This is a genomic window from Burkholderia sp. MSMB0856, from assembly GCF_001524645.2.
In the GTDB taxonomy this organism is placed as follows: domain Bacteria; phylum Pseudomonadota; class Gammaproteobacteria; order Burkholderiales; family Burkholderiaceae; genus Burkholderia; species Burkholderia diffusa.
The window spans coordinates 3,186,628-3,244,298 of record NZ_CP013427.1; the positions used below are offsets into that span (position 1 = coordinate 3,186,628).

Genomic DNA, 57,671 nt, shown 5'->3' on the forward strand with positions numbered 1-57,671 from the left:
GCGGTGATCGGCAGCGCCTGCGCGCCGGCGCTGTAGATGTTCGCCGAGGTTTCCTTCCACGGCATCGTCTGCGGGCGGCGCAGCACCGACAGCGCGTCGAGGATCACGAGGCCGAACATCGCGATGCCGCCCTGCAGGTGTTCGCCGAACGTGAAGATCGCCTGGCCGAGGCGCGTGACGGGATCGAACCGCACGACGCGCTCGGGCGCCTCGCGCTGGCTGTCGAGACGCTCGATCCGCTCGAAGATCGTGCGCTGCGTGGCGGTCAGCTCGACGCCGGCCGGCAGCTTGCGGCCCCAGACGCGCCACAGCGCCTGGCCGCCGACGTGATCGAGCCGCTCGATGCCGGACAGATCCCATTCGCTCACGCGCCCGGACGCGATGCCCGCGACGCGGCGCGCGACCTCGCCGCGATTGCGCGCGAGCGCGAGCGCGGTCCACTGGCCGGTCAGGCGCACCGTCTGGCCCTGGCCGCCGGCGTCGACCGACAGGCCGGGAGGTGTGTCGAAGTCCAAGGGCGGGTTGTTTGCAAAAGGATGACAGCGGCCATTGTATCGAACCGTCCGGCGCCGCGACGTGAGGATTGCCGCCGGGGCGCGCAGCCGGGCGCGCCCGGCGCCGACGCCGGGCCAAAGGCGCCTCGCCGAGGGCGCCCGGCCCGCCACGGCGCGGCGTTCGCCGCCGCAACGGCGTGCCGGGCACGCGACCTTTCATTCTTCCGTCACGTTTCCTTTCGATACTCTCACGCGCCGCACGTCAGGCCGTCGGCGCCCGCGCCGTCATTTCGCTGCGCTCCTCGCGATTCATAGAACAGAACACCAAACAGGACAATCGATGCGTCTCCCCCCGCTTTCCCGCCGCCGCGTGACCGCCGCCGCCGCGCTCGCCAGCCTCGCCTTCGCCCTCGCCGGTTGCGGCGGCGACGACGTCACCGCTCCGCCGTCGTCGCAGACGCAGGCGCCCGCCGGCACGACGGCCACGCTCGCGCTGCTCGAAACGACCGACCTGCACACCAACGTGCTGTCGTACGACTATTTCAAGCTCGCCGCCGACAAATCGCTCGGCTTCGAGCGCGTGTCGACGCTGATCGCGCAGGCGCGCGCGCAGTATCCGAACACGTTGCTGCTCGACAACGGCGACACGATCCAGGGCACCGCGCTGTCGGATTACCAGGCGCTCGTGAACCCGATCGGCTGCGACCAGACGCTCGCGATCTACAAGGTGATGAACGCGGCGAAGTTCGACGGCGGCGGGATCGGCAACCATGAGTTCAACTACGGGCTGCCGTACCTGTCGCAGGTGACCGGCAACACGTTCGACGTCGACGGGCTGCCCGCCCCCGCGCAGCAGAAAAAGTGCGCGGGCCCGAACTTCCCGCAGGTGCTCGCGAACGTGATCAGCGCGCGGACCAACGCGCCGCTGTTCACGCCGTACACGATCCTGACCCGCACCGTGACGGCCGTCGCGCCCGACGGCAAGACCGTCAGCGCGCCGGTGAAGATCGGCATCATCGGCTTCACGCCGCCCGCGATCATGAGCTGGGACAAGCGCTGGCTCGACGGCAAGGTCTACACGACCGGCCTGAAGGAAGCGGCCGAGAAATACATTCCGGAGATGCGCGCGAAGGGCGCCGATCTCGTCGTCGCGATCTCGCACGGCGGCCTCGACAATGCCGCGTATTCGCCGACCATGGAAAACGGCAGCTGGTGGCTGTCGACGGTGCCGGGCATCGACGCGATGCTGATCGGCCACTCGCACCAGGTGTTCCCGGACGCGAACAGCACCGTGGCGCAGTTCAACCTGCCGGGCGTCGACAAGGCGAAGGGCACCGTCAACGGCGTGCCGACCGTGATGGCCAACTACTGGGGCAAGCATCTCGGCGTGATCAAGCTCGGCCTGAAGTTCGACGGCAAGACGTGGAGCGTCGACAAGTCGCTGACGACCGTCGAGGCGCGGCCGATCCAGAACGCGGACAAGAGCTACGTCGACGCCGATCCGTCGGTGTCCGCCGCGATCGCGGCCGAGCACCAGGCGACGATCGACTACGTGAAGACGCCGATCGGCTCGACCGACTACCGGATGAACTCGTACTTCGCGGACGTCGGCGATCCGGGCGCGATCCAGATCGTCAACGAGGCGCAGGCCGATTACGTGAAGACCTACGTGCAGGCGAACCTGCCGCAATACGCGTCGCTGCCGGTGCTGTCGGTCAGCGCGCCGTTCAAGAGCGGCTTCGGCGGCGGCAGCGACTACACCGACGTCGCGCCCGGCGCGCTCGCGATCAACAACGCGGCCGACCTGTACCTGTATCCGAACACCGTGTACGCGGTGAAGGTGAGCGGCAGCGACGTGAAGAACTGGCTCGAGACGGCCGCGAAGCGCTTCAACACGATCGATCCGACCAAGGCGACCGTGCAGCCGCTCGTCAGCAGCTTCCCCGGCTACAACTTCGACATGTTCACGTCCGCGGATCTGGCGTACGAGATCGACGTCACGCAGCCGGTCGGCAGCCGGATCAGGAACCTGACGTACAAGGGCGCGCCGATCGACCCGAACGCGCAGTTCATCGTCGCGACCAACAACTACCGCGCGAGCGGCGGCGGCAACTTCCCGGGCCTCGACGGCAGCAAGACGATCTTCGCGTCGCCCGACGCGAACCGCGACGTGCTGATCGCGTTCATCAAGAAGCGCGGCGCGATCACGCGCGCGGCGGACGGCGCGCAGCGCAGTTGGCGCTTCACGAAGCTGGCGAGCTCGGTCGCGCACGTGCAGTTCACGTCCGCGCCGAACCGGCTCGGCGACGCGGCGGCAGCCGGCCTGACCGGCCTCACGCAGGTCGCGGCCGACGACGGCTCGGGCAAGAACCTCGCCATCTACGAGATCGACCTCACGCAATGACCACGAGACCCGCGATGCAACCGATCCGTACGATGCGGCCCGCCGAGGCCGGCTTCACCGCCGCCGCGCGGCGCCTGCTGCGCGCGAAACTCCCGCCGGCCGCGCTGCTCGCGGCGGCGGCCGTGACCGTTGCGGCCGTCGTCGCGGCGACGGGCTGGCGCGCAGCCGGCCCCGCGCCGAGCGCCGCGCAGCTCGACGAATGGCAGGCGATGGTCGCGCAGGCCGTCGAGCCGCACGCGCTCGCGCAATTGCGCACCCTCGCGCGGCGCGGCTCGGGCGACGCGCAGGCGGCGCTCGGCATCGCGCTCGTCGATGCGCGCGAGCCGGGACTACGCGACGAAGGGCGCGGCTGGCTCGAAACCGCCGCGCAGGCGGACACGAAAGCCGACACGCCGGCCGCGCGGCGTGCGCAGCTGGCGCTCGGCAAGGCGCTGCTGCTCGGCAGCGGCGACCTCCCGAAGGACTACGCACGCGCGCGCACGCTGCTCGGCGAAGCGGCCGGCCACGGCGATCCGGCCGCCGCGTATTACCTCGGGCTGATCTATCGCAGCGGCTACGGCATCGCAGCCGACCCGGTGCAGGCCGCGCACTGGTTCGAGATCGCGTCGCGCGCGGACATCCCGGCCGCGGATTTCATGCTTGCGAACGCGTACCGCGAAGGCAGCGGCGTGCCGCGCGACGAAGCGCGCGCGCTCGCGCTGTATCGCCGTGCGGCGGAACACGAGCTGCCGGAAGCCGTGCAAACGCTCGCGATGGCCTATCGCAACGGCGAGCTGGGGCTCAAGCCCGACGCGGACGAATTCCATGCGCAGTGGATCGAGACCGCGCATGCGTTGAAGCATCCGGTCGTCGCGCCGTGACGGTGCGTCGGCCGCGCTGGCACGAACGCGGCGGCAGAGCGAGCTGACGCCCCGCGCATCGATCGCCCGCAACGGGAATCGAAGCGCGGCGGGCCGATCCTCGTATCGGCCTGCCGAGACCCCGGCCCTGAAGGGCAGGACGCTGCTTGCCCGCGAAAACGTCCGAAGAGGGCGTCAAGGCGCTGGCGCAGATCGAGAAGCACCAAGCCGCGCGGGCGCCGGCTTTGCACAGGTCGCGTATGGGCCGCCGCCCCGGCCCCGCCTGTCGTGCGCGCCGCCCCTCACGCACGGCCCCCTGTCGCTACAATAGGCGCCATGAACGCCCCCACCTCCTCCGACACGCCCGATTCCGGCGACGCGCACATCGCGCGCAACCGGCTCGAGGCGCACCTGGACGCCGCGCCGCGCGCGTGGCCGCTCGACATCGTCGCCGCAACCGGCTCGACCAACGCCGACGTCGCGACGCGCCTCAAGGCGCTGCCGCGCACCGCGAACGCGCTGCCCGCGCCGCTCGTGCGCGTCGCGTTCGAGCAGACGGCGGGTCGCGGTCGGCAAGGCCGTCCCTGGTTCGCGCAGCCCGGCAACGCGCTGCTGTGCTCGGTCGGCTGCATCGTGCCGCGCCCCGTCGACGCGCTCGGCGGCCTCAGCATCGCGATCGGCGTCGCGCTCGCGGAAGGGCTCGCCACGCTGCCGCTCGACGCCCGCACGCGCGTCGCGCTCAAATGGCCGAACGATCTGCTGCTGACGACCGCCGCCGACGGCACGTCGCGCATCGTCGGCAAGCTTGCCGGGATCCTGATCGAAACCGTCTGGACCACCGCCGACGCGACCGCCGTCGTGATCGGCTTCGGCATCAACGTGCGCGGCGCGGAAGCCGTCGCCGCGCAGGTCGATGCGCTGCGTGCGCGCGAAGCGACGCTCGCGAGCGGGCTGCCGCCGGCGGCGCTGTCGGCCGCGTGCGCGTCGGCGAACCTCACCGATACGCTCGCCGCAGCGCTGAACGCGCTCACGCCCGCACTCGCGCAGTTCGGCACCGACGGGCTCGCGCCGTTCCTGCCGCGCTGGCACGCGCTGCACGCATACGCGGGACGCGAAGTCGTGCTGCTCGAACAGGGCGTCGAACGCGTACGCGGCATCGCGACGGGCATCGACGCGACCGGCCAGCTGCTGCTCGACACGCCCGACGGCATCCAGGCGATCGCGGCCGGCGACATATCGCTGCGCGAAGCGCAATGAACGAACCGCATCTGCTGATCGACGCCGGCAACAGCCGGATCAAGTGGGCGCTCGCCGACGCGCAGCGCACGCTCGTCGACACCGGCGCGTTCGGCCATACGCGCGACGGCGGTGCCGATCCCGACTGGTCGGCCCTGCCGCGTCCGCATGGCGCATGGATCTCGAACGTCGCGGGCGCCGACGTGGCCGCGCGGCTCGACGCACTGCTCGACGCCCGTTGGCCGGGCCTGGCGCGCACGACGATCCGCTCGCGGCCCGCGCAATGCGGCGTGACGAACGGCTATACGACGCCCGAGCAGCTCGGCAGCGATCGCTGGGCCGGCCTGATCGGCGCACGGGCGGCGTTTCCGGGCGAGCATCTGCTGATCGCGACGTTCGGCACGGCGACGACGCTCGAAGCGCTGCGCGCGGACGGTCGTTTCACCGGCGGGCTGATCGCGCCGGGCTGGGCACTGATGATGCGCGCGCTCGGCACGCACACCGCGCAGCTGCCGACGCTGACCACCGACATCGCAAGCGGGCTGCTCGCGGGCGCGCAGGCCGAGCCGTTCCAGGTCGATACGCCGCGCTCGCTGTCGGCGGGCTGCCTGTACGCTCAGGCGGGGCTGATCGAGCGCGCATGGCGCGATCTCGCCGATGCGTGGCAGGCACCCGTGCGGCTCGTGCTGGCAGGCGGCGCGGCGGACGATGTCGCGCGCGCGCTGACGCTGCCGCATACGCGGCACGACGCGCTGATCCTGTCGGGGCTTGCGTTGATCGCCGCGGACGCGGCGGCGCGGAATTGACGGAAACCGGTCGGCATCGCGCCGGCCGTGTCGACGCAGGCCCGAGTGCGGGCTTCGTCACGGTGGGGATGGAGAACGGGCGCCGGCGCGTGCGCCCGTGCAGACAGCCGGCCGCACGGGCATGCGGCCCGAGCAAACGGTTGAACGACTGAACAACGACGAGGAGTGTCGACGATGCTGCGCTGGCTGATCGCTGTTCTCATTCTCGCGAACCTGCTTGCGTTCGTCGCCGTGCGCGGCGTGTTCGGGCCGCTGCCGGCGGCCGGCCCGCGCGAACCGGGCGTGCTGTCCCGGCAGGTTCGGCCCGATGCGTTGCATGCGATGCCGCTCGCGCAAGCGAGCGATCAGCCCGTGATCGGCGGTCCGATCGGCGCGCCGGCCGTGACGGCGGAGCCGCTCGCGGCATCCGCGCCCTGACGGCGCGGCACCGGATCAGGACTGCTGCGCGCGCACCTTCTTCAGCAGCGCGGTGGTCGAGCGGTCGTGCTCGAACGGAATCGCGAGCGCACGCCCGCCCCAGCCGCGCACGATGGCCGATTCCGGCAGCGCGTCCATGTCGTAGTCGCCGCCCTTCACCAGAATGTCCGGACGGACGGCCTCGATCAGCGACACCGGCGTCTTTTCCTCGAACTTCACGACCCAGTCGACGCTTTCCAGCGCCGCGAGCAGCGCCATCCGGTCTTCCTCGCGGTTGATCGGACGGTCGTCGCCCTTGCCGAGCATGCGCACCGACGCATCGCTGTTCACGCCGACGATCAGGCACGCGCCGAGCGCCTTCGCATCGGCGAGATACGTGACGTGGCCACGGTGCAGGATGTCGAACACGCCGTTCGTGAACACGACGGGCGAAGGCAGCGAAGCGCGCAGGGCAACGAGGGCGTCGCGGGTGATCAGCTTGCGTTCGAAGGTAGCGGACATGATGAATTTCGGATGGCGTGAGCGGCGCGCGGTGCACGTCGCGACGGAACACGGCGGCGCCAGATAAAAAGCCCGCCGGATGGCCGGGCGGGCTTCATGCGGGAATACACTGCGGCGATCGCGACCGGCGGCGCTTCACGCCGGCTGCGATGCCGCGCGGCCTCAGGCCGGTTGCGCGGCCGACGACGGGCCGCTTTCGGACTGCAGGCGGCCGGTGACTTCCTTGCGGTAGCGATTCAGCTCCTGGGCGGTCGCGAACGTGCGCTCGAACAGGATCGACAGGTTGTGCAGGATCCGTTCGACGACCTTCTTTTCCCACTCGCCGTCGAAGCGGATCTGCTCGTCGAGCCAGCGCTCGAGCCATTCCGGATCGGGCAGGCGCGACTGCACGGTGTCGCGCGGGAACAGCGCCTGGTTCACGTGCAGGTTGGTCGGGTGCAGCGGCTTCTCGGTGCGGCGCGCCGACGCCATCAGCACGCCGATTTTCGCGAACGCCGCGCGTGCGACGTCGCCGCAATTGTTCAGCGCCTTCTTCATGTAGCGCAGGTATGCGCCGCCATGGCGCGCTTCATCGCGCGAAATCGTTTCGTAGATGTGCTTGATGACGGGCTCGGTGTGCCAGTCGGCCGCGCAGCGATACCAGTGGTTCAGGCGGATCTCGCCGCAGAAATGCAGCATCAGCGTCTCGAGCGGCGGCGCCGGATCGAACTCGAATCGCACCGCGTGCAGTTCCTCTTCGGTCGGCACCATTTCCGGCCGGAAGCGGCGCAGGTATTCCATCAGCACGAGCGAATGCTTCTGCTCCTCGAAGAACCACACGCTCATGAACGCGGAAAAGTCGCTGTCGTGCTGGTTGTCGCGCAGGAACATCTCCGTCGCGGGCAGCGCCGACCATTCGGTGATCGCGTTCATCTTGATCGTCTTCGCCTGCTCGTCGGTGAGCAGCGAAGCGTCGAACTTGTCCCACGGAATGTCCTTCTCCATGTCCCAGCGGACAGCTTCGAGCGACCTGTAAAGTTCCGGATAAAGCATGGTGTTCATGATGGTCCCACCCCTGTTCTGCGCAATGCGACTTCTCTAAACGTGACTGTTGCCGCGTGGGCGCGCGAGCGCGCCTTTTGCAGCCAAGACTCTAATTTTACGCGTGTATCCAGCCCCCGGACGCAGTTTCCGCGTCCGGCAACCGGGCGGCCGCGCCGCCGCCTTGCAGCACGCCGCGGCCCCGCTCTGCTCGAACGGAACCGGCCGCGCGTGCCTGATGTGGGGGCCGGCGCAGGCCGGCTCGGTGGCGAGCCCGCCCGGCGCCACGCGGTTCCCGGACGGGTTCCCGTGCGACCGCCGGACCGGCGGGCTGCTCGATATGGTGTATACGGCGGCGGCCATGATAGCACGCGCGCATGACGGTTCCGAGACGTGGAACCGGTCGCGCGCCGCCAACGTCGGTGCGGCGATCGGTCGCGGGCGGCCGTCGCGAAAACGCAACCGATATGTAAGTTTCATCCGTTTCTGCCCCGCTCCGCGCGCATCAGACCCGTATTTCGCCGGTCGCGCGGCCGCTCTCCGGCGGCAGGCCGGATGCCGGCCCGCTGCCGCCGTCGGCCCCCGCGATCCAGTTCGCCAGCGTGTCGCGCTGCGCGCGCCCGTCGCGATAGCCGAGTTCGATCAGCTCGCGCGTGAAGGCCTCCTCGAACAGCAGGTAGCTCGCGAACGACGCGCCGGCCGGCTGGCTGCCGCCGATCGCGCCGAGCAGCCCGCGCATCGTCGCCGGCATCTGCTTCAGGTGTTTCGCTGCGATCAGCTCGATGCGCTCGGACGGCGCGATCGCGAGCACGTCGACGTGCCGCCAGCCGCTGTCCACTTCGACCTGGTGCGGCAAATGTTCGATCATCTGATTGATGTGCTCGATCCGCTCGATGTCCGAGCCGATCGAGTCGAGAAACACGCTCGCGAGCACCTGCTGGCCGATCTGCGCGAGCGTCGGGTAGCCGCGCACCCGTCCCGAGCCGTTCGCGGCCGGGATCTCGGGCCGCGGATCGGCCGCGCCGACGACGACGATCCGGTTCGCGCCGAAGTGGATCGCCGGCGACAGCGGCGCGACCTGCCGGATCGAGCCGTCGCCGAAATATTCGATCTGGCCGTCGAGCACGAGCGGCACGGCCGGAAACACGAACGGAATGGCCGACGACGCGAGCAGGTGCGACGCCGACAGATCGACGAGCCGCGCGGTGCGCTGCGCGCGCCGCCATGCCTGGATCGGCTCGGCGGCCTGGTAGAACGTCAGGTGCCGGCCGCTCGAATAGCTGAGCGCCGTTATCGAGAGCGCGTGCAGCAGCCGGCTCTCGAGCATCTGCTCGATCCGGTGAAAGCTCAGCTCGCGCTGCAGCAGATGTGCGAGCGGCGCGTTGTCGAGCAGCCCGCGCGGCGAGCGGCGCGCCGCCCAGCCGAAGGTCATCGTCGCAAGCCAGCGTGCGCCCGCCGCCGCGATGCCGAGCCAGTCGGTGCGATACACGTAGTCCGCGCGCAGCGGTTCCCAGAATTCGAGCAGACGGCGCACGCCGTGCGAAAAGTCGTCCGCGTGGCTCGCGATCGACGTCGCGTTGATCGCGCCGGCCGACGAGCCGCAGACAACCGTGAACGGCACGGTGTGCCGGTTCGGATCGGCCTCGCGCGCGATCTCGGCCAGCGCCTTCAGCACGCCGACCTGATAGGCGGCACGTGCGCCGCCTCCCATCAGCACGAGCGCGAGCCGCATGATCGACCTGCTATCCGGTTGGCGTCACGTCGAGCGCTTCGGCGGACGCGTTTCGGGCGACGAGGCGGCCGCCGCGCGCGCCGCGGCCGAGCCGGCCGGCTTCGCACGCTTCGCGGCCGGCTTGCGCGGCGCGGCGGCCGCAGCCGGTGCGGGCTGCTCCGCCCGCGCCGTCGATGCGGCCTGCCCGGACGGCGCGGCGCCCGCCTCCGCGGGCTGCGCGCCCGGCTGCGTCATCGCGAGGCTCGCGAGCTGGTTGAACTGCGCCTGCAGCAGGTTCCACCAGCCGGCCGGATCGAACGCCTGCTGCGCGGCGTCGCCTGCGGGCGGTTCGTCAGCCGCGGCAGCGGTATCCGGTGCTCGCGGCGCATCGGCGCGCGGCGCGGACGCCGCTTGCGCGGCCGCGGCCGCCGCCTCCTCGGCCGCCGACATCGAGCTTTGCGCGAACGCGCCGAACGCGCGCAGCGTCGCGAGCGTCGCGCGCTGCACCTCGAGCGCCTGGATCGCAGACTGCAGCATGCCGAGATTGAGCTTGAGCCACTGCTCGACCGCGCGCAGATCGGTGATCCGCTTGTCGAGCTCCTCGACGCTCGTGAGCGGCGCCATCATGTCGGACATGCTCGACAGCGACGGCGGCAGCCCCGACGCGGCGCCGGGAAACGACGCCATCCCGCCGAACGGCGACATCCGCATCATGTCCCACATCCGGTCGAGCATGTCGGCAGGCTTGAAACCGGCAAAGCCGGCGAAAGGATTGGAGCCGGAGGCATCGGTCGTCATACGGGCATCCTGGTTGACTGGGTGGGCGATGCGGCCGGCACGAGTCGCGCGGCCGCCCTTGATCCGATCATAACGCGCGTCAGAACGGTGCGTCGCCGGGGAAATCGGGCGGGCGCCGCTCGCGCAGCGAGCGGATGCCTTCCTGCACGTCGGGCCCCGAGAAACCCATGAATTCGAGCGCGAGCGACGTATCGAAGGTCGGCCCGGCGCTGCGCAGCCAGTTGTTCAGCGCATACTTGGTCCAGCGGATCGCCGACTGCGACCCGTGCGCGAGCCGCTCAGCGACCTCATACGCCTTCGGCAGCAGGTCGGCCGGCTCGACCGCGAGCGACACGAGGCCGATCCGCTCGGCCTCCTCGCCGCTCACCGGTTCGCACAGCAACAGGTAATACTTCGCCTTCGCCATCCCGCACAACAGCGGCCACACGATCGCCGCGTGATCGCCGGCCGCGACGCCAAGCCGCGTATGGCCGTCGATGATGCGCGCATCCTTCGCGGCGATCGAGACGTCGGCGAGCAGCCCGGCGACGAGCCCCGCGCCGACGGCCGGGCCGTGCATCGCGGACACGATCGGCTTGCTGCAATTGATCACGTTGTAGACGAGGTCGCGCGCCTCGCGCCACACGCGGGCGCGCACGTCGAAGTCGTTCGCCATCGCCTCGACGAGCGCGAGATCGCCGCCCGCCGAAAAGCCCTTGCCCTCGCCGCGGATCACCGCGACGCGCGTGTCGGGATCGCGGTCGACGTCGCGCCAGATGTCGGCGAGTTCGCGATGCATGCGCTCGTTCGCGGTCGCGAGGCCGCTGCGGTTCGCGCCTTCGCCGCTCATCACGATGTCCAGCACGCCATGATCGCGGCGCGTCACCTTCAATGCTTCGTAACCGCCGTACGCGGCGAGATCGGTCATGCGCAGCTCCCGGGTTCTTGAAATGCTGAAACGCCTGAATCGAGTGTAGCCAAGCCCGCGCGGGCAAACATCAGGCGAAACCCGGCGCGCGCGGGCCGGCGCCGGGCTTCGCGCCGGGTTTCGCGCAGACGTCAGGCCGCGCCGTCGGGCGGGGCGACCGACTGCTCGATCGCACCGAAGATCGACTTGCCGGCCGCGTCGAACATCTCGATGCGCACGGTATCGCCGTAGCGCATGAATTCGGTCTGCGGCGCGCCGTGCTCGATCGTCTCGAGGCAGCGCTTCTCGGCGATGCAGCAGTAGCCGCGCTTCGCGTCCTTGTTCGACACCGTGCCCGAGCCGACGATCGAGCCGGCACGCAGGTTGCGCGTCTTCGCCGCATGCGCGATCAGCTGGCCGAAGTGGAACACCATGTCGGTGCCCGCGTCGGGCTGGCCGACCTTCCTGCCGTTCCAGTGGACGATCATCGGCCGGTGCACGCGGCCTTCGCGCCATTCGTCGCCGAGCTCGTCGAGCGTCACCGCGACCGGTGCAAACGCGGTGGCCGGCTTGCTCTGGAAGAAACCGAAGCCCTTCGCGAGTTCGGCCGGAATCAGGTTGCGCAGCGACACGTCGTTCACGAGCGTGACGAGCCGCACGGCCTTCAGCGCGTCGTCGGGCGATGCGCTCATCGGCACGTCGCCGGTGATCACCGCGACCTCGGCCTCGAAGTCGATGCCCCATTCCTCGGACGGGCACACGATGTCGTCGCGCGCGCCGAGGAAATCGTCGCTGCCGCCCTGGTACATCAGCGGATCGGTCCAGAACTCCGGCGGCATCTCGGCGCCGCGCGCGCGGCGCACGAGCTCGACGTGGTTCACGTACGCGGAGCCGTCGGCCCACTGGAACGCGCGCGGCAGCGGCGCCATGCAGTTCGCCGGGTCGAACGCGAACGCGTTGCGCGCGCGGCCGTGGTTCAGCGCGTCGTACAGATCGCGCAGTTGCGGCGCGTAGAACGCCCAGTCGTCGAGGACGCGCTGCAGCGTCGGTGCGATCGCATCGGCGATCGCCGCGGTGTGCAGGTCGCGCGACACGACGATCAGCTGGCCGTCGCGCGTGCCGTCCTTCAGCGATGCAAGTTTCATGGGGTGTCTGCCGTTGTAGTGACGATGGAGGGAATCTATTTTACGATGGTGAATCCGTGCGGCGCGCCACGATCGTGCGCGCCGTTTTCGTCCCGACCCTTGCCGCCTTGTCGCGCCCCGTTGCCCATGCCCGCCAGCCCGCTTCCCGACGACGATCTCGCCGATTCCGACACCGACGACACCGGCTCCGGCGAGCACGGCGAAGGCGGCGAGAAGGTCCGCTCCGGCATCCAGTCGATCGAGGTCGGCTTCCGCCTGCTCGACGTGCTGACGAGCGAGCCGCGCGCGATGATGCTGCGCGATCTCGCGCAGCGCGCGGGCATGAGCCCGGCGAAGGCGCACCGCTATCTGGTCAGCTTCTCGCGGCTCGGCGTCGTGTCGCAGGATCCCGTGTCGGGCCGCTACGAACTCGGCGGCTTCGCGCTGCAGATGGGGCTCGCGCGGCTCGCGCGCGTCGACGGCGTGAAGCTCGCGCGGATCGCGCTGACCGAGTTGCGCGACCGCGTCGACCAGACGGTCGGCATCGCGGTGTGGGGCAACCAGGGGCCGACGATCGTGCACTGGATGGAATCGAGCCACCCCGCGAAGGCGTCGCTGAAGCTCGGCGACGTGATGCCGCTGCTCGGCTCCGCGACGGGCCTGCTGTTCGCCGCGTACCTACCGCGCAGCAAGACCGCGGCGATGCTCGAACGTGAGCTCGCCGATACGCGCCGCTCGCCGCATCACGGCGGCCCGCGCACGCTCGACGAGGTCGAGGCGGTGCTCGCCGACGTGCGCGCGCATCAGGCCGCGCGCGTGGAAGGGATGCTGCTGCCGACGATCCATGCGTTCTGCATGCCGGTGTTCGATGCGGTCGGCGAACTCGCGCTCGCGATCGTCGCGCTCGGCCAGGAAGGCATGTTCGACATCGCGTGGGGCGGCGAGATGGACACCGCGCTGCGTGCATGCGCGCAGAAACTGTCTTACGAACTCGGCTATAGTCCGGACGCGCGCGACGCCTGACACGCGGGGCGTGCGACACCCGCGCGATGTACCGCGAACGCGCGGCGCACCCGGCGGTCCGATGGCTGTGACGCGCGCCGCGCGCCACGACTGCCCCAACCCTGTTCCGTTTCGCCGATGCCGCCTGCCGACACCCGTCCTCGCCACGCCCTGCCCCGCCACTGGCTGCGCGTGGGCGTCGCGCTCGTCGTCGTGCTGGTGCTGCACGCGCTCGCGGCGTTGTGGCTGACGCGCAGCCGCGATGCGTTCACGCCGCCCGCGCCCGCCGAGATACCGGTGCAGATCGAGCTGCTGAAGCCGCGGCCGATCGAACGCCAGCCCGCGCCGAAGCCCACCGAACATCCCGCCGAGCCAGCGCCGGCGAAGCCGGCCCCCGCCGCGCCGAAGCCTGCGGCGAAGCCCGCGCCGTCGCCCGAGCCGGTTCTCACGTCGACGCAGACGGCCGAGCTAGGCGAGCCGCCGCCGGCCGCTGCCTCTGCTGCCTCTGCCGCGAGCGGCGCGGCAGGCGCGTCCGGCACGCAGGCGGCATCGGCCGGCGAAGCCAGCGGTGCCGCGACGCCGGGCCCCGCGACGAGCGGTGTGAAGTTCGCGCCGCCGCCGCCCGGCGACCTGCAGTACGACACGTTCTACAACGGAATGCAGAACATGATCGGCACGATCCACTGGCGCACCGACGGCCGCACCTACGACCTGTCGGTGTCGATGCCCGTGCCGTTCGTCGGCCCGTTCAGCTATCGCAGCGAAGGCCGCATCGACGCATTCGGCGTCGCGCCCGACCGCTATGTCGAGAAGCGCGGCAAACGGCCCGAGGACATCGCGATCTTCAACCGCGAGATCCGCCAGGTCGTCTTCACGCGCACGCCGAACAACGCGCCGCTGCCCGACGGCGTGCAGGACCGCTTCAGCATGCTGATGCAGCTGTCGGGGCTCGTGCGCGGCAATCCGTCCGCGTATCAGCCGGGCGTCACGCAGCAGTTTTTCGTGATCGACAACAACAACGGCGAGACCTGGCCGATCACGGTGATCGGCGACGAGGACGTGCAGACGCAGGCCGGCATCGTCCGCGCACGCCACTTCATGCGGCTGCCGCGCCGCGACGGCGACACGCGCCGCATCGACATGTGGCTCGCGCCGTCGCTCGGCTGGCTGCCCGCGCGGCTCGTACAATCGGAACCGAACGGCTCGCAGATCGAGCTGCTGTGGCACGGCCGGCTCGCCCCGCCCGATGCACCTGCCGATGGCGCGACGCAAGGTGCAACGAACCCAGGCGCAACGAACGCGCCTGCCAGCGCACCGGCCGCAGAGCCGGCACAACCCGCGCTGGCGCCCGCCGAGCAGGCGCCAGCGGCTGAGCCGCCGGCAGCGTCGCAGCCCGTGCAGTGACGATCGACCAATCGGCAATTTCGACCGATTAAAGCTCTCGCCAAAATGGCCGATGACACTCTTTAACAACTATTTCGGTGCACCGGATCACAATAAGAAACGTTTGATAGATATCGGCTTCTAACCCGATACACCCCACGCAAACGGGAGAACGGGGTGTGCAGCGCAAGCCCCTTGAAACCGGCAAGGCCTGCCCCACCTACGGGACAACAAGGCCAGATGCCACTGCGAAGAGGAGTGCCGCCATGCAAATGATCTACAACAGCCCCAACTACTGCGTCGTCGAATTTGCGCCGCAGGCCGGCCACCATCTGATGAATGCCGGCGGATACGAAATCGTCGACAAGAACGCGCAGCGCGAGATCTTCATCGACGGCGAGCTCGCCGAGCGATTCCGCGCACACGTGAAGCAACTGATCGAGGATGAACCGTCGCTCGACGAAGTGGACGAATTCCTCGGACAGTTCGACAGTCTGATGATGATGCCCGTCGTCCTGCACTGACGACCCGCGGCCCGGCGCATCGCCGGGCCATTCGCCGCGTTCGAGCGGCGCCGCGAGCACTCCGATCCAAGCCCCCGTCCGGTTCGCCGGGCGGGGGTTTTCGTTTGTTGGCGCGGGCCGGGCGGCGCCCCGGCGCACCGGCTACAATGACGGCTTTCCCGTCTTCGCCGCTCTTCCGCCATGTCCGCGACCCCTCTCGCCGCTTCCGCCCCGCTCGACGCGCCCTACACGCGCGGCGCCGACCTGCCCGCGCTGCTGAAATCGCGCATCCTGATCCTCGACGGCGCGATGGGCACGATGATCCAGCGCTACAAGCTCGACGAGGCTGCGTATCGCGGCGAGCGTTTCAAGGATTTCCCGCGCGACATCAAGGGCAACAACGAACTGCTGTCGCTCACGCAGCCGCAGATCATCAGCGAGATCCACGACCAGTACTTCGCGGCCGGCGCGGACATCGTCGAAACCAACACGTTCGGCGCGACGACGGTCGCGCAGGCCGACTACGGGATGGAAGACCTCGTCGTCGAGATGAACGTCGAATCGGCACGGCTCGCGCGCGAATCCGCCGCCCGCTACAGCACGCCGGCCAAGCCGCGCTTCGTCGCGGGCGCGATCGGGCCGACGCCGAAGACGGCGAGCATCTCGCCGGACGTCAACGACCCGGGCGCGCGCAACGTCACGTTCGACGAGCTGCGCAACGCGTATTACCAGCAGGCGAAGGCGCTGCTCGACGGCGGCGTCGACCTGTTCCTCGTCGAGACGATCTTCGACACGCTGAACGCGAAGGCCGCGCTCTTCGCGCTCGACGAACTGTTCGAGGACACCGGCGAGCGCCTGCCGATCATGATCTCGGGCACCGTGACCGACGCGTCGGGCCGCATCCTGTCGGGCCAGACGGTCGAGGCGTTCTGGAATTCGCTGCGTCACGCGAAGCCGCTCACGTTCGGCCTGAACTGCGCGCTCGGCGCGGCGCTGATGCGCCCGTACATCGCCGAGCTCGCGAAGCTGTGCGACACCTACGTGTCGTGCTACCCGAACGCGGGCCTGCCGAACCCGATGAGCGACACCGGCTTCGACGAGACGCCGGACGTCACGTCGGGCCTGCTGAAGGAATTCGCGCAGGCCGGGCTCGTGAACCTCGCGGGCGGCTGCTGCGGCACGACGCCCGAGCACATCGCCGAGATCGCGAAGGCGCTCGCCGACGTGAAACCGCGCCGCTGGCCGAGCCAGTACAGCGACGCCGCCTGACCGACCGCCCCAACGCCCGCCCTACCTCATACGAATTCGCACCGCCATGACCGATCACATGATGCGCCTTGCCGGCCTCGAGCCGTTCAACGTCACGTCCGGGACGCTCTTCATCAACGTCGGTGAACGCACCAACGTCACCGGCTCGAAGGCATTCGCGCGGATGATCCTCAACGGCCAGTTCGACGAGGCGCTCGCCGTCGCGCGCCAGCAGGTCGAGAACGGCGCGCAGGTGATCGACATCAACATGGACGAGGCGATGCTCGATTCGAAGGCGGCGATGGTGCGCTTCCTGAACCTGATCGCATCCGAGCCGGACATCGCGCGCGTGCCGATCATGATCGACTCGTCGAAGTGGGAAGTCATCGAGGCGGGCCTCAAGTGCGTGCAGGGCAAGGCGATCGTGAACTCGATCTCGCTGAAGGAAGGCGAGGAAGCGTTCCGCCACCACGCGAACCTGATCCGCCGCTACGGCGCGGCCGCGGTCGTGATGGCGTTCGACGAGACAGGCCAGGCCGATACCTACGAGCGCAAGACCGAAATCTGCAAGCGCTCGTACGACTTCCTCGTGAATGAAGTCGGCTTCCCGCCGGAAGACATCATCTTCGACCCGAACATCTTCGCGGTCGCGACCGGCATCGAGGAGCACAACAACTACGCGGTCGACTTCATCGAGGCGACCCGCTGGATCAAGCAGAACCTGCCGTACGCGAAGGTGAGCGGCGGCGTGTCGAACGTGTCGTTCTCGTTCCGCGGCAACGACCCGGTGCGCGAGGCGATCCACACCGTGTTCCTGTATCACGCGATCCAGGCGGGCATGGACATGGGCATCGTGAACGCGGGGCAGCTCGGCGTGTATGCCGATCTCGACCCGGAACTGCGCGAGCGCGTCGAGGACGTGATCCTGAACCGCCGCGCGGATTCCACCGACCGTCTGCTCGAGATCGCCGACAAGTTCAAGACCGGCGCCGCGAAGAAGGAGGAGAACCTCGAGTGGCGCAACCAGCCGGTCGAGAAGCGCCTCGCGCACGCGCTCGTGCACGGCATCACGAACTTCATCGTCGAAGATACGGAAGAAGCGCGCGCGGCCATCGCCGCGGCCGGCGGCCGCCCGATCAACGTGATCGAAGGCCCGCTGATGGACGGGATGAACATCGTCGGCGACCTGTTCGGCCAGGGCAAGATGTTCCTGCCGCAGGTCGTGAAGTCGGCGCGCGTGATGAAGCAGGCGGTCGCGCACCTGATCCCGTTCATCGAGGAAGAAAAGCGCCTGCTCGCGGAAGCGGGCGGCGACGTGCGTGCGAAGGGCAAGATCGTCATCGCGACCGTGAAGGGCGACGTGCACGACATCGGCAAGAACATCGTGTCGGTCGTGCTCCAGTGCAACAACTTCGAAGTGGTCAACATGGGCGTGATGGTCCCGTGCAACGAGATCCTCGCGAAGGCGAAGGTCGAGGGCGCGGACATCATCGGGCTGTCGGGCCTCATCACGCCGAGCCTCGAGGAAATGGCGTACGTCGCGTCCGAGATGCAGCGCGACGACTACTTCCGCGTGAAGAAGATTCCGCTGTTGATCGGCGGCGCGACGACCTCGCGCGTGCATACGGCCGTGAAGATCGCGCCGCACTACGAAGGCCCCGTCGTCTACGTGCCGGACGCCTCGCGCTCGGTGTCGGTCGCGTCGAACCTGCTGTCGGACGAAGGCGCGGCGAAGTACCTCGACGAACTGAAGTCCGACTACGAACGGATCCGCGACCAGCACGCGAACCGCAAGGCGCAGCCGATGGTCACGCTCGCCGAAGCGCGCGCGAACAAGACGAAGATCGACTGGGCCGGCTATCAGCCCGTGAAGCCGAAGTTCATCGGCCGCCGCGTGTTCAGGAACTACGACCTGAACGAGCTCGCGAACTACATCGACTGGGGCCCGTTCTTCCAGACCTGGGACCTCGCGGGCCCGTACCCGGCGATCCTGAACGACGAGATCGTCGGCGAATCGGCGCGGCGCGTGTTCTCGGATGCGAAATCGATGCTCGCGCGCCTGATCCAGGGCCGCTGGCTGACCGCGAACGGCGTGATCTCGCTGCTGCCGGCGAACACGGTCAACGACGACGACATCGAGATCTACACCGACGAATCGCGCTCGGAAGTGCTGATGACGTGGCGCAACCTGCGCCAGCAGAGCGTGCGTCCGGTGGTCGACGGCGTGATGCGCCCGAACCGCTCGCTCGCCGACTTCATCGCGCCGAAGGAATCGGGCGTCGCCGACTACATCGGGATGTTCGCGGTCACGGCCGGGCTCGGCGTCGACGTAAAGGAAAAGCAGTTCGAAGCCGACCACGACGACTACAGCGCGATCATGCTGAAGGCGCTCGCCGACCGCTTCGCGGAAGCATTCGCCGAGGCGATGCACGCGCGCGTGCGCCGCGAGCTGTGGGGCTATGCGAGCGGCGAGACGCTCGACAACGATGCGCTGATCGCCGAAAAGTACGCGGGCATCCGCCCGGCGCCCGGCTACCCGGCGTGCCCCGACCACCTGGTGAAGCGCGACATGTTCGACATGCTGCAGGCAAACGAGATCGGCATGAGCGTGACCGATTCGCTGGCGATGCTGCCGGCGGCCAGCGTGTCGGGTTTCTACCTCGCGCACCCGGACAGCACGTATTTCTCGGTCGGGAAAATCGGTCAGGATCAGCTCGAGGACTACGCGCAACGCATGGCACTGTCGCTCGACGACGCGCGCCGCGCGCTCGCGCCGCAGCTCTGATCGATGTCCGACCGGGGCGGCCTCGCCGCCTTTTGATCAGACAAATAAAAAGCCCGCATCGCGCGGGCTTTTTCTTGCCTGATCAATCCTGCGGCCGCTTCGGCCGGGCAACGAAGCTCAGAAGCCCCAGTGCACGTCGGCCTCGCCGGCCTTCGCTTCACGCAGCATCGACAGGAACGGCGCGACGCGCTGCGCCAGGCTCGGAGGCACTTCGTGGTGCGCGTGGTCGTCTTCGTCCTCGTGGAAATGGCCCGCGTGCTCGGCGCGCTCCTGCTTCGCCTGCGCGACAGCGCCTTCCAGCTTGGCGATCGCGTGGTCCAGTTCGTCGTGCGTAATGACGCCGCGTTCGCCCAGCTGCTTGCCGACGAGGCCCAGCACGTATACGGCGAAATCCTTCAGCACGTCGAGATCCTGTGCCGCCTTGCTCTTGAACGTAATCATGACAATTCCCTTTTCATCTTGTTGTGCCCGCGCGGCGCAGTTGGGGGACGCCGGCAGACCGGCGTCCGGCCTCGCGGACGCGGGGCGCCTGAGCGGCATATTAGCACCTGTTAAAATTCTGCGATCCCTGAAACGCGCGCTTAAAAAGCGCGCCGGCCGGCCGGCGTTTCCGGCCGCCACCAACGAAGCCTTCTACCAGCATGCTGCCAGCACACAAACAGACCCTCGAAGCCCTGCTCGCGGATAGCGTCACGCAGGTCGCACACGCGCTGAAAGGCGCCGACGCGGCATTCGTCACCCCGGCCATCACGCTGGAGCGCCCGAAGGTCGCCGCGCACGGCGACGTCGCGTGCAACGTCGCGATGCAGCTCGCCAAGCCGCTCGGCACGAACCCGCGCCAGCTCGCGGAGAAGATCGTCGCCGCCCTCACGGCCCAGCCGGCCGCGCAAGGGCTCGTCGACGCGGCCGAAATCGCCGGCCCCGGCTTCATCAACCTGCGCCTGACGGCCGCCGCGAAACAGGCGGTGATCGCCGCCGTGTTCGACCAGGGCCGCGCGTTCGGCACGTCGGAGCGCGAAAAGGGCAAGCAGGTGCTGCTCGAGTTCGTGTCGGCCAACCCGACCGGCCCGCTGCACGTCGGCCACGGCCGCCAGGCGGCGCTCGGCGACGTGCTCGCGAACGTGATCGCGAGCCAGGGCTACGCGGTGCACCGCGAGTTCTACTACAACGACGCCGGCGTGCAGATCGGCAACCTCGCGATCTCGACGCAGGCGCGCGCGCGCGGCCTGAAGCCGGGCGACGCGGGCTGGCCGGAAGCCGCGTACAACGGCGAATACATCGCCGACATCGCACGCGACTACCTGAACCGCGAGACGGTGGCCGCGAAGGACGGCGAGCCGGTCACCGGCGCGGGCGACATCGACGATCTCGACGCAATCCGCAAGTTCGCGGTCGCGTACCTGCGTCACGAGCAGGACATGGACCTGCAGGCGTTCGGCGTGAAATTCGACCAGTACTACCTCGAGTCGTCGCTGTACAGCGAAGGCCGGGTCGAGAAGACGGTCGACGCGCTGATCAAGGCCGGCATGACCTACGAGCAGGACGGCGCGCTGTGGCTGCGCACGACCGACGAAGGCGACGACAAGGATCGCGTGATGCGCAAGTCGGACGGCACGTATACGTACTTCGTGCCGGACGTCGCCTACCACGTGACGAAATGGGAGCGCGGCTTCACGAAGGTGATCAACATCCAGGGCTCGGACCACCACGGCACGATCGCGCGCGTGCGCGCGGGCCTGCAGGGCCTGCACGTCGGCATTCCGAAGGGTTATCCCGACTACGTGCTGCACAAGATGGTCACCGTGATGCGCGACGGCCAGGAAGTGAAGCTGTCGAAGCGCGCGGGCAGCTACGTGACGGTCCGTGACCTGATCGAATGGTCGGGCGGCGCGGCGCCGGGCCAGGAAGCGGCACCCGACCTGATCGACGAGGCGACCATCACGCGCGGCCGCGACGCGGTCCGTTTCTTCCTGATCTCCCGCAAGGCCGACACCGAATTCGTGTTCGACATCGACCTCGCGCTGAAACAGAACGACGAGAACCCGGTCTATTACGTCCAGTACGCGCATGCGCGGATCTGCTCGGTGCTCAACGAACTGAAGTCGCGCTACAACGTCGAGGCGGCGCAGCTGCCCGGCGCCGACCTGTCGCAGCTCACGAGCCCGCAGGCCGTGTCGCTGATGCAGAAGCTCGCCGAGTATCCGGACATGCTCACGCACGCGGCGAACGAACTGGCGCCGCACGCGGTCGCGTTCTACCTGCGCGATCTCGCTGGTGAATTCCACTCGTTCTACAATGCGGAGCGCGTGCTGGTCGACGACGAAGCGCCGCGCAACGCGCGCGCCGCGCTCCTCGCCGCGACCCGGCAGGTGCTCGAGAATGGTCTGGCGGTGCTCGGCGTGTCCGCGCCCGCCAAGATGTAAGCGGCCCGAACCGGGCTGCGAATGGCCGCAGCGGGCGCCGCCGTCGGATGCCCGCCGCGGCCTTTTCACGATTCTTTTTGCAGGTGACTCAAGCAATGGCACAACCACGCCGAACTTCGAAGCAATCGAAACAAGCCGGAGGGACATTTCTTGGAATCGTGCTGGGCCTGATCGTCGGCCTCGCGATCGCGGTGGTGGTGGCGCTCTACATCACGCGTTCGCCGTCGCCGTTCGTGTCGAAGGTCGCGCCGCCGCCCGCCGACAACGGCGCGAGCCAGCCGCAGCAGTTCGACCCGAACCGCGCGCTGCAAGGCAAGACGCCCGGCCAGCCGGTGCCGCAGGCCGCGCAGCCCGCGCCGCCCAATACCGCGCCCGGCCAGGCCGCGAACCAGACCCAGGGCGGCCTGCTGCCCGAGCCGCAGATCGTCGAAGTGCCGCCGTCGGGCAACACGAACGGCACGACCGGCTCGAGCAACACCACCGCGTCGAACAATGCGTCGTCGGGCAACGGCGTCGCCGTCGCGCCGAAGCCGGCCGACAACACGCCGCCGAAGAAGACGCAGCAGGCGCAGCAACAGCAACAACAGCAGCAAGGCGGCGAGGACGACCTCGCGCGCTTCGCCGCGCAGAAGCAGGCGCAGCAGGCTGCCGCGCAGAAACAGCAGCAACAGCAACAGGCCGCGAACACGCCGAAGCCGGCGCCGTCCGCGACGTCCTCCGCGGCAGCGAAGCCGCCGACCGCGAACGACGCGAACACCGGCTACTTCCTGCAGGTCGGCGCGTACAAGACGGAAGGCGACGCCGAGCAGCAGCGCGCGCGCCTGGGCTTCCAGGGCTTCGAGTCGAAGGTGTCGAAGCGCGATGTCAGCGGCGTGACCTATTTCCGCGTGCGCGTCGGCCCGTTCTCGAAATTCGAGGATATGAACTCGGCCCGTCAGCGCCTGTCCGATGCAGGTGTCGACACGGCGGTGATCCGTTTCACGAAGCAGTAAGCAACCGGCCGCGCCCACGCAGAACCCGTTACGTTTCGTAACCCGAGCAACTGATTCGACGTCTACAACATGAAAAAACTGCTTAGCACGCTCCTTCTGTCCCTCGGCCTGGCCGCCGCCGGCTTCGCCCAGGCAACGCCGGCCGCACCGGTGTCCGGCAAGGACTTCGAGGTGATGAAGTCGCCGCAGCCGGTGTCCGCGCCGGCCGGCAAGGTCGAGGTCATCGAGTTCTTCTGGTACGGCTGCCCGCACTGCTACGAATTCGAGCCGACGATCGAGGCCTGGGTGAAGAAGCAGGGCAACAACATCGACTTCAAGCGCGTGCCGGTCGCCTTCCGCGACGATTTCGTCCCGCACTCGAAGCTGTTCTACGCGGTGTCGGCGCTCGGCATCTCGGAGAAGGTCACGCCGGCGATCTTCAACGCGATCCACAAGCAGAAGAACTACCTGCTGACGCCGCAAGCGCAAGCCGACTTCCTGACGACGCAAGGCGTCGACAAGAAGCAGTTCATGGACGCGTACAACTCGTTCAGCGTGCAGGGCCAGGTGAAGCAGTCGGCCGAGCTGCTGAAGAACTACGCGATCGACGGCGTGCCGACGGTCGTCGTCCAGGGCAAGTACAAGACGGGTCCGGCTTACACGAACAGCATTCCGGGTACCGCGCAGGTGCTCGATTACCTCGTGAAGCAGGTTCAGGACAAGAAGCTCTGATCCCCGCCCGCGCGCCGGCATGACAACTCCGCTGAAGGTCTTCATCACCGGCGCGTCGAGCGGCCTCGGCCTCGCGATGGCCGAGGAATACGCCCGCCAGGGCGCCACGCTCGCACTCGTCGCGCGCCGCACCGAGGCCCTCGATGCGTTCGCGCGACGCTTTCCCAAGCTGTCCGTCTCCGTCTACTCCGCCGACGTGCGCGACGCCGATGCGCTCGCCACGGCCGCCGCGTCGTTCATCGCCGCGCACGGCTGCCCCGACGTCGTGATCGCGAACGCCGGCATCAGCCAGGGCGCCGTCACGGGACAAGGCGATCTCGCCACGTTCCGCAACGTGATGGACATCAACTATTACGGGATGGTCGCGACATTCGAGCCGTTCGTCGGCCCGATGACGGCCGCGCGCCACGGCACGCTGGTCGGCGTCGCGAGCGTCGCGGGCGTGCGCGGCCTGCCCGGTTCCGGCGCGTACAGCGCGTCCAAGTCGGCCGCGATCAAGTATCTCGAGGCGCTGCGCGTCGAGCTGCGCCCGGCCGGCGTCGGCGTCGTGACGATCGCGCCCGGCTACATCCGCACGCCGATGACCGCGCACAACCCGTACCGGATGCCGTTCCTGATGGACGCCGACCGCTTCGCGGCCCGCGCCGCACGCGCGATCGCCCGGCAGCACGCGTTCCGCGTGATTCCGTGGCAAATGGGCGTCGTTGCGAAGGTGCTGCACGTGCTGCCGCGCTGGCTCTACGACCGTCTGTTCGAAAAGGCGCCGCGCAAGCCGAAAGCCGGCGCGCACTGAGTGCATCGGGTGCATCGGGTGTACGGCGCGTCTGTCGCGCCGTGCACGCCGCGGCGGGGCGGCATCGGCCTCGCTGTCCGGTGCCAACGCCGCGTGCGCCGCTTCCTTCTGTTGGTCGTATCACGGATCGCACGCCGCGATCCTTCCGCTTCTCCGCTTCTCCGCTTCTCCGCTTCTCCGCTTCTCCGCTTCTCCGCTTCTCCGCTTCTCCGCTTCTCCGCTTCTCCGCTTCTCCGCTTCTCCGCTTCTCCGCTTCCGCCGCCCCAGCAAATTCGCGCCGGCCCGCCTCAATTTGCAGTCTCCCCGCAACAGCCTCGCCCGCCCGCCATTCACTGCCGCACCTGCCTCGCCTCCCCCGCCGCTGCGCCGCCCCAACACGCATTCCGTCGCGAACGCAGCCGTTTTTCGCTCAACTCGCCGCGTTCCGGCGCCTTTTTTCACGCGCGGCACGCTTTGACGGTATGCTATCCGCCAGCCGCGCCGGCCTGCTCGCTGTCGGGCCGCGCCCGCATTCCGACACCCGGCAAAAAATCACAAGTCACATGGGAGAACCTATGCAGGTCAAGCTGTTCGCCGCGGCCGCGCTCGCCGCCGCCCTCGCCGCTCCCGGCCTCGCCGCCGCCAAGCCGCTCACCGTCTGCACGGAATCGAGCCCGGACGGCTTCGACGTCGTGCAGTACAACTCGCTCGTCACGACCAACGCATCGGCCGACGTGATCTTCAACACGCTCGTGTCGTACGACGAAGCCGCGAAGAAGGTCGTACCCGCGCTCGCCGACAAATGGGAAGCGAGCGCCGACGGCCTCACGTACACGTTCCACCTGCGCCCGAACGTCGCGTTCCAGACCACCGACTACTTCAAGCCGGGCCGCCCGCTGAATGCGGACGACGTCGTGTTCACGTTCTCGCGGATGCTCGACGATGCGAACCCGTGGCACAAGGTGGCCGGCGCGAGCGGCTTCCCGCACGCGCAGTCGATGGGCCTCGTGAAGCTCGTGAAGTCGGTCGCGAAGGTCGACGACAGCACGGTGAAGTTCGTGCTGAACGAGCCGAACGCGACGTTCGTGCCGATCCTGACGATGGGCTTCGCGTCGATCTACTCCGCCGAATACGCGGAGCAGCTGCTGAAGGCCGGCAAGCAGGCCGACCTGAACGCGAAGCCGATCGGCACCGGCCCGTTCGTGCTGAAGAGCTACACGAAGGACGCGCTGATCCGCTACGACGTGAACCCGGCCTACTGGGGCACGAAGCCGAAGGTCGACCGGCTGATCTACGCGATCACGCCCGACGCGTCGGTGCGCATGCAGAAGGTGAAGGCCGGCGAATGCCAGATCGCGCTGTCGCCGAAGCCGCAGGACGTGCTCGCCGCGAAGGGCGAAAGCGCGCTGAAGGTCGTGCAGACGCCCGCGTTCATGACCGCGTTCGTCGCGCTGAACACGCAGAAGAAGCCGCTCGACAACGACAAGGTGCGCGAGGCGCTGAACCTCGCGTTCGATCGCGCGACCTACCTGAAGGTGTGTTCGACAACACGGCGACGGCCGCGAACAACCCGTATCCGCCGAACACGTGGAGCTACGCGAAGGACGTCGCGCCGTATGCGTACGATCCCGCGAAGGCGAAGCAATTGCTCGCGCAGGCCGGTTTCCCGAACGGCTTCTCGACGACGATCTGAACGCGCCCGACGGGCAGCGTGCTGAATCCGAACCCGAAGGCCGGCGCGGAACTGCTGCAAGCCGACCTCGCGAAGATCGGCGTGAAGGCCGAGGTGAAGGTGATCGAATGGGGCGAGCTGATCAAGCAGGCGAAGCTCGGCCAGCACGACATGCTGTTCATGGGCTGGGCCGGCGACAACGGCGATCCGGACAACTACCTGTCGCCGCTGTTCAGCTGCAACGCGGTGAAGTCGGGCATCAACTTCGCGCGCTTCTGCGACGCGCAGCTCGACAAGCTGATCGCCGACGGCAAGGCGACCGCCGATCAGGCCAGGCGCGCGAAGCTGTACGAATCCGCGCAGAAGATCATCCACGACCAGGCGCTGTGGATTCCGCTCGGCTACCCGACCGCGGCCGCGCTCACGCGCGCGAACGTGAGCGGCTATCACGTCAGCCCGTTCGGCCGCCAGAACTTCGCGGCGGTCGCCGTGCAGTAACCGCACGTGGCGCGCAAGCGACGGCACGCTCGCCCGTCGCTTGCGGCCCGCGCGCCGCGCTTGCTACACTGCGCGCTCATTCCTCATACCGGACGCCAGCCAAAGTGAACAACTAAGCCTTCCAAAAAATGTTTTCGCCGCCGTGCCACGCACGCCGCGCGAAGGGTTTCACGCATTTTCGGAGGTGCTTATGGCTGCTGCCACGCCGACCGGCGCGCTCGTCGCGCTTCATCACGTTTCTTTCCGCTTCGACGACGGCGTCATGCTGTTCGATTCGCTCGACCTTTCCATCGATCGCACGCCGACGGGCATCGTCGGCCGCAACGGCGTCGGCAAAAGCCTGCTCGCGCAACTGATCGCGGGCCGGCGCACGCCGAGCGCGGGCACGATCGACCGGCAGACGCCGGTCGTCTACGTCGCGCAACAACACGACGACGCGCGGGCCGGCACGCGGAGCGTCGCGGAAATCGCCGCGCTCGACGCGCCGCTCGCGGCCCTCGCGCGCCTCGCGGACGGGCGCGCGACGGCGCACGACTTCGACCTGATCGGCGATCGCTGGGACCTGGCCGAGCGGCTGCGCGCGGCGCTCGACGCGGCCGGCCTGCACGACGTGCGCGCCGACACGCCCGCGCATGCGTTGAGCGGCGGCCAGATGGCGCGCGTCGCGCTGATCGGCGCGTTGCTGTCGGAAGCCGGGCTGCTGGTGCTCGACGAACCGACCAACCACCTCGATGCGCCGGGCCGTGCATGGCTGCGCGGCGCGCTCGACGGCTGGCGCGGCGGTGTCGTCGTCGTCAGTCACGACCGTGCGTTGCTCGCGCACGTGCAACGCATCGTCGAGCTGACGCCGCACGGCGTGCGCGCATACGGCGGCAACTACGCGCTGTATCGCGCGCAACGCGATGCGCAACACGATGCCGCGCAGGCCGCGCTCGAGCATGCGCGCACCGAGCGCGGGCGCGCGCGGCGCCGGCTCGAACAGGAACACGACACGATCCAGCGCCACGCGGCCGGCTCGCTGCGCGACGCGAAGACGGCCAACCTGTCGTCGATGGCGCGACAGAGCCGCAAGGGGGCGGCTCGCAGCATCATGGGGACGGTCCGCCGTCACCAGAGCGAATGCAAGGCGACGCTCGATGCGCGCGTGCAGGAAGCAGCCGCGCGCGTCGAAGCCGACGCGCCGGTGCTCGTGTCGCTGCCGGGCACCGAGGTGAGCGCGCGCCGCCAGCTGTTCGCGCTCGAGCGCGCGCAATTGCCGTGGCGCACCGCGGGCCGCACGGACGCGATCACGTGGTCGGCCAGCGGCCCCGTGCGCATCGCGCTGACGGGCCCGAACGGCTGCGGAAAATCGACGCTGCTGCGCATGCTCGCCGGCGAACTCGCGCCGCGCGCCGGGACGTGCACGACGCACGTGAGCGCTGCGTATCTCGATCAGCGGCTCGCGTTGCTCGACCCCGAACGCTCGATCGTCGAGCAGTTGGGACGCCTCGATACGCCGCTTGCCGAAGGCGACCTGCGCAGCCGGCTCGCGCTGCTGCAGCTCGATGCCGCGCGCGCGACGCAGCCGGTGCACCGCCTGAGCGGCGGCGAACGGCTGAAGGCCGCGCTCGCGTGTGCGCTGTGGCGCGGCACGCCCGCGCAGCTGCTGCTGCTCGACGAGCCGACCAATCACCTCGATCTCGAATCGGTGCGCGCAATCGAAGCCGCGCTGGCCGGCTTCCCCGGTGCGCTCGTGGTCGCGTCGCACGACGACGCGTTTCTCGCGGCGCTCGCACCGACGCACACGATGCAATGGCAGCGCGACGGGTGGCGTTACGAACCCGTCGCGTGACGGCGACGACGCGCGCTCAGCGCGCGCAACGGAAACGCAGCACGCCGTCGTCGCCCTGCTCGCGCACGAGTTCGCCCGCGAGCCACAGCAGGTTCAGGTGCGCGAGCGCTTCGCCGAGCGCGAAGGTCATCTGGTGGATGTCGAGCTCGCGGCGGCGGAACATGATCGGCACGATGTCGGCCGCGCTCGCCGGCTTTTCCGCGCAGGCGACGCGCACTTCGTCGAGCCGCGCGTCGTGATGCGCGCGCAACTGCGCGATGCGCGTGCGCACGCCGAGGAACGGCTTGCCGTGCGACGGCAGCACGAGCGTATCGGGCGCCATCGTCTCGTAGCGGCCGAGCGATTCCAGGTACAGCGCGAGCGGGTTGGCTTCCGGCTCGAGGTCGAACACGGACACGTTGGTCGAGATGCGCGGCAGCACCATGTCGCCGGAGATCAGCACGCCGTCCGCTTCGCTGTGAAGCGCGCAATGTTCAGGCGAATGACCGTAGCCGGTGACGACGCGCCACGTGCGCGCGCCGATCGTCACCGCGTCGCCTTCGCGCAGGCGCCAGTAGCGCGGCGGCACGGCCGGCACGAGGTCCGAGTAGTAGCTGCGGCGGCTGCGCAGCTTCTCGAGCGCGACCGGATCGGTCAGGCCGTGGCGCGCGAAATGATCGGCCGCGGCCGCGCCGCCGGCGTTCGAACCGTTGCCGGCCGCCAGCAGGCAGCCGAACATGTATTCGCCGAGCGTCATCCACAGCCGCACGTTCCAGCGGCCCTTGTCGCCGCCTTCGCAGAGCCAGTTCGCGAGGCCGAAGTGATCGGGATGGCAATGCGTGACGAGCACGCGCAGCACCGGCAGCCCGTCGAGATGCGTGTCGAAAATCTGTTCCCAGTGCGTACGGATCGCATCCGACGAGATCCCGCAGTCGACGATCGTCCAGCCGGCCTGCCCGTCGATCTCGTCGCGCAGCAGCCAGAGGTTGATGTGATCCAGCGAAAACGGCAGCGGCATGCGCAGCCAGCGCACGCCGGGCGCGACCTCGAACGTGTCGCCCGCGGCGGGCAGCGTGTCGGCGAAGGGATAGTCGAGTTGGTGTTCCAGTGCGTTCATCGGTGGGGCGTCTCGTCGTTGTCAGGGCAAATGCCCGTGCGAATGCGGGGCGCGCGCGCGGGCGGCAGGCCGCGGCGGGCATCGCGTCGATTCTATCGCCGTCGCGCGAAACGCGTGCCCGGCGGGGCGCCGGACGGTCAAAAAAAGTTCGTGTCAGAATCGATTCCGTACCCGTATCTTTACGCGAAGATGCACCGAACGGCATGTAACGGCGCACAACCCGCGCATTGACGGCGCTTGGCGCCGGCCCCCGAAAGTCATTGAAACGCCGACTTGGGCGCTAAAATGGCGAGTGCTTACAGTCCCTCTCGAACGAGCCTGCACGCGATGAATCACTTCCCCAAATTGCTGTCGTCGCAGATCGGTTTCGACGTCGCACAGACGATGCTCGAATACTTCGACCGCCACTACCGGATCTTCCGGGAAGCCGCCGTCGAGGCGAAGACGCTATTCGAGCGCGGCGACTGGCACGGCCTGCAGCGGCTGGCGCGCGAGCGGATCACGTCGTACGACGATCGCGTGCAGGAATGCGTCGAGGTGCTGGAGGACGAATACGACGCCGAGAACATCGACGACGAAGTGTGGCAGCAGATCAAGCTGCACTACATCGGCCTGCTCACGTCGCACCGCCAGCCCGAGTGCGCGGAGACGTTCTTCAATTCGGTGTGCTGCAAGATCCTGCATCGCTCGTATTTCAGCAACGATTTCATCTTCGTGCGCCCCGCGATCTCGACCGAATACCTCGAGAACGACGAGCCGGCCGCGAAGCCGACCTATCGCGCGTACTACCCGGGCACCGACGGGCTCGCGGCCACGCTCGAGCGCATCGTCACGAACTTCCAGCTCGAGCCGCCGTTCGAGGATCTCACGCGCGACATCGGCTGCGTGATGCAGGCGATCGCCGACGAATTCGGCGAGTTCGACGCCGCGCCGAATTTCCAGATCCACGTGCTGTCGTCGCTCTTCTTCCGCAACAAGAGCGCGTACATCGTCGGCCGCATCATCAACGCCGATCGCGTGCTGCCGTTCGCGGTGCCGATCCGCCACGTGCGCCCGGGCCTGCTCGCGCTCGACACCGTGCTGCTGCGCCGCGACCTGCTGCAGATCATCTTCAGCTTCTCGCATTCGTATTTCCTCGTCGACATGGGCGTGCCGTCCGCTTACGTGGACTTCCTCTGCACGATCATGCCGGGCAAGCCGAAGGCCGAGATCTACACGTCGGTCGGGCTGCAAAAGCAAGGCAAGAACCTCTTCTACCGCGACCTGCTGCACCATCTGTCGCATTCGAGCGACCGCTTCATCATCGCGCCCGGGATCAAGGGCCTCGTGATGCTCGTGTTCACGCTGCCGTCGTTCCCGTACGTGTTCAAGATCATCAAGGATCACTTCCCGCCGCCGAAGGAAACGACGCGCGCGCAGATCATGGAGAAGTATCAGCTCGTGAAGCGCCACGACCGTCTCGGGCGGATGGCCGACACGCTCGAGTATTCGAGCGTCGCGCTGCCGCTGTCGCGGCTCGACCATGCGCTGGTGCGCGAGCTGGAGAAGGAAGTGCCGTCGCTGCTCGAATACGAGGACGGCAATCTCGTGATCAAGCACCTGTACATCGAGCGCCGGATGACGCCGCTCAACCTTTACCTGCAGAACGGCACCGACGCGGACGTCGAGCACGGCGTGAAGGAATACGGCAACGCGGTGAAGGAGCTGATGAAGGCCAACATCTTCCCGGGCGACATGCTGTACAAGAACTTCGGCGTCACGCGTCACGGCCGCGTCGTGTTCTACGACTACGACGAGATCGAATACCTGACCGACTGCAACGTGCGGCGCGTGCCGCCGCCGCGCAACGAGGAAGACGAACTGTCCGGCGAGCCGTGGTATACCGTCGGCCCGCACGACATCTTTCCGGAAACCTACGGACCGTTCCTGCTCGGCGACCCGCGCGTGCGGACGGTCTTCATGAAGCATCACGCGGACTTTTTCGAGCCCGCGCTGTGGCAGGCCAGCAAGGACAAGCTGCTGCAGGGCGAGTTGCCCGACTTTTTCCCGTACGACGCGTCGCTGCGCTTCAGCGTGCGCTACCCCGCGCGCTTCGACGCGACGCCGGACGCCGGTGACGACGCAGGCGACGCGCAGCGCGCCGCCTGACACGCGACCGGATCCAATCGAATCGAACCCGTTATCGACCCGCTTTCCGCCAACGGAATCCACACCGATGAATACCCAAGACAATCCGCTTTCACATCTGTTCGACAACAACGACGCCTGGGTCAAGCGCCAGCTCGCCGACGATCCCGACTTCTTCGCGCGTCTCGCCGACCAGCAGGCGCCGGAATATCTGTGGATCGGCTGTTCGGATTCGCGCGTGCCCGCGAACCAGATCATCGGCCTGCCGCCGGGCGAAGTGTTCGTGCACCGCAACATCGCGAACGTCGTCGTCCATAGCGACCTGAACTGCCTGTCGGTGATCCAGTTCGCCGTCGACATCCTGCGCGTGAAGCACATCATGGTCGTCGGCCACTACGGCTGCTCGGGCGTGAACGCGGCGCTCCACAACCGCCGCGTCGGCCTCGCGGACAACTGGCTGCATCACGTGCAGGACGTGCGCGAGCGCCACGCGGCGCTGCTCGACGAATGGCCGGTCGGCGAGGCGCGCTATCGCCGCCTGATCGAGCTGAACTCGATCGAGCAGGTCGTCAACGTGTGCCGCACGACGATCGTCAACGACGCGTGGGCGCGCGGCCAGTCGCTCACGGTGCACGGGCTCGTGTACGGCGTGCACGACGGGCGGATGCGCAACCTCGGGATGTCGGTGTCGAACTTCGACGCGCTCGATGCGACGTACAAGCGCTGCGTCGCGGCGCTGACCGCGCGGGGCCAGCACGCGCCCGACAACGACATGGTCGCGGCGGATGCCGCACGGCTCGACGACGTCGCGCAGGCGGTCGCCGACACGCTGAAGCCGTGCGACGACGCGAAGTAACGTACGCCCGCGCCGTCGCGGCCGAAGACGCATCGCGCGCCCGGCCGCGACGGGCATCGAACTGATCTGACACCGACACTGCCGCGACGGCGGTGCACTGCGAAGGAGCGGCGAACATGAAAACCGTATTGATCGTCGGCGCATCGCGCGGCCTCGGACGCGAATTCGTCCGGCAATACCGGCGCGACGGCTGGAACGTGATCGCGACCGCGCGCGACGACGCGTCGCTCGCCGCGCTGCGCGAACTCGGCGCGCACGCGCACGCGCTCGACATCGCGCAGCCCGAACAGATAGCGGCGCTCGGCTGGAAGCTCGACGGCGAACGGCTCGACGCCGCCGTGCTCGTGTCGGGCGTGTACGGGCCGCGCACCGAAGGCGTCGAAACCATCGGCGCCGAGGATTTCGACGCGGTGATGCACACGAACGTGCGCGGGCCGATGCAGTTGCTGCCGATCGTGCTGCCGCTCGTCGAGGACGCGCGCGGCGTGCTGGCCGTCGTCTCCAGCCGGATGGGCAGCATCGCCGAGGCGACCGGCACGACCGGCTGGCTGTACCGCGCGAGCAAGGCCGCGCTGAACGACGTGCTGCGCATCGCGTCGCTGCAGACGCGCCACGCCGCATGCATCTCGCTCCATCCCGGCTGGGTGCGCACCGACATGGGCGGCGCGCAGGCCGCGATCGATCCGGAAACCAGCGTGACCGGCATGCGCCGCGTGATCGCCGAAGCCGGCGCGGACGTTTCGCAGTCCAACGGCCGTTTCTTCCAGTACGACGGCGTCGAGCTCAGCTGGTGAGCCGGCATCACAACCCGACGTCGTTAATTCGCGATTCGCATGATTTTGAACCGACCTGACGCGTGCCCGTGCGGCGGCGCGTCCCCGGCGCCTGCCGGCAAAGCCCCGGCGCCGCGCTATGCGGCCTGCTGCGGCCGCTTCATCGACGGCGGCGAAGCCGCGCCGACCGCGCTCGAGTTGATGCGCTCGCGGTACAGCGCGTACGTGCTCGGCGCGACCGACTACCTGCGCGCGACCTGGGACGCGCGCACCTGTCCGGCCGATCTCGATGCAGACCCTGACGCGCCCGACGCGCCGCGCTGGCTCGGCCTCGCGATCAAGCGCCACGCGCCGCTCGACGAACGGCACGCGGAGGTCGAATTCGTGGCCCGCTACAAGGTCGGCGGGCGGGCGTACCGGCTCCACGAGACGAGCCGGTTCACCCGCGACGAGCACGGTTTCTGGCGCTATGTCGACGGCGAAGTAAGTGAACGCTGACAAATAGTTGCCATGTCAGACGCCGGGTAATTCCCGCATTGCACAACCTGAATTTGTCGGGCTAGGATGGCCCTCAGATTGGTCATGTTGCATGGCAGGGCTTACGAATGGCGTTCAGCAAGGTATTGGTGGGATGGATGGCGGCCTGTGCGCTGTCGGCCGCTCAGGCCGGTGCGCTGCCGGGCGCAAACGCCGGCGCGGCCACGGCCGGCGGCTCGCTCGCCCACGCCGAGCGCTTCGATTACGGCGATTCGGGCCTCCCGCAGGTCGCCGCCAACCTCAACGAACAAATCATCAGCATTCCGGCCGATGCCTCGGGCGCCGTGATGCTCGAGGCCACGCTGTTCAAGCCGAACGGCCCCGGCCCCTTCCCGCTCGTCGTCTTCAACCACGGCAAGAACACCGGTGACCTCCATCAACAGCCGCGCAGCCGGCCGCTCGCGTTCGCGCGCGAATTCGTGCGCCGCGGCTATGCGGTGATCGCGCCGAACCGCCAGGGCTTCGCCGGGTCGGGCGGCTCGTACCAGCAGGAAGGCTGCAACGTCGGCAAGAACGGGCTCACGCAGGCCGCCGACGTCGACGCGACGGTCCGCTACATGTCGCGCCAGTCGTACGTCGATGCGTCGCGCATCGTCGTCGCGGGCACGTCGCACGGCGGCCTCGTGTCGGTCGCGTACGGCACCGAAGCGGCGCCCGGCGTGCGCGGCATCATCAACTTCTCCGGCGGGCTGCGCCAGGATCTGTGCGACGGCTGGCAGCGCAATCTCGTCGATGCGTTCGACCATTACGGCGCGCATACGGCCGTACGGTCACTGTGGCTGTACGGCGACAACGATTCGGTGTGGACTCCCGCGCTCGTCGCGCAGATGCACGACGCGTACGTGTCGCACGGCACGCAGGCGCAGTTCATCGATTTCGGCCGCTACAAGGACGACGCGCACCGGCTGATCGTCGATCGCGACGGCGTGCCCGTGTGGTGGCCGGCCGTCAATGCGTTCCTCGCGGATCTGAACCTGCCGACTTCGGTGCGCTACGCGGTCGCCAACCCGCACGAACCGAATGCGACCGGCTATGCGTCGATCGATGCGGTCGACGCCGTGCCGTTCCTCGACGAAGCCGGCCGCGAAGGCTATCGCCGCTTCCTGAACCAGCATCCGAGCCGTGCATTCGCGGTGTCCGCTGAAGGCGCATGGTCGTGGGCCGAAGGCGGCGACGATCCGATGGCGCTCGCGCTCGACAACTGCTCGAAGCAGGGTGCGGGCGCATGTCGGCTGTATGCGGTCAACAACCGCGTCGTGTGGAACGCGAACGCGACGCAAACGGCCGACGACGGCAGCGCCAACTCGCGCGCACTGGCTTCGCGCTGACGCGCGAGCCGCGGCGCTCCGGGGCGGGCGCTGCCCGCATCTCCCCCTTCTCCCTTCTCCGTTTCATGAACGCGCGCCGCGGCCCGCGGCGGCGTTCGCACGCCCGTTCACGCGGCTGCATGAGCCGCCGACGAGCGCCTGGCCCGCAACGCCGTCCGGGGTCGTTTTCGGGCGTTTCCTGAACCTCGGCCGCGCCGGAGTCTGCGTGCCATTCGCCGGCGACCGTGCACGTCGCGTCGCGCTTCCTGCCCCGATTTTTCGCCCGTCGGCATCCGCCTGCCCACGATTTTTTTCTGTCGGGTGGGCTCACTCGAACGTCGTCATCTGCGGTCATTTCTGGGCTTCTGGCGCGTACCGTCCCGAGCACCTCGCATCTGCGCCGAACTCCCGCCCAGCAAGGCTTTGCGGTGTTTGTAACCGGTAGTGCAACGTGCGGCGGAACACGCTAATCTCAGCGCGTTTTCCGTCCGTCGCCGCGCGGCATCCCGTTCGATGCCCGCCGCCGTTTTACCCCCGGAGTTGCCTTGAGTACGCCAGCCACCGACGACTGGGTCGCGCGCAGCCTGCGCGCGGTCTGGCATCCCTGCACCCAGATGAAGCACCACGAGCGCCTGCCGCTCATTCCCGTCGCGCGCGGCGCGGGCCTGTGGCTGTACGACCGCGACGGGCGCCGCTACTTCGACGCGATCAGCTCGTGGTGGGTGAACCTGTTCGGCCATGCGAATCCGGACATCAACGCGGCGCTGAAGGACCAGCTCGACACGCTCGAGCACGCGATGCTCGCCGGCTGCACGCACGAGCCGGCGGTCGAGCTCGCCGAGCGGCTGCACGCACTCACCGCGCGCACGCTCGGTCATGCGTTCTTCGCGTCGGACGGCGCGTCGGCGGTCGAGATCGCGCTGAAGATGAGCTTCCACGCGTGGCGCAACCGCGGCCGCGCGGACAAGCGCGAATTCGTGTGCGTCGCGAACAGCTATCACGGCGAGACCATCGGCGCGCTCGGCGTGACCGACGTCGCGCTGTTCAAGGATGCGTACGACCCGCTGATCCGCCATGCACACGTGGTCGCGTCACCCGACGCACGCGGCGCGCTGCCGGGCGAGACGGCCGCCGACGTCGCGGGCCGCGCGCTCGACGACGTACGCCGCCTGTTCGCCGAACGCGCCGACCGGATCGCCGCGCTGATCGTCGAGCCGCTCGTGCAGTGCGCGGCCGGCATGGCGATGCACGATCCGTCGTACGTGCGCGGGCTGCGCGCGCTGTGCGACGAATTCGGCGTGCACCTGATCGCCGACGAGATCGCGGTCGGCTGCGGCCGCACCGGCACCTTCTTCGCCTGCGAGCAGGCCGGCGTGTGGCCCGATTTCCTGTGCCTGTCGAAGGGCATCAGCGGCGGCTACCTGCCGCTGTCGCTCGTGCTCACGCGCGACGACGTGTTCGCGGCCTTCTACGACGACGACACGACGCGCGGCTTCCTGCATTCGCATTCGTACACCGGCAACCCGCTCGCGTGCCGCGCGGCGGTCGCGACGCTCGACCTGTTCGCGCGCGACGACGTGCTCGCGAGCAACGCGCGCAAGTCGGCCGCGATGCGCGCCGCGCTCGCGCCGCTCGACGCGCACCCGCAGGTGCGTCACCTGCGCGAGCGCGGCACGCTGTTCGCCTTCGACGTCGCGCTCGACGGCGACGCGGCACGCGGCTTCTCGCGGCGCTTCTTCGAACGCGCGCTGGAACGCGAGCTGCTGCTGCGCCCGATCGGCACGACCGTGTACCTGATGCCGCCGTACGTGATGAGCGACGACGACATCGCGTGGCTCGCGCAACGCACGCGCGACACGCTCGACGCGACGCTCGCGGAGGTGACGCGATGAAACAATCCTCACGGGAAACGACCATGCCCTTGCTCGACACGCTGCAGCGAGGCCTCGCCGAACTCGACGCGCAGGGCCTGCGACGCGTGCGCCGCACCGCCGACACCGCCTGCGACGCGCACATGCGCGTCGACGGCCGCGACATCGTCGGCTTCGCGAGCAACGATTACCTCGGCCTCGCCGCGCACTCCGCGCTCGTCGCCGCGTTCGGCGAAGGCGCGCAGCGCTACGGCTCCGGCAGCGGCGGCTCGCATCTGCTCGGCGGCCATTCGCGTGCACATGCGACGCTCGAGGACGAACTCGCCGCCTTCGCGGGCGGCTTCTCCGATGCACCGCGCGCGTTGTACTTCAGCACCGGCTACATGGCGAACCTCGCCGCGATGACGGCCCTCACCGGCAAACACGCGACGATCTTCTCGGACGCGCTGAACCACGCGTCGCTGATCGACGGAATCCGGCTGTCGCGTGCGACCGTGCAGGTCTACCCGCATGCGGACATGGCCGCGCTCGCCGCGCTGCTCGATGCATCGGACGCCGAAACGAAACTGATCGTCAGCGACACCGTGTTCAGCATGGACGGCGACATCGCGCCGCTCGCCGAACTCGTCGCGCTCGCCGAACGCCACGGCGCATGGCTCGTCGTCGACGACGCGCACGGCTTCGGCGTGCTCGGCCCGCAAGGCCGTGGCGCGCTCGCGGCCGCCGCGCTGCGCTCGCCGAACCTCGTGTACGTCGGCACGCTCGGCAAGGCCGCCGGCGTCGCGGGCGCGTTCGTCATCGCGCACGAGACCGTGATCGAATGGATGATCCAGCGCGCGCGCAGCTACATCTTCACGACGGCCGCGCCGCCGGCCGTCGCGCATGCGGTCTCGGCGAGCCTGAAGGTGATCGGCGGCGACGAAGGCGATGCGCGACGCGCGCACCTCGCCGCGCTGATCGAGCGCACGCGCGCGCTGCTGCGCATGACGCGCTGGCAGCCGGTCGACTCGCATACGGCCGTGCAGCCGCTCGTGATCGGCAGCAACGACGCGACGCTCGCGGCGATGCGCTCGCTCGACGCGCACGGCCTGTGGGTGCCCGCGATCCGGCCGCCGACGGTGCCCGCCGGCACGTCGCGGCTGCGCATCTCGCTGTCGGCCGCGCATTCGTTCGACGATCTCGCGCGGCTCGAAACCGCGCTGATCGAGGCCAGCGAGGGGGCGGACCACCCCGACGCTCACGCGCGTTCGCTGCCCCCCGAGGAAGCTGCGGCATGACGGCCCCGCTTTCCCTCTTCGTCACCGGCACCGACACCGAGATCGGCAAGACCTTCGTGTCGGCCGCGATGCTGCACGGCTTCGCGCGGCACGGGCTGCGCGCGGCCGCGCTGAAGCCCGTCGCCGCCGGCGCGTACGAACGCGACGGCGTCTGGCACAACGAGGACGCCGACCAGCTCGACGCGGCCGCAAACGTCGCGCTGCCGCCCGAGCTGCGCACGCCGTTCCTGCTGAAGGCACCCGCCGCACCGCACATCGTCGCCGCGCAGGAAGGCGTGACGCTCGACATCGACACGATCGTCGCGAGCCACCGCGAAGCGCTGACGCGCGCGGACGTCGTCGTCGTCGAAGGCGTCGGCGGCTTCCGCGTGCCGCTGAACGACACGCAGGACACGGCCGATCTCGCGGTCGCGCTCGGCCTGCCCGTCGTGCTCGTCGTCGGCATGCGGCTCGGCTGCATCAGTCACGCGCTGCTCACGGCCGACGCGATTCGCCAGCGCGGCCTCACGCTCGCCGGCTGGGTCGCGAACCACGTCGACCCGGCCATGTCGTACGCCGACGAGAACGTCGCGACGATCCGCGACTGGCTCGCGCGCGAGCACCGCGCGCCGCTCCTCGGCCGCATCGCGCACTTGGCGCCGGCCGCCCCCGAATCCGCGGCGGCGATGCTCGACATCGCCACGCTCGTCGATACGCTGCGCCACGCGCGGCATTGACCTCCCGATCCCCGCATCCACGACAGGAAAACCACCATGACCCAAGCCCAGACCGCCGCCGTGCAACCCGACGCGATCCCCGTGGCCGCTCCGGCGCCGCAGCGCTGGCGCGTCGCCGACGTCGTCGCGCTGTTCGAGCTGCCGTTCAACGACCTGATGTTCCGCGCGCAGCAGGTGCATCGCGAGCACTTCGACGCGAACGCGGTGCAGCTGTCGACGCTGCTGTCGATCAAGACGGGCGGCTGCGAGGAAGATTGCGGCTACTGCTCGCAATCGTCGCATCACGAAACGGGCCTGAAGGCCGAGAAGCTGATGGACGTCGACACGGTGCTCGACGCCGCGCGCGCGGCGAAGGCGAACGGCGCGAGCCGCTTCTGCATGGGCGCCGCCTGGCGCAACCCGAAGGAGCGCCACATGCCGGCGCTGACCGAGATGGTGCGCGGCGTGAAGGAACTGGGCCTCGAGACCTGCATGACGCTCGGCATGCTGGAAAACGAGCAGGCGCAGCAGCTCGCCGACGCGGGCCTCGACTACTACAACCACAACCTCGACACGTCGCCGGAGTTCTACGGCCAGGTGATCTCGACGCGCACGTACCAGGATCGTCTCGACACGCTCGACCGCGTGCGCGATGCGGGCATCAACGTGTGTTGCGGCGGCATCATCGGGATGGGCGAATCGCGCCGCGAACGCGCGGGCCTGATTTCGCAGCTCGCGAACCTGAATCCGTATCCGGAGTCGGTGCCGATCAACAACCTCGTCGCGATCGAAGGCACGCCGCTCGAAGGCACCGCACCGCTCGACCCGTTCGAGTTCGTGCGCACGATCGCGGTGGCGCGCATCACGATGCCCAAGGCCGTCGTGCGCCTGTCGGCCGGCCGCGAGCAGCTCGACGACGCGATGCAGGCGATGTGCTTCCTCGCGGGCGCGAACTCGATGTTCTACGGCGACCAGCTGCTGACCACGAGCAACCCGCAGACGCAGCGCGACCGCGCGCTGTTCGAGCGCCTCGGCATCCGCGCGAGCCAGGCCGACGCGCTGGCGGAGAACGCGTAAGCGACTGCCGCGCGTTTGGTTTGCAGACGAAAAAGCCGGGGCATGCCCCGGCTTTTTTTCGCCCGCTCGTCGGCGCGCTGCTTTCAGCGCCGCCCGTCACACATGCGCCGCCGCACCGTCGAGCGCCGCGCGCACGCGCTCGACGCGCTGTTCGTCGACGGGCGCCAGCACTTCGCCGCGCGGCCGCACGCCCGAGCCGAAATGCACCGCGCGCACGCCGGTGGCGCGAACGAAATCACCGACCGCGTCGATCGTGAGCCCCGAGCCGGCCAGCACCGTGCAGGTCGAGCCCGCCGTCTGCCGCACCAGCCGCGTGATCGTCGCGACCGCGTCGAGCACCGACGGATGGCCGCCCGAAGTCAGCACCGACGTGACGGCCGGCACGCGCAGCAGCGCGTCGAACGCGGCATTGAGGTCGCGCGACACGTCGAATGCGCGATGGAACGTCAGGTCGCGCCCGTCCGCGGCCGCCGCGACGCGCGCGAGCGCATCGAGATCGACGTCGCCGCGCGCATCGAGCGCACCGAACACGACGCCGTTCGCACCGGCCGCGACGGCCGCGCGCACGTCGCGCTCGATCACGCGCAGGTCGTCGGCATCGTAGACAAACGAGCGGCTGTGCGGCCGCACGATCACGTTCACCGGAATCGCCACGGCGGCCACGACGGCCTCGATCAGGCCGACGCTCGGCGTCAGCCCGCCTTCGCTGATCGCGGTCACGAGTTCGAGGCGGTCGGCGCCCGCGCGGGCGGCGGCCTTCGCGTCGCCGACGGTGGTGGCGATCACTTCGAGGAGGACGGAGGAAGCGGCGGTTCGGTTCATCGGCGGCTCGCGAATCGTCAGGACAATTCGCGCATCCTAGCCGAGCGGCGTGAACGGCGCCAGCGCGACGCCGTCGCTATGCGCCGTCCGCTTCCTCGTCGAGCCAGTCGATATCGCCGCACAGCACATGCTGCGCATCGCCGATGCGCACGGCCACCGACAGCGTCACGCAGGGCTGCGCCTCGTTGATCGACAAGTACGGGCGCGTGACCTGCACGCGTCCGGGCTCGGCGATCGCCGTACGGAAATACGGCCGGCGCAACCAGTTCGCCCCCTGCGCATCGGACAGCGGCGAGAAGCGCGCCTCGGCGAGCGCGCGGTCCGCGCGCAGCACGACGTTGCGGCCCGCCTGGCGGCCCCGCGCGTCGAGCAGGAAGCAGCGCGCGGCGGCGTCGAGCGCGAGGAAGTTCCAGCACACCTCGTCGAGCGGCTCGCCGGCCGCCACCCGCTCGGCCGCACGCTCGAACGCGCGCAGGTACGGCGCGAGCCGCTGCGCGTCGCGCCGCTCGCGCGCTTCGGTTTGTTGCCGAAAGCGCTCGGTCAGCTCGCCGATGCAGCCGGTCGCCGTCGCGCTGTCGGGCAGCCCGGGCGCCGGACGGCCGAAGTAATAGCCTTGCACGAAATCGGCCTCGCACGACAGCGCGATCTGCGCGTCGTGCTCGGTCTCGATCCCCTCTACGAGCACGAGCTTGCCGGCCTCGTGCAGCAGCGTGACGAGCCCGTGCAGGATCGCGGTGAGCCCCGTGCGGTGCGCCGCGTGCGACAGCATGATCCGGTCGAGTTTCACGATGTCCGGGTTCAGCTGCCAGATCCGCTCGAGGTTCGAGTGGCCGGCGCCGAAATCGTCGAGCGCGATCAGGAAACCCTGCGCGCGGAATTCGCGCACGGCCTCGGCGAGCCGCTCGATGTCCTCCGCGCGCTGCTCGAGCACTTCGAGCACGACGCGGCGCGGCGGCATGCCGATCCGCTTCAGGTTCGCGAGCAGCGCGGCGGCCTGGAACGGGTCGGTGAGCACGCCCGGATGCACGTTGAGGAACAGCCACTCGCGCTCGGCGCCGAGCAGCGCGAAGTTCTCGAGATGCAGCGCCTGCGCGAGCCGGTCGAGCTGCAGCAGTTCGCCCTGGCGCGCGGCCTCGCCGAACACGTCGAGCGGCGACACCGCCCGGTCGAGCGCGTCATGGGCGCGCAATAGCGCCTCGTAGCCCACCGCACGCTGGTGCGACAGGCTGAAGATCGGCTGGAACACGGTCGTGAGCGTCAGGTCGCGATGCTGCGTCGCGAGGCGTTCGAGGCCGGAGCTCATCTCCCGCTCGAAACGATACGGCGAAGCGGTGGCCGGACGCTCCTGTTGCACGATCGTCATGGCGCCCTCCTGGCGATGCAGCCGAACGCGGCGAGTGCTTGAAACGGCGCGCGCAATGTCATGGTGGAATCCTCGGTTGTCCGGCCGGTGCCGGACGGTAGGCAAGCATCAAGCAAGGTCCGTGCAAGGGCCGAACACGCGCGCCGCGCCTGCGTGCGGCGGCGCCGCACCAGCGTGGCGCAGGCCGGATGCACCGTTCGCGTGCATGCGCACCGGCGCACTCGAACGCACCCGTCACGTCGCCACGCTAAACTCCGTACGGTCGTTTCATTCTCCACAATCGCCGTATCGATGGAAATCGTCTTCACAGTCCTGATCCTGCTGCTGACCGTCGCGCTGTCCGGCGCGGTCACGCGCATCCTGCCACTGCAATTGCCGCTGCCGCTGATGCAGATCGCGTTCGGCGCGATGCTCGCATGGCCGAAGCTGAACCTGCACGTCACGTTCGATCCCGAAATCTTCATGCTGCTGTTCATTCCGCCGCTGCTGTTCGCGGACGGCTGGCGGATTCCGAAACGCGAGCTGTACCTGCAGCGCCGCGCGATCCTGATGCTCGCGTTCGGGCTCGTGTTCATGACGGTACTCGCAGTCGGCTACTTCGCGCACTGGCTGATACCCGAGTTGCCGCTGCCGATCGCGTTCGCGCTCGCGGCCGTGCTGTCGCCCACCGACGCGGTCGCGCTGTCGGGCATCGCCGGCAAGGGGCGGATTCCGCCGCAACTGATGCACATCCTCGAAGGCGAGGCGCTGATGAACGACGCGTCGGGCCTGGTCGCGCTGAAGTTCGCGGTCGCGGCCGCGCTCACCGGCGTGTTCTCGCTGCGCGATGCGTCGATCACGTTCGTGATCGTCGCCGCCGGCGGGCTCGCGACGGGCGCGATCGTGTCGTGGGTGTTCAGCGCGCTGTCGACTCGCTTCCTGAACGCCGAGCAGGAAGGCGACCCGGCCCCCGGCATCGTGATGACGCTGCTCGTGCCGTTCGCCGCCTATCTGTTCGCCGAGCACCTGGAACTGTCGGGCGTGCTCGCGGCCGTGTCGGCCGGGATGATGATGAACTACACGAGCTTCTCCCGCAAAAGCACGGTCGCGTCGCGCGTGCGCGCCGAGAGCACGTGGGCGATGATCGAGTTCGTGTTCAACGGCATGGTGTTCATCATGCTCGGGCTGCAGCTGCCGCACATCATCGGCCGCGCGCTCGTCGACGCGCATCACACGAGCGACGCGCTCGTCGGCCGGATGATCTTCAACGTATGCGCGATGATGCTCGCGCTGTACGCGATCCGCTTCCTGTGGGTCTGGCTGCTGCGCTGGATCGCGAGCCGCCGCGCCGCCCGCCACGGCCTCGCGGGCACGATGGCCGGCGTGCGCACGATCGCGGTGATGACGGTCGGCGGCGTGCGCGGCGCGGTCACGCTCGCGGGCGTGCTGTCGATCCCCGTCGCGCTGTCCGACGGCGCGCCGCTGCCCGGGCGCGACACCGCGATCTTCGTCGCGTCGGCGGTGATCCTCGGTTCGCTGGTCGTCGCGGTGATCGGCCTGCCGTTGCTGCTGCGCGGCGTGCGCTCGACGCGCAATCCGCTCGCCGACGAGGAGCGCACCGCGCGCGCGGCCGCCGCGCAGGCCGCGATTCGCGCGATCGACTCGTCGCACGACGCGATCTCGGCCGATCTCGACGAATCGGGCGCCGCGCGCTGCGCGGACATCTCCGCGCGCGTGATGGACCAGTATCGCCGCCGCCTGGCCGCGCTCGCCGAGGACGGCCCGACGCCGCGCGCGGAAGCCAAGCAGACCGAAACGATGGAGCTGCAGATGCGGATCGCGGCGGTGCGCGCGGAACGTTCGGTGTTGTACCGGCTGCGCAGCGAAAGCAAGATTTCCGACGAGACGCTGACGAAGCTGATCCGCGAGATCGATCTGTCGGAAACGGCGCTGTCGACGCGCAAGAAAGGGATCATCTGAGCGGCCGCGCCGCGGCGCGATTGCTCGGCTTGCCGATAAAAAAACGGCGACGCGAAGGCGTCGCCGTTTTCACATCCTCGCGTGTTCGCGTCACTTCGCGATCACGACCGGGATTCCCTTCAGCATCCCCGCGCCCTTCATCTCGTCGAGCGCGTGCTGCACGGCCGCGCTCGTCGCCGCGTCGATGCCGAGTTGCAGCGCGAGCTCGCGCTCCGCGCGCTTCACGCCCGCGAGGTTGCGCACCTTCACGTGACCGAAGCCGCGCACGCGGGCGTGAAGATCCGCAAGCTGCGCGACCTGTGCCGCGTTGCCGGCGGTCGTCGCGGCGAGCGCGCGCGTGAGCGTCGTCTCGTAGTCGTCCGCGAGCGCGCGCTCCATCCTGCGCTCGGCGGTGCGGCCGAACGGATCGAGCCACGTGCCGCGCAGGCCGCGCACGCGCGCGAGCGTGCCGAGCACCGGCCACATCCACTGGCCGAACACGCGCTTCTTCGGCGCGCTGCCGTCGCGCCCGGCCTTCGCGACCGCCGGCGGCGCCAGGTTGAACTTCACGCGATAGTCCTGCCCCGGCACGCCTTCGAACTGCGCTTCGAGCGCCGTGCGGAACGCACCGTCCGCATACAGCCGCGCGACTTCGTATTCGTCCTTCACCGCGAGCAGCCGGTAGAACGTCGTCGCGACGGCACGCGTCAGCGCATCGTCGCCCTTCGCGCGCGCCGCGCTCACCAGCGCGCGGTAGCGCTCGACGTATCGCGCGCCGCCGTATGCGTCGAGGCGCGCTTCGCGATCGGCGATCAGTTCGGCGAGCGTTTCGGGCACAACCGCCGCGGCCACCGCGTGACGCGCGTTCCACAACGCATCGAGGCCTGCCGCGTCGCCGGCCGCCATCCGGCCGATCGCGAACGCGAGCTTGTTCATCGGCACCGCGACGTTGTTCAGCTCGATCGCGCGCATCATCGCGGCGAGCGACACCGGCACGAGGCCGAGCTGCCATGCGTAGCCGAGCATCAGGATGTTCGCGCCGATCGAATCGCCGAGGAACTTCGCGGCGAGCGCCTGCGCGTCGCAGCTCGACAGGTAGCCTTCACCGGCCGCATGGTGCATTTTTTCGAGCAGCGCATCCGCGTGCAGGTTTGCGTCGGGGTTCTGCACGAACGACGCGTTCGGAATCCGGTGCGTGTTGACGACGATCCGCGTGCGCTCATGGCGCACCGTCTGCAGCGCCTCGGCGCTCGCGCCGACGACCATGTCGCACGCGAGCAGCACGTCGGCCTGCTGCGTGTCGATGCGCACCTGGTTCAGCCACCGGTCGCTCGACGCGATACGCACGAACGACAGCACCGAGCCGCCCTTCTGCGCGAAGCCCATGAAGTCGAGCACCGACGCGCTCTTGCCTTCGAGGTGCGCGGCCATGCTGATCAGCGCGCCGACCGTCACGACGCCCGTGCCGCCCACGCCGGTGACGAGCATGTCGTACGGCGCCGCGTCGAGATGCGTCGCGGGCACGGGCAGCGCGTCGACGCGCTCGGCGAGCGCCGCCTCGTCGAACGCCGCGCCCGCGGCCTTCTTCAGCGCCGCGCCTTCGACCGTCACGAAGCTCGGGCAAAAGCCGTTCACGCACGAGTAATCCTTGTTGCATGACGACTGGTCGATGCGGCGCTTGCGGCCGAGCGGCGTCTCGAGCGGCTCGACGGACAGGCAGTTCGACTGCACGCCGCAGTCGCCGCAGCCTTCGCACACCGCGTCGTTGATGAACAGGCGCTTGTCCGGGTCGGGGAACTCGCCCTTCTTGCGGCGGCGGCGCTTCTCGGCCGCGCAGGTCTGGTCGTAGATCAGCACGGTGACGCCCGGTGTCTCGCGCAATTCGCGCTGCACCGCGTCGAGCTCGCTGCGGTGATGGAACGTCGTGCCCTTCGGGAACAAGCCGTGATGGCCGTCGTACTTCTCCGGTTCGTCGGACACCACGACGAAGCGCGACACGCCTTCCGCCTCGACCTGCCGCGCGATCTGCGGCACCGAGATGCTGCCGTCGACCGGCTGGCCGCCCGTCATCGCGACCGCATCGTTGTAGAGGATCTTGTACGTGATGTTCGCTTTCGCGGCGACCGCTTGGCGGATCGCGAGAATGCCCGAATGGAAATAGGTGCCGTCGCCGAGGTTCTGGAACACGTGCTTCGTGTTGGTGAACATCGCGTGCGCGGCCCAGTCGACGCCCTCGCCGCCCATCTGGATCAGGCCCGTCGTGTCGCGCTCCATCCATGACGCCATGAAGTGGCAGCCGATGCCGGCCTGCGCGATCGAACCTTCCGGCACCTTCGTCGACGTGTTGTGCGGGCAGCCCGAGCAGAAGTACGGCGTGCGCTTCACCGCGTCCGCCTCGTTCGACAGGATCTGCGGCGCGACGAGATCGACGACGCGCTCGCGGCGATCGAGCGCCGGCTTGTGACGCGCGAGCCAGGTGGCGAACACCGGCAGAATGCGCGACGGGCGCAGTTCGCCGAGCTCGGACAGCAGGCACGCGCCTTCGGCATCGTGCTTGCCGAGCACGCGCGGGCGCGCACCGTCCGCGCGGTTGTACAGGTAGTCCTTGATCTGCTGCTCGATCACCGGGCCCTTCTCTTCGATGACGAGCACTTCCGACAGGCCGTCGACGAAGGATTCGATCCGCGTCATCTCGAGCGGATACGACAGGCCGACCTTGTAGATCCGCACGCCGGCCGCTTCCAGGTCGGCGACGGTGAGGTCGAGCCGGCGCAGCGCTTCCATCAGGTCGAGGTGCGCCTTGCCGCACGTGACGATGCCGACGTTCGCGTGCGCGCTCGGCGCGATCCACTTGTCGATGCTGTTGGTGCGCGCGAAATGGCGCACCGCGTCGAGCTTCGCCGCGAGACGCGCCTCGATCGTGAGGCTCGGCAGGTCGGGCCAGCGGTTGTGCAGGCCGCCCGCCGGCGGCGTGAAGCCCGCCGGTGCCGGCCATTGCGTCTGCAGCGCGTCGAGATCGACGGTCGAGCCCGACTCGACGGTCTCCGAGATCGCCTTGAAGCCGACCCACGCCCCCGAGAAGCGCGACAGCGCCCAGCCGTACAGGCCGAACTCGAGCATGTCGGCGATGTTCGACGGGTTCACGACCGGCATATGCCACGCGATCATCGCGAAGTCGCTCTGGTGCGGCATCGACGACGACACGCAGCCGTGGTCGTCGCCCGCCACCACCAGCACGCCGCCGTGCGGCGACGAGCCATATGCGTTGCCGTGCTTCAGCGCGTCGCCGGCGCGGTCGACGCCGGGGCCCTTGCCGTACCACATCGCATACACGCCATCGACGGTGCGCTCCGGGTCGGCCTCGACGCGCTGCGTGCCGAGCACCGCGGTGCCGCCGAGTTCCTCGTTGATCGCGGGCAGGAAGCGCACGCCGCCGCCATCGAGCAGTTTCTTCGCCTTCCACAGTTGCTGGTCGACCATCCCGAGCGGCGAGCCGCGGTAGCCGCTGACGAAGCCGGCCGTGTTCAGGCCCTGCGCGGTGTCGGACGCGCGCTGCATCAGCAACAGGCGCACCAGCGCCTGCGTGCCGGTCAGGAAGATCCGGCCGCGCGTGGCGGTCAGGTTGTCGGTCAGGCGGTAGTCGGATAGAGCGGGCGTGCCGTCGACAGGCAGTCGGGCGGTCATGGGGATGTCTCCTGATTGTGTGTTCTATGCCGTGCACCGGGGCGTCGGGCGACGCCGGCCGGGGAGCAACTGGATGGCTCTATTTTTTCGCGGGAAGGCGAGAAAGTTTTTTCTCATCTTGCTCGGGCGACGCCGGAGTGAGAAAAACTGCGCAGGTTTTGGCCGGGAATTGAGTGAGTTTTCGCGCGGGGTGGCGGACGGCTTCTGGAGGCATATCGGCGTGGCCGAAGCGGTTGCCTCGAAAACGCGGGGACATGCGGGAGACGGCCCGCGGGCCCGGCGGTGGGCGCTCGCGGGCCGTGCGGCAAGGGTTCGCGCGGCGGAACGGGCGCGTCCTCACCCGTCGGATGCACAGCGTTCGGATTGGTCGCGGATGCGGGATGTCCACAATGCCGGGGGCCGCGGGCTGCGGGCGAAGCGGTTGGGCGTGTTCACCAGTCGATTGCACAGAGTTTCGAGTCGCGTCGAAGGCCGGATGTCCACACCTCGATCGCTCCGCGGTTCGAGCGGATGCCGACGCTCACCGTTGAAATTCACAGCGCGACGAGTCGATGCCGGCGGGAGATATCCACACCGCCGGATTCCCGCCCGGCCACTGCGACGTTCGCTCTCACCTGTCGAATGCACAGATTTGCGAGTCGATTCGGCGGTGCGATATCCACACCGCTGTCCGCGCTCGCGTTGCTCGGGAGGGTGCGGCGGGCTCGCGTCGGGTGCGAGTTTCTGCGCGGATGGGCGTCCCCGCGCGAGCACTGGCGCGGCTTTGGCGTTCACCGGAACATGCCGTCGCGCAACTGAACGCGGCGCAGATCCGCGTGTGGATATCGTCGCCGCCAGACACTAAAAACCCTGTGAATTTCGATGGTGAGCGCCGGCACGCGACCGAACGAAAATGCCGATTCAGGTGTGGACAGCCGAATCCGCGACGAATCGAAACGCTGTGAAATTCGACGGTGAGCGACGGCACTCGATCGAAAGAGCGCGCCGATCCCGGTGTGAACAGCGCGATCCACGACCACTCGAAACGCTGTGAATTCCGATGGTGAGCGGCAGGATGGCGATCGAGCAAGGACGCCGATCCGGGTGTGGATAGCCCGACCCACGACCACTCGAAACGCTGTGAAATTCAACAGTGAGCGTCGGCACGGTGTCGCACGCAGTCGCCGATTCGGGCGTGAACAGCGGTGCCCGCAACCCCGCCGAGGCCCGTCGGTCGGGACTCTCACCGACACGGCCGAGCCGCATGCGCCCGCGCTCACCGCTGAAATACACAGCACGTCGACTGGTTTCGGCGACCGGATATCCACATCGCGGCACATACTCGAATGAAACGCGCGATCGCGAGTGCGGTTAGAATGCGCGACCCTCGAAGCCGCGATCGACGATCACGAACAAGCGCGCAAGCCGACACCCGGTTCGACCGGGCGCGACGCTCACCATTGAAATACACAGCGCTTCGAGTGAATCGCGCGGCAGGATATCCACACCGCGATACGCGTGCGGAGCTATCGCCGATCCGCGCGCGCCGTTAGAATGCGCGGCGTTCCGGATTTCGCGCGACGCCCGGAAGTCCACACCCGGCAAGCCTCACGCGCAATCGGTCGACGGCGCTCACCGTTCGAGGGCACAGCTTTTTTCGTCGTCGGGAGCCCGGTTGTCCACACCCTGCCTCGCGCATCCGGTCGCACGACGTCGCACTCACCGGTGAAATGCACAGCATGCCGAGTGGTTTCGAGGCCGGGATATCCACAACCGGCCCGGCGCGAACATTTTCCGCCGACGCATCCGCAACGTTGGCACCTGCCCCCGCCAGCGATCGGCATCACATGCCGGAAAGCCCCGCCAATTCGACCTCCCGGTGCACGCTCACCGGTCGAATCCACAGCATTTCGAGTGAACGGCGCGGCCGGTTGTCCACATTCGCTGCGCAGCGGGCCGCACCCGCAAGCGCCGTCATTCGGCAATCGAACGGATGATCCGTGCCGGGTTTCCGCCGACCAGCGTATTCGGCGGAACGTCGCGCGTCACGACGGAACCCGCGCCGACGACCGCGTTCTCGCCAACCGTCACGCCGCCGATGATCGTCGCGCCCGCGCCGATCCATACGTTGCGGCCGATCGCGATCGGCCGGGCGACGACGGCGTCGCGTCGGCGGGACGGCTCGACCGGATGGCCCGACGTGATGAGACTGACGTTCGGGCCGATCATCACGTCGTCGCCGATGTCGAGGCCACCGAGGTCGTAGAACGTGCAGTTCTGGTTGACGAACACGTTGCGGCCGATCCGCGTATCGGCGCCACCCGTCGCGTAGAACGGCGGGATCAGCAGGAAGCCGTCGTCCAACGGCTTGCCGATCAGTTCTCCGAACAATGCCCGGACTTCGTCCGCATCGTCGAAGGTCAGACGGTTGAGCCGCGCGGTGATCGCCATCGTCCGCTTGAGCTCCGCGCGCATCGCGGCCGATTCCGGCGTGCGTCGCGGAATGATCGTGGTGCGATCGTCGTTCGCCATTCGTTGCTGTTCTCCGTGCGCGATCGCACCGGCACGCTGCGCATCACGCAGCACCTGACTCGCCGAATGCGACCGCCTGGCCTGAATTCAATCCCTCGGTCGCCCCGCGCGGGGTGACCCGGTTTTCGTCTTTCGCGCGCGGTCGACGAACGTCGTCCGGGATCGCGCGACCCGTCACCGATGCTGCCGCATCGGCCGGGCACCCACGCATCAATTCATAACTAGTGAATCAATAACTAGTTATTTCATGAACTTCGGCAGCGCCGGGCTTTGCGGGAAATTCGTTACCCGCTTCCGCCTTTCGCCCCTGTCCGAACCTCTCCCGCTCGGGTACGCTTGAGCATCCACCGAACCGACACGCACACCGAGACGCGGAGGCGCGATGAAGCTCTACTACTGGCCGAAGACCCGGGCATTCCGGGCGCTGTGGATGCTGGAGGAAATCGGCGCCGTCTACGAACTCGTGCCGATCGACCTGCATTCGCACGAACAGGGCAGCGACGCGTTCGTCCAGGTCAATCCGATGGCCAAGCTGCCCGCGCTCGACGACGGCGGCGAACCGTTCGCCGAATCCGGCGCCGTGCTGCTCTATCTCGCCGATCGCTGCCCGGGCGCCGGGCTCGGCATCGCGCCGGACGATCCGCTGCGTGGCCGCTTCCTGCAATGGATGTTCTTCACGCCCACCTGCCTCGAACCCGCGATGGCCGAGAAATTCACCGGTGCGTCGGGCAATCCCGTCGCCTTCGGCTGGGGCAACATCACGCGCGTGCAGCGTGCGCTCGCGCAAACGCTCGCCCACAGCCGCTGGCTGGTCGGCGATCACTTCACCGCGGCCGACCTGCTGCTCGCCAGCACGCTGAAGATCGCGTTCGACGCGCACCTCCTGCCGCACGAAGGCGTGCTCGGCGACTATGTCGCGCGCGCCGAGGATCGCGACGGCCATCGCCGCGCGGTCGCGGTCGAACAGCGGGAAGCGGCGCGTCTGCTGCATGCGTGATGCATGAACGGCACGGCATTCGATCGCGGCTGCCGCGACCGAATGCCGGCGCCGGTTCGCGCCGCTCGCCAGTGTCATGCAGCCGGCCCGGGCGCCTGCGTCGCCGCCTCGGCCCCGACCACCACGCCCGGCGAGCCGCGCTCGTCCGTATCGGCGTCGACCGGCACGATTTCGTGAAAATGCGTGTAGTCGATGTGCGTGATGCCGCCTTCGTCGTGCATCAGGTCGACATAACGGTGACGCCAGCGGATCTCCGCATGCGCCCATGAGTAGCGCGCCTGCATGACTTGCGCGGTCGTCTCGTCGGAACCTTCGATGGTGATCAGCAGCGACGCGTCGTGCGCAGCGAGCGACTCGGCGGTTTCACCGAACAGCGGGCTCGTTTCGTCGATCACGTGCATCAGGTTCCAGCCGAGCAGGAAGATCGGATGCTCGCTGCGCACGAGCGGCAGGTCGTGGATCTTGCGCAGCGTATAACCCTCGTGCGTGCCTTCCAGGCGCATCAGCCGCAGTTTTGCCTGCGCTTCGGCGATCACGTTCTGGCGCGCATTCGCGGCCCGCACCATCAGCGTCATCTGCCCGTTCAGCGGGCGCACGATCGCGTAACGCGCGAACAGGATCTTCGCCTGCGGCCGCGAGAAGCGCGCGAACACGAGGCCGGTCGCCAGCGCGATGCCCGACATCCCGATGAATATCTCGAAGGTCGAGACGAGGTGCGCGTAGACGGTCTGCGGATGCATGTCGCCGTAGCCGACCGTCGCGAGTGTCTCGACGCTGAAGAAGAACGCACCGACGAACCCGGGTGGCGACTGGTTCGCGATCGGCGCGTGGCCGAGCAGGTAAAGCGTCGCGAAGCCGCCGTTGAGCAGCAGGAACAGCACCGCGAGCGACAGGAAGAATACGGGCCAGCTCACCGTCAGCGCACGGTGATAGAGGTCGCGCCAGCCGAGCGGCGGCATCCCGTATGCAACCACGGGGCGGGTGCCCGACCAGATCTTGCGGCCGCGGCCGCGGGAAGCTGGGGAGGACGGATCGTCGTTCATCGCGCGAGGCCTGAAGCAGGGAGGCGATGAGCGTAGCACGCGAAGGCGGCGGCCGGGGATGCGGAGCGGGCTTTCCGCGCGAGGCGCAAAAAAACGGCCGCATGAGCGGCCGGTTTCGTGGTCGCCCGCCGGCACGCGCGCGGCGTGCGGCGTGCTTACTTGCGGTCGACGATCACGCGGTCGAACGTGCCACCGTCGGCGAAGTGGGTCTTCTGCGCGTTCGCCCAGCTGCCGAAAACCTGCTCGACGCTGAACGTCTTCAGCGGCTTGAACTCGGCCGCATGCTTCTTCAGCACGTTCGCGTCGCGCGGACGCAGATGGTGCCGCGCGATGATCTCCTGCGCCTGCGGCGTGTACAGGTAGTCGAGATACGCTTGCGCGACCTTGCGCGTGCCCTTCTTGTCGACGACCTTGTCGACGACGGCGACGGGCGGCTCCGCGAGAATGCTCGCCGACGGGTACACGGCGTCGAATTCCGCCCCCGACGCGCCCGTGTCCATCAGCGCGACCTCGTTCTCGAACGTGACGAGCACGTCGCCGATGCCGCGCTGCGTGAAGGTCGTCGTCGCGCCGCGGCCGCCCGAGTCCAGCACCGGGACGTTGCGGAACACCGCCTTCTCGAAGTCGAGCGCCTGCTGGTCGGTCGCGCCCTTCTGCTTCTGGTAGCCCCACGCGGCGAGATACGCGTAGCGGCCGTTACCCGACGTCTTCGGGTTCGCGATGATCACCTGCACGCCCGGCTTCGCGAGATCGCTCCAGTCATTGATCGCCTTCGGATTGCCCTTGCGCACGAGGAACACCATCGTCGTCGAGTACGGCGAGCTGGCGTCGGGGAAGCGCGCGCGCCAGTCCTTCGGCAGCAGCTGGCCGCGCTCGGCGAGCAGGTCGATGTCGTTCGGCTGGTTCATCGTCACGACGTCGGCCTGCAGCCCCTGCAGCACCGACAGCGCCTGCGCGCTCGACGCGCCGTGCGACTGCTTGATCGTCACGGTTTCGCCTGTCTGCTGCTTGTACGCGGCGGCGAAGCTCGTGTTGATGTCCTTGTACAGCTCGCGCGTCACGTCGTACGACACGTTCAGGATCGACGTGTCCGCGTGCGCGGCCGTTGCCGCCACGACCAGCGCCGCCGCGGCGCCCGTATGCAGCCAGCGGCCGATCCCGTTGATGCTTGCCATCGTGATATGCCCCGTTTTCAGTGGTGGTGAATGTGCGTGACGGCACGCGTACGCGCTGTCATCGAAACGTAAGCGGGCATTCTAGCGGCCGGGCGCCGCGCGCTTTCCAATCTGTCGTGCAAAGCAAATCTCGAATTCTGCTAAACGGCGCGCGTCGCTCGCGTACGCGCCGGATCCGATGTTAAGATCGCCGCTCAGCCCATTTCACGGTTCATCCATGTCCGCTGCCCTGCGCTCGCCCTCGATCCTTGCCGCCATCGCGGCCGGTGCGCGCGCGGCCGGGCTGAAACTGAAAAAACGACTCCTCGACTGACGGGGACGTCGCGTCCCGTCAGGCGAATGCCGGACGGGATGCACGCAGGTCGTTTCTTTCTCCTTGCTCGCTTGCCTCGCTCCGGCACACCGCCGGCGGAACGGTTCCTTCCCACTCCGTTTCCACCTTGAGGCTTTTCATGCACACACGTTTCGAAGGTATCTGGCTGCCGATCATCACGCCGTTCCACGACGGCGAGGTCGACCACGGTGCGCTCGCGCGGCTCGCGCGTCACTATGCGGCGGCGGGAATCGCGGGTTTCGTCGCGGGCGCGACGACCGGTGAAGGCGTGCTGCTCGACGCGCGCGAACAGGACGCCGTGTTCGCGACGCTGCGCGATGCCGTGCCCGGCCTGCCGATCGTCGTCGGGCTCACCGCGAGCGCGACGCACTTCGCGGCCGCCCGCGCACGCGAACTCGCCGCGCTGCGACCCGACGGGCTGCTCGTCACGCCGCCCGTCTACGTTCGGCCGACGCAGGACGGAATCCGCCGCCACGTCGAAACGATCGTCGATGCGGCCGATCTGCCGGTCCTCGTCTACAACATCCCGTACCGCACCGGCGTGAACGTCGAACTGGAAACGCTGCAGGCACTCGCGCGCGATCCGCGCGTCGCCGGCATCAAGGAGTGCGGCGGGACGCTCGACCGGATGAACCGGCTCGTGCACGACACGCCGCTCGCGATCCTCTCCGGCGACGACAACCAGAACTTCGCCGCGCTATGTGCCGGTGCGCACGGCGCGATCGCCAGCAGTGCGCACGTGCTGCCCGAATGGCATGTGCGCATTCATGCGCTGCTGCGCGACGGCCGGCTCGCCGACGCGCGACGGCTGTCGGTCGCGCTGCAGCCGCTCGTCGCGGCCCTGTTCGCGGAGCCGAATCCGGCGCCGGTGAAGGCGGTGCTGGCTGCGCAGGGGTGGTGCGAGGACGGGCTGAGGTTGCCGTTCGTGCCGGCGAGCGAGGGGTTGCGGGAGAGGCTGGGCAAGCTGTGTGCGGCGCTCGAGGCGTCAGCGCAGGTTGTCGCGGCAGCGTAGGATTTCGCTCCGAAACTGTTTCAGACCGTCAAGACTCTCGACGCGCCGTACTGCGAAAGACGGCTGTCAGCCGTTATGAGCAGCATCGGTTCGGACGACGCCTGCGCGACCAAGCAAACGATCGAACGGGTCGCGATGGTAATGGGGCAGATAGCGCACGGCTGCGCCGTGCGCGGCCCGAACCGGCAGCTCCCGATACCGGCTCATTGCAATCGCCTCGACCATCCGATCCACATCCACATCCAGCTTCCCCGTCCCGGCCTTGATCGCGACTTCCCAGATGCTCGCGCTGCTGATGAACACTTCGTCGGCTTCGGCGATCAGATTGCGCGCGCGAGCGCTCAGTTTCGGATCGTTGGCCCACATCCAGAGAAAGATGTGCGTATCGAACAGCAACCGCATCACTTTCCTTCGAACGCATCCAGCAAATCGTCGGGAAGCGGTGCGTCAAAGTCGTCCGCGATCCATATCTGCCCCTTGAGAAGCCCGTAATGATGAATCGGCTTGAGCGGCACAAGTCGGACCGACTGCTTGCCGTTCTGCATGATCACGACGCGTTCGCCGGCGATCGCGGCATCGAGAAGCCGCTGAAGGTCGAGCGTGGCTTCGGGGACAGTGGCAACTTGCATGATGGCCTCCATTGAGTGATCCACCATTGTCACGACATTCGCCCCGTCTCTCCAATAGGCCGAACGTCCGGCCGATCGCATGCATGTCGATCGATATCACGCCGCCAGCGCCACCCCTTCCCCCGCCGTCGCATCCCGCACCGCCTGCGTGACGATCCGCGCGAGCCGCTCGACGGTCGGCGTCGCCGACGACGTACGCCGCAGCAGCATCAACGGCAGACTCGGCAGCGCCGGCAGTCCGGACGCCGCCGCGTCGAGCACGCGCACCGACGCGGGCAGCCCGTAGTGCGAGCGCACCGTCAGCCCGAGGCCGGCCGCCGCCGCGGCCCACAGCCCGGCCAGGCTCGGCGTCGTGAACGCGACGCGCCACGGCACGTCCGCGCGATCGAGCGCATCGGTCGCCGCGCCGAAGAAGCGGCACGGCCGGTCGAACACGACGAGCGGCAGCGGCTCGCCCGACGCGCGCATCGCACGAAGACGCGCGCCGCCGTCGTCGGCCGCGTCCGCCGGCCCGTCGCCGTCCGGCATCCCGAAGCCGCTCGCGCCGACCGCCGCGATCCACTGCATCGGCACCTGCGCGATCGCGTCGCTGTCGATGCCCGCGCGCGACACCAGTGTCGCCGACGCCGGATCGCCCCACACGAGCGCGAGATCGAGCTGGTTCGCGTCCAGCCGCTCGAGCAACTCGGCATTGCGCGCGACGCGCGCCTCGATCCTCACCTTCGGATGCGCCCGCGCGAAACGCCCGAGCACGTCCGGCAGGATCGCTTCGCCGAAGTCCTCCTGCAGGCCGACCCGCACCCAGCCGTCGAGATTCACGCCGCGCACCGCCGCGGCCGCTTCGTCGTTCAGCTCGATCATCCGCCGCGCATAGCGCAGCATCGCGTCGCCGGCGTCGGTCAGCGCGAGCCCGCGCCCGGCCTTCACGAACAACGGCGTGCCGGCCTGTTCCTCGAGCTTGCGGATCTGCGCGCTCACCGCCGACGACGAACGCGCGACGCGATCGGCGGCCTTCGCGAAGCTGCCGAGATCCACGCCCGCCACCAGGCTGCGCAACGCCGCGACGTCGAAGTTCGGCCGGGCCAGCGTGGCGTCGGGTGCCGCGAGCGCCGCCGCGCCGTGGGCATTGTCTTGTCCGGACATTTCAATCATCCCGTTTTATCGAACGATTCATCAAAAACTTTCCGATTTTCAGGATGAATGTAGGTCGCCACACTGACGATGTCAATTTCCCGAACGGGCCCTGTCGCCATGGATACTTCCTGCCTCGCTTCCCCGTCCTCGCCCGCGCACGCCGCGCGCGGCCCGGCCCATCGCTGGCGCGTGCTCGCGGCCGGCGTCGCCGCGAACATGAGCTTTTCCGCGGCCGCGGCCGGCATTCCGACCACCGCCGTGTGGATGCGCTCGGCCTATCACCTCGACAACGGCGCGCTCGGCCTCGTGCTCGGCGCGCTCGGCTTCGGCGTCGCGCTGTCGGAGTTGCCGTGGGGGATCGCCGCCGACCGCTTCGGCGATCGTCGCGTGCTCCTCACGGGCCTCGTCGCGACGGCCGCGATGCTTGCGCTGATGGTGGCCGCGATCGTCCCGACCGCGCACGCGGTGCCGCCGCTCATGCGTGTCGTCGCGGCGATGTGCTGCGTCGGCCTGCTCGGCGGCAGCGTGAACGGATCGAGCGGACGCGCGGTGATGCGCTGGTTCGGCGAGCGCGAACGCGGGCTCGCGATGAGCATCCGCCAGACGGCCGTGCCGCTCGGCGGCGGTGTCGGCGCGGCGCTGCTGCCGTCGCTCGCGTCGCATGCGGGCTTCGCCGCGGTGTACGGCGCGTTGATGCTGCTGTGCGCCGGATCGGCCGCGCTGACGTGGCGCTGGCTGCACGAACCGCCCGCGGCGCCGGCCGGCGCGCACCGCCCCGTCGCGCAGCAACCGCCGGCCGCGCCCGCGCGCAGCCCGCTTGCGAGCGGCCGCGTGTGGCGCATCGTGCTCGGCATCGGCGCGCTGTGTGCGCCGCAGTTCGCGGTGCTCACGTTCGCGACCGTGTTCCTGCACGATTTCGGCCGGCTCGGACTGGCAGGCATCAGCGCGGCGATGGTCGCGCTGCAGCTCGGCGCGATGGTGATGCGCGTGTGGAGCGGCCGCCATACCGACCGGCACGGCAATCGGCGGGCGTACCTGCGCGGGTCGGTGTGCGTCGCGGCCGGTTCGTTCGCGCTGCTCGCGGCCGCCACCGCCGGCAGCCCGCACGTGCCGCTCGCCGCGATCGTCGCGATCCTCGTGTTCGCCGGCATCTGCGTGTCGGCGTGGCACGGCGTCGCGTATACCGAACTCGCGACGCTCGCGGGCGCGAACCACGCCGGCACCGCGCTCGGGATGGCGAACACGATCGTCTATCTCGGGCTGTTCGCGACGCCGCTCGCGATTCCGCCGCTGCTCGCCGTCAGCTCGTGGAGCGTGGTCTGGCTCGCGGCCGCGCTGATCGCGGCTGCGACCTGGC

45 protein-coding genes and 2 pseudogenes (2 of these 47 only partly in view) are annotated in these 57,671 nt (G+C 68.7%); 29 read left to right on the plus strand and 18 right to left on the minus strand.

What is annotated here, in order from left to right:
- A protein-coding gene (locus tag WS87_RS16105; protein ID WP_059819847.1) for an MlaE family ABC transporter permease crosses the window boundary here: on the minus strand, positions 1–515 show its start. It extends 610 nt beyond the left edge of the window; the window shows 515 of its 1,125 coding nt (coding positions 1–515); its start codon is at positions 513–515; the stop codon falls past the left edge of the window.
- 319 nt (positions 516–834) lie between these two features.
- Here WS87_RS16105 and WS87_RS16110 point away from each other — a divergent pair, with 319 nt between their 5' ends.
- The 5 genes from WS87_RS16110 to WS87_RS16130 all read left to right on the plus strand — a co-directional run bounded on the left by WS87_RS16110 (position 835) and on the right by WS87_RS16130 (position 6,196).
- Positions 835–2,898 (plus strand): bifunctional 2',3'-cyclic-nucleotide 2'-phosphodiesterase/3'-nucleotidase, encoded by a 2,064-nt coding sequence (locus WS87_RS16110; protein ID WP_059819848.1) that lies wholly within the window; start codon positions 835–837, stop codon positions 2,896–2,898.
- 14 nt (positions 2,899–2,912) lie between these two features.
- Complete coding sequence (locus tag WS87_RS16115; RefSeq protein WP_059819849.1) at positions 2,913–3,758, plus strand: tetratricopeptide repeat protein; 846 nt, start codon at positions 2,913–2,915, stop codon at positions 3,756–3,758.
- 315 nt (positions 3,759–4,073) lie between these two features.
- Positions 4,074–4,994 carry a biotin--[acetyl-CoA-carboxylase] ligase gene (locus WS87_RS16120; RefSeq protein WP_059703279.1) on the plus strand — a complete coding sequence of 307 codons (921 nt, stop codon included), beginning with the start codon at positions 4,074–4,076 and terminating at the stop codon, positions 4,992–4,994.
- Complete coding sequence (locus tag WS87_RS16125; protein ID WP_059523989.1) at positions 4,991–5,779, plus strand: type III pantothenate kinase; 789 nt, start codon at positions 4,991–4,993, stop codon at positions 5,777–5,779. Before WS87_RS16120 ends, WS87_RS16125 begins: the two co-directional genes overlap by 4 nt.
- A 174-nt stretch (positions 5,780–5,953) precedes the next feature.
- Positions 5,954–6,196, plus strand: coding sequence for a hypothetical protein (locus tag WS87_RS16130; protein WP_059511893.1), 243 nt, complete (start codon positions 5,954–5,956; stop codon positions 6,194–6,196).
- A 15-nt stretch (positions 6,197–6,211) separates the two neighbouring features.
- Here the strand turns inward: WS87_RS16130 and rfaE2 are convergent, their stop codons facing one another.
- The 6 genes from rfaE2 to WS87_RS16165 all read right to left on the minus strand — a co-directional run bounded on the left by rfaE2 (position 6,212) and on the right by WS87_RS16165 (position 12,257).
- Positions 6,212–6,697, minus strand: coding sequence for a D-glycero-beta-D-manno-heptose 1-phosphate adenylyltransferase (gene rfaE2 / locus WS87_RS16135; protein WP_059451616.1), 486 nt, complete (start codon positions 6,695–6,697; stop codon positions 6,212–6,214).
- A gap of 162 nt (positions 6,698–6,859) precedes the next feature.
- Positions 6,860–7,738 (minus strand): ferritin, encoded by an 879-nt coding sequence (locus tag WS87_RS16140; protein WP_059451551.1) that lies wholly within the window; start codon positions 7,736–7,738, stop codon positions 6,860–6,862.
- Between the two features lie 484 nt (positions 7,739–8,222).
- Positions 8,223–9,449 carry a patatin-like phospholipase family protein gene (locus WS87_RS16150; protein WP_059819850.1) on the minus strand — a complete coding sequence of 409 codons (1,227 nt, stop codon included), beginning with the start codon at positions 9,447–9,449 and terminating at the stop codon, positions 8,223–8,225.
- 24 nt (positions 9,450–9,473) lie between these two features.
- Complete coding sequence (locus WS87_RS16155; RefSeq protein ID WP_059819851.1) at positions 9,474–10,226, minus strand: PhaM family polyhydroxyalkanoate granule multifunctional regulatory protein; 753 nt, start codon at positions 10,224–10,226, stop codon at positions 9,474–9,476.
- A 79-nt stretch (positions 10,227–10,305) separates the two neighbouring features.
- Positions 10,306–11,133 carry an enoyl-CoA hydratase/isomerase family protein gene (locus WS87_RS16160; protein ID WP_059523983.1) on the minus strand — a complete coding sequence of 276 codons (828 nt, stop codon included), beginning with the start codon at positions 11,131–11,133 and terminating at the stop codon, positions 10,306–10,308.
- 131 nt (positions 11,134–11,264) lie between these two features.
- The gene (locus WS87_RS16165; protein WP_059523981.1) at positions 11,265–12,257 is read right to left on the minus strand and encodes a fumarylacetoacetate hydrolase family protein; all 993 of its coding nucleotides are present in this window, start codon (positions 12,255–12,257) and stop codon (positions 11,265–11,267) included.
- 126 nt (positions 12,258–12,383) lie between these two features.
- On the opposite strand from WS87_RS16165, the gene WS87_RS16170 reads away from it, so the two are divergent.
- The 5 genes from WS87_RS16170 (at position 12,384) to metH (ending at position 19,157) form a co-directional block, all read left to right on the plus strand.
- Positions 12,384–13,259 carry an IclR family transcriptional regulator gene (locus WS87_RS16170; protein WP_059523979.1) on the plus strand — a complete coding sequence of 292 codons (876 nt, stop codon included), beginning with the start codon at positions 12,384–12,386 and terminating at the stop codon, positions 13,257–13,259.
- 117 nt (positions 13,260–13,376) lie between these two features.
- The gene (locus tag WS87_RS16175; protein WP_059819852.1) at positions 13,377–14,642 is read left to right on the plus strand and encodes a DUF3108 domain-containing protein; all 1,266 of its coding nucleotides are present in this window, start codon (positions 13,377–13,379) and stop codon (positions 14,640–14,642) included.
- A 245-nt stretch (positions 14,643–14,887) separates the two neighbouring features.
- Positions 14,888–15,145 carry a BTH_I0359 family protein gene (locus WS87_RS16185; protein ID WP_006477667.1) on the plus strand — a complete coding sequence of 86 codons (258 nt, stop codon included), beginning with the start codon at positions 14,888–14,890 and terminating at the stop codon, positions 15,143–15,145.
- 180 nt (positions 15,146–15,325) lie between these two features.
- Positions 15,326–16,393 (plus strand): homocysteine S-methyltransferase family protein, encoded by a 1,068-nt coding sequence (locus WS87_RS16190; protein WP_059523975.1) that lies wholly within the window; start codon positions 15,326–15,328, stop codon positions 16,391–16,393.
- A gap of 46 nt (positions 16,394–16,439) precedes the next feature.
- Positions 16,440–19,157, plus strand: coding sequence for a methionine synthase (gene metH, locus WS87_RS16195; RefSeq protein ID WP_059819853.1), 2,718 nt, complete (start codon positions 16,440–16,442; stop codon positions 19,155–19,157).
- A gap of 117 nt (positions 19,158–19,274) precedes the next feature.
- Here metH and WS87_RS16200 read toward each other — a convergent pair whose 3' ends face one another.
- Positions 19,275–19,598 carry a DUF1840 domain-containing protein gene (locus WS87_RS16200; protein ID WP_059819854.1) on the minus strand — a complete coding sequence of 108 codons (324 nt, stop codon included), beginning with the start codon at positions 19,596–19,598 and terminating at the stop codon, positions 19,275–19,277.
- Between the two features lie 200 nt (positions 19,599–19,798).
- Here WS87_RS16200 and argS point away from each other — a divergent pair, with 200 nt between their 5' ends.
- The 6 genes and pseudogenes from argS to WS87_RS16235 all read left to right on the plus strand — a co-directional run bounded on the left by argS (position 19,799) and on the right by WS87_RS16235 (position 28,056).
- Positions 19,799–21,580 carry an arginine--tRNA ligase gene (argS, locus tag WS87_RS16205; protein ID WP_059523968.1) on the plus strand — a complete coding sequence of 594 codons (1,782 nt, stop codon included), beginning with the start codon at positions 19,799–19,801 and terminating at the stop codon, positions 21,578–21,580.
- 95 nt (positions 21,581–21,675) lie between these two features.
- Positions 21,676–22,572: an SPOR domain-containing protein gene (locus WS87_RS16210; RefSeq protein ID WP_059819855.1), complete on the plus strand. Its 897-nt coding sequence runs from the start codon at positions 21,676–21,678 to the stop codon at positions 22,570–22,572.
- A gap of 69 nt (positions 22,573–22,641) precedes the next feature.
- The gene (locus WS87_RS16215) at positions 22,642–23,283 is read left to right on the plus strand and encodes a thiol:disulfide interchange protein DsbA/DsbL (RefSeq protein WP_059819856.1); all 642 of its coding nucleotides are present in this window, start codon (positions 22,642–22,644) and stop codon (positions 23,281–23,283) included.
- Between the two features lie 19 nt (positions 23,284–23,302).
- Positions 23,303–24,076 carry an SDR family oxidoreductase gene (locus tag WS87_RS16220; protein ID WP_059465877.1) on the plus strand — a complete coding sequence of 258 codons (774 nt, stop codon included), beginning with the start codon at positions 23,303–23,305 and terminating at the stop codon, positions 24,074–24,076.
- A gap of 554 nt (positions 24,077–24,630) precedes the next feature.
- A pseudogene (locus tag WS87_RS16230) lies at positions 24,631–26,225 on the plus strand (ABC transporter substrate-binding protein).
- Between the two features lie 190 nt (positions 26,226–26,415).
- The gene (locus WS87_RS16235; protein WP_059819857.1) at positions 26,416–28,056 is read left to right on the plus strand and encodes an ABC-F family ATP-binding cassette domain-containing protein; all 1,641 of its coding nucleotides are present in this window, start codon (positions 26,416–26,418) and stop codon (positions 28,054–28,056) included.
- Positions 28,057–28,072: 16 nt separating this feature from the next.
- On the opposite strand, the gene WS87_RS16240 is transcribed toward WS87_RS16235, so the two are convergent.
- Positions 28,073–29,152: an MBL fold metallo-hydrolase gene (locus WS87_RS16240; protein WP_059819858.1), complete on the minus strand. Its 1,080-nt coding sequence runs from the start codon at positions 29,150–29,152 to the stop codon at positions 28,073–28,075.
- 327 nt (positions 29,153–29,479) lie between these two features.
- On the opposite strand from WS87_RS16240, the gene aceK reads away from it, so the two are divergent.
- The 9 genes from aceK to bioB all read left to right on the plus strand — a co-directional run bounded on the left by aceK (position 29,480) and on the right by bioB (position 39,672).
- A complete protein-coding gene (gene aceK, locus WS87_RS16250; RefSeq protein ID WP_059691404.1) occupies positions 29,480–31,300 on the plus strand; it encodes a bifunctional isocitrate dehydrogenase kinase/phosphatase in 1,821 nt (606 codons plus the stop codon).
- Positions 31,301–31,367: 67 nt separating this feature from the next.
- Positions 31,368–32,135, plus strand: coding sequence for a carbonate dehydratase (gene can, locus WS87_RS16255; RefSeq protein WP_059691403.1), 768 nt, complete (start codon positions 31,368–31,370; stop codon positions 32,133–32,135).
- A gap of 116 nt (positions 32,136–32,251) precedes the next feature.
- A complete protein-coding gene (locus tag WS87_RS16260; protein WP_059819998.1) occupies positions 32,252–32,929 on the plus strand; it encodes an SDR family oxidoreductase in 678 nt (225 codons plus the stop codon).
- Positions 32,930–32,968: 39 nt separating this feature from the next.
- Positions 32,969–33,406: a YchJ family protein gene (locus tag WS87_RS16265; protein ID WP_059691402.1), complete on the plus strand. Its 438-nt coding sequence runs from the start codon at positions 32,969–32,971 to the stop codon at positions 33,404–33,406.
- Positions 33,407–33,513: 107 nt separating this feature from the next.
- Positions 33,514–34,773 (plus strand): dienelactone hydrolase family protein, encoded by a 1,260-nt coding sequence (locus WS87_RS16270; RefSeq protein WP_059819859.1) that lies wholly within the window; start codon positions 33,514–33,516, stop codon positions 34,771–34,773.
- A gap of 524 nt (positions 34,774–35,297) precedes the next feature.
- Positions 35,298–36,644 (plus strand): adenosylmethionine--8-amino-7-oxononanoate transaminase, encoded by a 1,347-nt coding sequence (gene bioA, locus WS87_RS16280; RefSeq protein ID WP_059819860.1) that lies wholly within the window; start codon positions 35,298–35,300, stop codon positions 36,642–36,644.
- Positions 36,645–36,667: 23 nt separating this feature from the next.
- Entirely contained in the window at positions 36,668–37,900 is a 1,233-nt protein-coding gene (bioF, locus tag WS87_RS16285; protein WP_059819861.1) for an 8-amino-7-oxononanoate synthase, read from the plus strand.
- On the plus strand, positions 37,897–38,616 hold the full coding sequence (gene bioD, locus WS87_RS16290) for a dethiobiotin synthase (RefSeq protein ID WP_059819862.1): 720 nt from the start codon (positions 37,897–37,899) through the stop codon (positions 38,614–38,616). Before bioF ends, bioD begins: the two co-directional genes overlap by 4 nt.
- A 36-nt stretch (positions 38,617–38,652) precedes the next feature.
- Complete coding sequence (bioB, locus tag WS87_RS16295; protein ID WP_059523944.1) at positions 38,653–39,672, plus strand: biotin synthase BioB; 1,020 nt, start codon at positions 38,653–38,655, stop codon at positions 39,670–39,672.
- A 96-nt stretch (positions 39,673–39,768) separates the two neighbouring features.
- Here bioB and WS87_RS16300 read toward each other — a convergent pair whose 3' ends face one another.
- Both WS87_RS16300 and WS87_RS16305 read right to left on the minus strand, forming a co-directional pair.
- Positions 39,769–40,494 (minus strand): copper homeostasis protein CutC, encoded by a 726-nt coding sequence (locus WS87_RS16300; RefSeq protein WP_059819863.1) that lies wholly within the window; start codon positions 40,492–40,494, stop codon positions 39,769–39,771.
- A gap of 76 nt (positions 40,495–40,570) precedes the next feature.
- Complete coding sequence (locus tag WS87_RS16305) at positions 40,571–41,857, minus strand: sensor domain-containing phosphodiesterase (RefSeq protein WP_059819864.1); 1,287 nt, start codon at positions 41,855–41,857, stop codon at positions 40,571–40,573.
- Between the two features lie 291 nt (positions 41,858–42,148).
- On the opposite strand from WS87_RS16305, the gene WS87_RS16310 reads away from it, so the two are divergent.
- Complete coding sequence (locus WS87_RS16310; protein WP_059819865.1) at positions 42,149–43,816, plus strand: Na+/H+ antiporter; 1,668 nt, start codon at positions 42,149–42,151, stop codon at positions 43,814–43,816.
- Between the two features lie 90 nt (positions 43,817–43,906).
- Here the strand turns inward: WS87_RS16310 and WS87_RS16315 are convergent, their stop codons facing one another.
- Both WS87_RS16315 and WS87_RS16320 read right to left on the minus strand, forming a co-directional pair.
- Complete coding sequence (locus WS87_RS16315; protein ID WP_059819866.1) at positions 43,907–47,479, minus strand: indolepyruvate ferredoxin oxidoreductase family protein; 3,573 nt, start codon at positions 47,477–47,479, stop codon at positions 43,907–43,909.
- A gap of 1,953 nt (positions 47,480–49,432) precedes the next feature.
- Complete coding sequence (locus tag WS87_RS16320) at positions 49,433–49,990, minus strand: sugar O-acetyltransferase (RefSeq protein WP_059523933.1); 558 nt, start codon at positions 49,988–49,990, stop codon at positions 49,433–49,435.
- Positions 49,991–50,372: 382 nt separating this feature from the next.
- Between WS87_RS16320 and WS87_RS16325 the strand changes: the two genes are divergently transcribed.
- Positions 50,373–50,987: a glutathione S-transferase family protein gene (locus tag WS87_RS16325; protein WP_059819867.1), complete on the plus strand. Its 615-nt coding sequence runs from the start codon at positions 50,373–50,375 to the stop codon at positions 50,985–50,987.
- 74 nt (positions 50,988–51,061) lie between these two features.
- Here WS87_RS16325 and WS87_RS16330 read toward each other — a convergent pair whose 3' ends face one another.
- Positions 51,062–52,030, minus strand: a complete 969-nt coding sequence (locus WS87_RS16330; RefSeq protein WP_059819868.1) for an ion channel — start codon at positions 52,028–52,030, stop codon at positions 51,062–51,064.
- A gap of 155 nt (positions 52,031–52,185) precedes the next feature.
- Complete coding sequence (locus WS87_RS16335; RefSeq protein ID WP_059819869.1) at positions 52,186–53,205, minus strand: sulfate ABC transporter substrate-binding protein; 1,020 nt, start codon at positions 53,203–53,205, stop codon at positions 52,186–52,188.
- Between the two features lie 452 nt (positions 53,206–53,657).
- Between WS87_RS16335 and dapA the strand changes: the two genes are divergently transcribed.
- Positions 53,658–54,551, plus strand: a complete 894-nt coding sequence (gene dapA, locus WS87_RS16345; RefSeq protein ID WP_059819870.1) for a 4-hydroxy-tetrahydrodipicolinate synthase — start codon at positions 53,658–53,660, stop codon at positions 54,549–54,551.
- Positions 54,552–54,571: 20 nt separating this feature from the next.
- Here the strand turns inward: dapA and WS87_RS16350 are convergent.
- The 3 genes and pseudogenes from WS87_RS16350 to WS87_RS16360 form a co-directional block, all read right to left on the minus strand.
- Positions 54,572–54,953, minus strand: a pseudogene (locus WS87_RS16350) (type II toxin-antitoxin system VapC family toxin).
- Positions 54,953–55,192 carry a type II toxin-antitoxin system Phd/YefM family antitoxin gene (locus WS87_RS16355; protein ID WP_082750695.1) on the minus strand — a complete coding sequence of 80 codons (240 nt, stop codon included), beginning with the start codon at positions 55,190–55,192 and terminating at the stop codon, positions 54,953–54,955. The pseudogene WS87_RS16350 and the gene WS87_RS16355 overlap by 1 nt, the downstream one beginning before the upstream one ends.
- 84 nt (positions 55,193–55,276) lie before the next feature.
- Positions 55,277–56,323 carry a LysR substrate-binding domain-containing protein gene (locus WS87_RS16360; RefSeq protein ID WP_059820000.1) on the minus strand — a complete coding sequence of 349 codons (1,047 nt, stop codon included), beginning with the start codon at positions 56,321–56,323 and terminating at the stop codon, positions 55,277–55,279.
- A 108-nt stretch (positions 56,324–56,431) separates the two neighbouring features.
- Between WS87_RS16360 and WS87_RS16365 the strand changes: the two genes are divergently transcribed.
- A protein-coding gene (locus tag WS87_RS16365; protein WP_059819871.1) for an MFS transporter crosses the window boundary here: on the plus strand, positions 56,432–57,671 show its 5' portion. Its footprint extends 17 nt past the window's final position; only the first 1,240 of its 1,257 coding nucleotides appear in the window; the start codon lies at positions 56,432–56,434; its stop codon lies beyond the right edge, outside the window.

Excerpts from the sequence above, each read along its gene's own strand:
- WS87_RS16305 (WP_059819864.1), bottom strand. The coding sequence starts at position 41,857 with ATGACGATCGTGCAACAGGAGCGTCCGGCCACCGCTTCGCCGTATCGT.
- WS87_RS16110 (WP_059819848.1), top strand. The coding sequence starts at position 835 with ATGCGTCTCCCCCCGCTTTCCCGCCGCCGCGTGACCGCCGCCGCCGCG.
- WS87_RS16215 (WP_059819856.1), top strand. The coding sequence starts at position 22,642 with ATGAAAAAACTGCTTAGCACGCTCCTTCTGTCCCTCGGCCTGGCCGCC.
- WS87_RS16160 (WP_059523983.1), bottom strand. The coding sequence starts at position 11,133 with ATGACCGATCTCGCCGCGTACGGCGGTTACGAAGCATTGAAGGTGACG.
- argS (WP_059523968.1), top strand. The coding sequence starts at position 19,799 with ATGCTGCCAGCACACAAACAGACCCTCGAAGCCCTGCTCGCGGATAGC.
- WS87_RS16325 (WP_059819867.1), top strand. The coding sequence starts at position 50,373 with ATGAAGCTCTACTACTGGCCGAAGACCCGGGCATTCCGGGCGCTGTGG.
- rfaE2 (WP_059451616.1), bottom strand. The coding sequence starts at position 6,697 with ATGTCCGCTACCTTCGAACGCAAGCTGATCACCCGCGACGCCCTCGTT.
- WS87_RS16330 (WP_059819868.1), bottom strand. The coding sequence starts at position 52,030 with ATGAACGACGATCCGTCCTCCCCAGCTTCCCGCGGCCGCGGCCGCAAG.
- WS87_RS16300 (WP_059819863.1), bottom strand. The coding sequence starts at position 40,494 with ATGAACCGAACCGCCGCTTCCTCCGTCCTCCTCGAAGTGATCGCCACC.
- WS87_RS16140 (WP_059451551.1), bottom strand. The coding sequence starts at position 7,738 with ATGAACACCATGCTTTATCCGGAACTTTACAGGTCGCTCGAAGCTGTC.
- WS87_RS16115 (WP_059819849.1), top strand. The coding sequence starts at position 2,913 with ATGCAACCGATCCGTACGATGCGGCCCGCCGAGGCCGGCTTCACCGCC.
- WS87_RS16120 (WP_059703279.1), top strand. The coding sequence starts at position 4,074 with ATGAACGCCCCCACCTCCTCCGACACGCCCGATTCCGGCGACGCGCAC.
- WS87_RS16155 (WP_059819851.1), bottom strand. The coding sequence starts at position 10,226 with ATGACGACCGATGCCTCCGGCTCCAATCCTTTCGCCGGCTTTGCCGGT.
- WS87_RS16235 (WP_059819857.1), top strand. The coding sequence starts at position 26,416 with ATGGCTGCTGCCACGCCGACCGGCGCGCTCGTCGCGCTTCATCACGTT.
- WS87_RS16170 (WP_059523979.1), top strand. The coding sequence starts at position 12,384 with ATGCCCGCCAGCCCGCTTCCCGACGACGATCTCGCCGATTCCGACACC.
- can (WP_059691403.1), top strand. The coding sequence starts at position 31,368 with ATGAATACCCAAGACAATCCGCTTTCACATCTGTTCGACAACAACGAC.
- WS87_RS16175 (WP_059819852.1), top strand. The coding sequence starts at position 13,377 with ATGCCGCCTGCCGACACCCGTCCTCGCCACGCCCTGCCCCGCCACTGG.
- WS87_RS16185 (WP_006477667.1), top strand. The coding sequence starts at position 14,888 with ATGCAAATGATCTACAACAGCCCCAACTACTGCGTCGTCGAATTTGCG.
- aceK (WP_059691404.1), top strand. The coding sequence starts at position 29,480 with ATGAATCACTTCCCCAAATTGCTGTCGTCGCAGATCGGTTTCGACGTC.
- WS87_RS16355 (WP_082750695.1), bottom strand. The coding sequence starts at position 55,192 with ATGGAGGCCATCATGCAAGTTGCCACTGTCCCCGAAGCCACGCTCGAC.
- WS87_RS16165 (WP_059523981.1), bottom strand. The coding sequence starts at position 12,257 with ATGAAACTTGCATCGCTGAAGGACGGCACGCGCGACGGCCAGCTGATC.
- WS87_RS16210 (WP_059819855.1), top strand. The coding sequence starts at position 21,676 with ATGGCACAACCACGCCGAACTTCGAAGCAATCGAAACAAGCCGGAGGG.
- WS87_RS16315 (WP_059819866.1), bottom strand. The coding sequence starts at position 47,479 with ATGACCGCCCGACTGCCTGTCGACGGCACGCCCGCTCTATCCGACTAC.
- WS87_RS16190 (WP_059523975.1), top strand. The coding sequence starts at position 15,326 with ATGTCCGCGACCCCTCTCGCCGCTTCCGCCCCGCTCGACGCGCCCTAC.
- WS87_RS16150 (WP_059819850.1), bottom strand. The coding sequence starts at position 9,449 with ATGCGGCTCGCGCTCGTGCTGATGGGAGGCGGCGCACGTGCCGCCTAT.
- WS87_RS16360 (WP_059820000.1), bottom strand. The coding sequence starts at position 56,323 with ATGTCCGGACAAGACAATGCCCACGGCGCGGCGGCGCTCGCGGCACCC.
- WS87_RS16310 (WP_059819865.1), top strand. The coding sequence starts at position 42,149 with ATGGAAATCGTCTTCACAGTCCTGATCCTGCTGCTGACCGTCGCGCTG.
- WS87_RS16125 (WP_059523989.1), top strand. The coding sequence starts at position 4,991 with ATGAACGAACCGCATCTGCTGATCGACGCCGGCAACAGCCGGATCAAG.
- WS87_RS16265 (WP_059691402.1), top strand. The coding sequence starts at position 32,969 with ATGATTTTGAACCGACCTGACGCGTGCCCGTGCGGCGGCGCGTCCCCG.
- dapA (WP_059819870.1), top strand. The coding sequence starts at position 53,658 with ATGCACACACGTTTCGAAGGTATCTGGCTGCCGATCATCACGCCGTTC.
- WS87_RS16220 (WP_059465877.1), top strand. The coding sequence starts at position 23,303 with ATGACAACTCCGCTGAAGGTCTTCATCACCGGCGCGTCGAGCGGCCTC.
- WS87_RS16335 (WP_059819869.1), bottom strand. The coding sequence starts at position 53,205 with ATGGCAAGCATCAACGGGATCGGCCGCTGGCTGCATACGGGCGCCGCG.
- WS87_RS16240 (WP_059819858.1), bottom strand. The coding sequence starts at position 29,152 with ATGAACGCACTGGAACACCAACTCGACTATCCCTTCGCCGACACGCTG.
- metH (WP_059819853.1), top strand. The coding sequence starts at position 16,440 with ATGACCGATCACATGATGCGCCTTGCCGGCCTCGAGCCGTTCAACGTC.
- WS87_RS16260 (WP_059819998.1), top strand. The coding sequence starts at position 32,252 with ATGAAAACCGTATTGATCGTCGGCGCATCGCGCGGCCTCGGACGCGAA.
- WS87_RS16270 (WP_059819859.1), top strand. The coding sequence starts at position 33,514 with ATGGCGTTCAGCAAGGTATTGGTGGGATGGATGGCGGCCTGTGCGCTG.
- bioB (WP_059523944.1), top strand. The coding sequence starts at position 38,653 with ATGACCCAAGCCCAGACCGCCGCCGTGCAACCCGACGCGATCCCCGTG.
- WS87_RS16320 (WP_059523933.1), bottom strand. The coding sequence starts at position 49,990 with ATGGCGAACGACGATCGCACCACGATCATTCCGCGACGCACGCCGGAA.
- bioD (WP_059819862.1), top strand. The coding sequence starts at position 37,897 with ATGACGGCCCCGCTTTCCCTCTTCGTCACCGGCACCGACACCGAGATC.
- WS87_RS16130 (WP_059511893.1), top strand. The coding sequence starts at position 5,954 with ATGCTGCGCTGGCTGATCGCTGTTCTCATTCTCGCGAACCTGCTTGCG.
- bioF (WP_059819861.1), top strand. The coding sequence starts at position 36,668 with ATGCCCTTGCTCGACACGCTGCAGCGAGGCCTCGCCGAACTCGACGCG.
- WS87_RS16200 (WP_059819854.1), bottom strand. The coding sequence starts at position 19,598 with ATGATTACGTTCAAGAGCAAGGCGGCACAGGATCTCGACGTGCTGAAG.